Raw genomic sequence first — 57,671 nt, forward strand, 5'->3', positions numbered from 1 at the left:
TAAACTGTTATAATATCTCGCTCCATAATCTCGCCTCCCACGGCTTTTTATGGAGTCTCAAGCAATTTTTAGACCCTTCTTCGCAACTAGCAGTTTGGGTTTAAATAGATTAAAGGCGCAATAGATACGTTTTTCAATCCTTACATGTAAAGAGTGAAAAACGTTTAAAACTTCTTCCAAAAATGACGACTGAGCATCATAAAAACGGTGTAACACTCTAACCTTCCTATAATCATCGCTGCAGAAAGAACCAATTTATCATACCATGTAAAAAAGGCGTAGTTTTGCGAAGGTCCTGTAAGATTAAGGCCAGGACCGATATTGCCTATCATGGCAATGGAGGTACTAAATGCGGTTAAAAAATCAAATCCTCTGGCAAACAAATACATCGTAACCCCAAACGCCGTTAAAATAAACAGTGCAAAAAAGCCAAAAACTGAGTTGATGATGGAGCTTCTAATCTGCTTTCCATCGACAAAAATAGAGGTGATGACATCGGGCTGAATGGTGCGCTTGATCTCCAGTACGATATTTTTAAAAAAGAGCACGTAGCGAATCATCTTAATACCACCTGCCGTTGAGCCCGCATTCGCACTCATGATCATAGCGATGATAGCGATCATCATCGTAAATTGACCCCATTTTTCATAATCCAGTGATGCAAATCCTGTGGTCGAAGCCAGTGTTGTAACGGTAAAAAAGGAGTGCATCAATGAGTTGTAAAAAGAGTTTTGCGTTGACAGTGTGTGTTCAAGCGCCATCGCAAACGATAAGAAGACAATAAGCCCAATATACCACTGGTTCTCTTCGGTATTAAACGCCCATTTATCGCCGTTAAAGAAACGAATGTGGGCTAAAAAGTTGATGCCTGAGATCAGCATGAAAAACGTTGTTGTCCAGATCACACCATCGCTAAAGCCGGCTAGTGAGCTATTCTTAGTAGAAAAACCACCGGTCGAAATGGTCGAAAAAGCATGGTTAAGGGCATCAAACCAGTTCATACCAAAGAGCATCAAAAGCGCAAAATTGGCCAGTGTAAAGAGGATATAAACTGCCCAGATACGGTTAGCAGTATCTTTGATCTTAGGCGTGATTTTATCCATCGAAATGCCCGTCGATTCGGCTTTAAACAGACTCAGTGACCCGCTAGGATTGATCAGTGGTAAAAGCCCAACCCCTAAAACGATGATACCAATACCCCCAATCCAATGCATCAAACTTCGGTGAAACAAAATGGCTTTGGGCAAGATTTCAACATCAGTATAAACACTTGCCCCTGTGGTGGTAAAGCCGCTGATCGCTTCAAAAAAAGCACCTGCAGGATCAATTTTAGTGTAAAGCACGAGTGGGATGGCTCCACCAATTCCTAAAAGAATCCAGATAAAATTAACCGAGACAATGCTCTCTTTAATGCCAAGCGTCATCTCATCATTTTTAAGAATCAAAAAGGTGGAAAGGTTAATGATAAACAGGGCAAACATCGATACAGCGTAGATAAAAACATCTTCGTTGTAAAAAAAACCTACAATAGGGGGAATGAGGAACAAAAAAAAGACAACCAGTCCAACAGCAGAGACAAATTTTAGAATGCTTTTAATACTCATGGCGTTCTTTTACATTAGACATTTTGCTGAAGCCATTTGGCTACAACGTCAAAATCGGACTCTTTGGTGAACGCGACAATCACATCATCGCATTCAAAGGTTGGGATCAGACGGTATTCGTAAATATCATTCCCTCGTAAGATAATAAAATGTCCTTTATCATCCACTTTATCAGGCAGGTGCAGTTTCTCACCAATTAACGAGGAGGTAGCATCAATTTTACGCATAATCACAGAGCCTTCGCCACCACAAAATTTCTTTTGGATGACAATACTGTTGGATTGAATGCGCTCTAAAATGGAGTAGTAGGCATTGATCTTTTCACCTCTCACCACTTCGATATTGAGGTTGCGCATCAAAGAGGAGTACGCGATGTCATTGTTGATACCGATGATCTTTTTGATCCCTTTTTGCTTGGCTTCAATACATTTGGTGATGTTATACTCATCGTTTTTCGTCGCAGCGATAAACATGTCGGTATCAAAACGGGTTTTATTGACGATATGATCGGCATCATAGGTTGTTTTAAGCACGGTTGCTTTGTTTTTGAGTTCAATATTGGCTTTGCGGCACAGCTCAATGTTTTTATCCATAATCTGAACATCAATCCCTTTTTTCAAGAGTACCTTTGCAATCTCAACGCCAAGCGAATCGGCTCCAAAAATAACACAATTTTTAATGGGAGTAGAAGGTTCATTGTTTTCGCACACGAGTGAGCGAAGGGAGAGAATGGCACTAGGAAAGGCAAAGAGGTAGACCAGATCATTCGGAAGCATCGTCTCCACAGGTTTGGGGACAAAAAACTGCTTTTGACGCTCCATCCCTGCAACGGCAAGTTCGCCATTGAGTTCACCCACAAAGGTCGAGATCATACGTGGTGTAAAGTTATCTTTGAGTCGGATGGAAACCAGAAGCGCTTTAGTGAACGCAAGGGCTTTGGCATTGTGTGCGTGAGAGAAATCGACAAGGTATTTAAAGGGTTGCGCTGCTTCAAAAGAGGGAACAATGGTCTCGTTAATGTTAAGCTTTGTTTTGACCTGTTCACTGGCAAAGAAATTGTTTTTAAGACGAATAATCTTGCGCTTAACCGTTGCAATGTTGTCAATAATTAAAGAAGAGAGAAGATTCACTTCATCCGAATCGGTGACGGCGATAAAAAGATCGATGTGTGGGTTAATCCCAAGGTAGGTATGGGGATTTTCAATATTACCACAAATTCCTAAAACGTCGAGGTTTTCGTGGATGTTTTGAATGGCATACTCGTTTTGATCGATGATCGTCACGCTGTTGTTGTGCATCAGGTGTTTGGCTATATTGTAGCCAACTTTCCCTGCACCTGCTATAATCACTTGCATAAGGTTTTATCTCTCATAAAGTATTTTCAATGAACGTATAAAAGAGTATTGTATCACATTCTTGTAAAAAACAAGAGAGCGTTAAGAGAGGTAAAATACGCGTCAAGCAAGCCTCAGCAAAGCAGCCAAAATTACTTTCGACTGCTAGATTCGGTGTACTGTTTCATACTCTCCATGTATGTATCGCGAAGCGTATTGACATAAGCAGTCGCTCTTTTCGTATCGGTGATCGTTACCAAGGCTTCATTGCCATATTTATCACTGATTTTTGAAAGATCATACGAGAGTTTAGATTTTTCATTGATTTTTTGAAGAGCTTTAAAAAAAGCTTCATCCATCTCTTTGTTTTTAAGTTTATCGTTTTGATACAGGTAGAGTGCAACGCGGTAGACTTCATCTTTGTCGGTGCTATAGACTTCAACGTATTCGATGGCGTTGTCAAGAAGTTTAATGTTGAAATAATTTTGATCCTTGGTCACACAGGAAAACTCAGTACATTTGAAACCATTGGCTTCTAAAAAAGCTTTCTCTTTACCAATAAGATCATCTAAAAAACCAGCAGAAAGAGTGATGTGTGAAACAATTGCTAGAAAAAGAAGGGCTTTTTTCATAACATTTACCTTTGTGTATCAAATTAAACAAATTCAAAACTAAGAAGCATGTGGTGGGTCCTGAGTGGCTCGAACACTCGACCACCCCGTTATGAGCGGGGTGCTCTAACCAACTGAGCTAAGGACCCATTTTAAAGAGTGAAATTGTATCTTTTTAATTGTTAAAAGAATATAAAAAATAGATGAAAAAACAACGTTAGATACGGCGTTAGAGCGAATATTTAATGGAACGATAGGTCGGGTCAAATCGGAACGCTAAAAGGTTTTCCAAAATGCCAAAAAGAGCGAAAAAAGTGATGAAACTGCTGCCGCCATAACTGTAAAAAGGAAGCGGCACACCTACCACGGGAGCAAGCCCTATGGTCATCGCAATGTTGATGCTCATGTAAAAGAAAATGAGCAACGAGATCCCACTGGTGATGACTCTGGCAAAGTAATCCTCTTTGAGAATGAAATTGAGGCTGAGAAGATGGGTGACTAAAAAGGCGTAACACAATATTAGCCCAAGCGCGCCCCAAAAACCAAGGCGCTCAACGGTATACGCAAAGATAAAATCGCTGGTCGCAATCGGTAAAAATTTGTAGTGGGTTTGGGTCGCCTCACTGCGCTCTTTTCCTGTGAGTCCGCCTGAACCAATGGCGATGATGGATTGCTTCACGTGGTAACTGGGTTTTTCGGAGACAAAATCTGCAATACGCTGTTTCTGATAATCGTGCAAGCCATTGTAGAGCAGTGGACTGCTGATGCCGATGAGAATCGCCAAGGTGATCCAGATCTTTTTATGCACACCGATGACAAAAAGCGTGCCATAACCAAGCAGCAGTAAAATCATCGCCGTACCCAAATCAGGCTCTTTTGCTACCAGAATAAAGGGCAAAACGATGTAAAAGCTCAGTTTAAAAAACGATTTCCAACCATACCCTTTTTCATCGGGAGGATTGTGTTTAATGAGATAGGCAAGCATGAGAATAAACGCAGGTTTAAAAATCTCAGAGGGTTGAATCGTAAAGTGCACAAAAGGGATCTCAAGCCATCGTCGAGCGCCCAGTTTTGCAATGCCAAAGAAATCAACACTCACGAGCAAGATGATGGTCATCCAGTAGAAAAAAGGGATGACCCATTCAATTTTTTTGATGGGAATAATAAAAAAAATAAAAAATGCCAAAAAACCAACCGCGTAGTAAACGATCTGTTTATTGGCGAGCATTCCACTGGCCTCAGCGATCAGATAATAGGAGAGGGTGATGATAGGAAGGACGAGTATAGGAATTAAAAAATCAAAATGTGTTAAGATGCGCCTATCAATTTGAAACACTAGATCCCTTTGGAACGTTTTGGAAAGTATATCAAAAAATAGAGGAAAGTAGGCTGGATGGAGTTTACATGTAAAGAGTCAAAAAGACTCGATGCCGCCATGAGCGAAGCGCTGGAATTATCGCGCAATCAGGTCGAAAAACTGATTAAAAACGTCGGTGTCACGGTTGATGGAAAGCTGTGTACGAAATGCAGTTTAAAGCTAGTAGAAGGCAATATCGTTCGTTATGAATTTATTGAGGCGACGCAAAGTCTAAGCAGTTATGACATTGATTTTGATGTGCCAATTTTGTATGAAGATGATGATCTTTTGGTGGTCAATAAACCGCCGTTTTTAACCGTGCATGGCGCACCAAGCGTAAAAGAAGCAACTCTGGTCGATTGGCTTCAGTTTAAAGGCATCAATCTCTCAACGATCAGTGGTGAAGAGCGCCATGGTATCGTCCACCGCATCGATAAAGAGACGAGTGGCGCGCTGGTCATCGCTAAAAACAATGAAGCTCATGTAAGCCTCTCGTCGCAATTGGAAGATAAAAGCATGGGCAGATACTATCTTGCGCTCATCGATCTGCCCCTTAAAGATGATATTGTCGTGGAACTTCCCATTGGTCGTAGTGTGAACAATCGCCTTAAAATGGATGTTGCAAAACGAGATGGACGCATGGCAAAAAGTGCCTTTGCAAAACTTTTGACTTCGCGTGATGGTAAAAAAGAGCTCATTGCTGCTAAACTCTTTACGGGGCGAACCCATCAGATCCGCGTGCACCTCCAAGCGCTTAGCCGTCACATTTTAGGGGATAGTTTATACGGCTTTAAGAGCCAAAATGGTACAATACCCAGAGTTATGCTACATGCGTATATTGTGTATCTTAAACATCCAAAAACAGGGCAACTGTTGCAAATACATGCTCCATTATGGGATGATTTTGATGCCTATTTAACACACCATTTCAGTAAGGAAGAGGTCAATGAAAAAATTACTTTGGATAGCATCGTTAATGGCTTTAAGCTTAATAATCACTGGTTGCGAAAAGACACTTGAAACACCGAAAGAGCCCGTCGTTGACGCTTCACTACCTCGTGTAGAGAGTATTCGAACTCTGCCAGGTTCCACCGAGGTTGGTTTTGAGTGGACACCAATTTACAGTGCGCAAATTGAAGGGTATTATCTGTACCGTCAAAGTGGCAACAGTATGAAAAAAATTGCGACGATTAAAGACCGGTATATCTCACACTATGTGGATACCGAGTTAAAACCCAATACCAGCTATGCCTACCAGATGAGCACCTATTCACCCGACAAACATGAATCAGGACTCAGTATGGTGGCGAATGTGACAACCTTAGCACCTGTTGCAAAGAGTGCAACACTCGGTTCCGTTGAGCCTGTTTCGTTTATCACCGCGATTTCAGAGCTTCCTGCGCGTATTAAAATTATTTGGCGACCGCATGCGATGGCGAATGTGGAGTACTACATCATCGAGCGCAACGAATACAAATCAACCTCATGGGATGAAGTGGGTAAGGTCAAAGGCAGGTTGAATGCCGAATACATTGATCAAGATATTAAAGATAACTACGTCTATCGGTATCGTGTGAAAGTGAAAACCAATGACGGTGTTCTCTCTAAACCAAGTGATACCGTAGAAGCACATTCAAAAGCACTTCCACGCGCAATTACAGGCGTGAAAGCAAGTTCTAATTTACCGAAAAAGATTGTCTTGACGTGGAGCCCATCCACAACGAGTGATTTTGCCTATTATAAAGTGTATCGTTCACCCACATCGAGTCTCTTTTACAGTTTTTATGGTAAAACGGTCAATACCGAGTTTGAAGACTTGATCAATGAAAATGGCAAAACTTATTACTACCGTGTTGTCGCCGTGGATGTCGATGGTCTTGAATCTAAGCAAGAAGGCACGGTAACGGGCATGACGCTCTCCGCGCTCAATTCTCCTGTGGTGCGTTCGGTGAAGCATGATGGTGGCTCCATTTATATCACATGGGGTGGGGATGATAATGCGATTAAATACACCATCACCAAAGAGTTTGAGCTCTCAGGCAAGACCCAAAAACAGAGTTTTACCGGTATTTTTGAAAGCAATTTTATTGACCAAGATACACTGCCTGGCGTGGAGTACAAATACAAAATTATTGCAATCGATAAATACGGCATTGCGTCGAATCCTTCGGATAGCGTCGTTATCAAAATTCCAAAGGAATAAAAGCTTTTTATGCCAAATTTTCATACCAAGACACTTAAACCTTTAGGCTACCCTTGCACGTATAACGAGACCACCTTTACGTATGAAGCGCACTCTAAAAGAGGCAATACGCTGGTGATGGCGTCAACGCAAGGGGAGCAGGTACTCATTCGGATTCAGCAAAAAGAAGACGGAGTTTTGTTGGTCAAGGGCGATAAAGTCACCCGTCCAACCCAAGCCTCTTTTTTGCAAAAAGTGTTGATTGATTTTCGTGATGCGAGCGAAGCTGAGGAGATTTTCACCAACATTGAGCCTAAAAAGTTCTTACATGTAAAGCATTCGCCCTACCTCAAAGAGATCGAATTTTTTGCAAACCATTTTGATGTAGCGCGCGAAATTTGGGTCGAAATTGGCTTTGGAAGCGGACGCCATCTGTTGCATCAAGCCAAGAAAAATCCGCATATCCAATTTATTGGACTGGAGATTCATAAGCCTTCCATCGAGCAGGTTTTAAAACAGTGTGAGCTTCAAACTATCGAGAATATTCTCGTGATTGACTATGACGCGAGACTGTTTATGGAGTTTTTACCTTCCAATGTGGTGGGGCGCATTTTTGTGCATTTTCCTGTCCCTTGGGATAAAAAACCACACCGTCGTGTCTTCTCCGCCGCCTTCATTGAAGAGGCACTGCGTGTCTTACATGTAAAAGGGACATTGGAGCTTCGAACCGATAGTCCGCTCTATTTTGAATTTACCTTTTCGCAGATGATGCAACTGAGCAAAGCGGATGTACATGTAAAGAAAAATGCTGATTTAGAGATTACGAGTAAGTACGAAGATCGTTGGCGTAAAATGGAAAAAGACATCTACGATGTGATCTTAACCAATGAAATTGAGGCTGCACCGATTCCAAAACTGGGTCGGTTGCACTTTGATGCAACGGTTAATTTTGCCAAGATTCGAGATGCGTTTAAAGACGAACTTTTGCGAGGTCAAGGCTTTTTTGTCCATTTTGAAGAGCTGTTTGAAATCAATGAAAAAAGTGGCTTAATTCGCCTCTCTTTTGGTGCGAATGAACGCAATGAGCGCTGTTTTATACAGATACAAGAAGGAAAAGTAACATATCTTCCTGAGACAATTTTAGCAACCAAAAGCAATGTGGCAGCCCATACCTTAATTAAAGAGTGGTTTCATGGAATATGTGATTAAAGCCAGTGGCTTAAATATTAGCTATGGCAGAGATGAGCCCATCATTACCGATGCAAGCATGCAGATCAAAGCGCAAGAGTTTGTGTTCATTACAGGTAAAAGTGGTAGTGGCAAATCAACGATTATCAAATCACTCTATGGCGAACTTTTCCCCAATCACGGCAGTTTAAATGTGTGTGGTGTCGATTTTAAAAACATTAGCAGTTCCAAACTCAACCTCTTAAGACGCTATTTAGGCGTGGTATTTCAAGATTACAAACTGATCGATGAGTGGACGGTGGAGCAAAATGTGATGTTGCCCCTCATCATCGGCGGATTTTCAAAAGGTGTCTGTACCAAGCAGGCGCACAAGCTTTTAAAACACGTGAAGTTATTGCATAAAATCAATAAATATCCGTATGAGCTCAGCGGTGGTGAACAGCAACGTGTCGCGATGGCAAGGGCTCTTGCGCACAATCCCGTCCTCATTTTAGCCGATGAACCAACGGGCAATTTGGACAGTTACTCCAGTGAAGTGATCTGGAATCTGCTCAAAGGTGCCAAAGAGCATTTAGGCACAACCGTACTGGTGGTAACGCACAATATTCCCTCAACGTTAGGGATCGATTATAAACACTATTTCTTAGAAAGCGGCGTCTTACATGAGGTCAGTTAGCAGCCATTTTTCCATTATGATCTCTGTTTTTGTTCTGCTTTTTTCGTTTCAATTTACGAATCTGATTAAGAGCATTGTCAACGACTACGCGACCAAAGTGGTCAATGACTACGCGATTGTCGTTGTCTCTTCCAATGAACTCAAAGAAGATGAGCTTAAAAAGCAAATTCCTGAGATCGAGTCGATCAGTGAAATCAGCAGTAAAAAGATCTTGGATCGTCTTAAAAATGATATGTCTTCTAAAAATTTAGCCCTTTTGCAAGTAGCATTGCCGAAGTTTTACTCGCTCAAACTAGAATCGATTCCCAATAAAAAAAGAGTCGAAACCATCAAACAAAAACTCTTAGGTATGACCTCCATTACGCGCATTGAAACCTTTGCGAAGACGCATGAAAAGATGTTTAAAATGTTACAGCTTTTGCAAACGATGGTCTATATTTTTGCATTTTTTGTTGCGTTTGTGGCGATTTTACTGATCTTTAAACAGATTCGTATTTGGACTTATGAGCATCATCGACGTATGTCGATTATGACACTTTTTGGTGCCTCTTTCTTTATGAAAAGTGCGATGTTGTACCGTATGACACTGGTCGATTCACTCTTTAGCTCTATTGTAGTGTGTGCTCTTTACACTATTGCCCCTCAAATGGGCGTTGTTCAAACGTTTGCCGCTGAGCTTGATATTGTCATTCCTCCTTTTGATCTTTTGGTGGAAGGAGGCACACTGATAGGTGCGTCTATCCTCTTTTCACTCTTGGCTGTGACGATTGTTGCACGGAAGATTGGTCGTGTATGAGAGCATGGCGTTTAGGCGTGGTCCTTTTGCTGCCATGGATGGTGCTTGCAGCTCCCAATACAGCACAAAAAATTGATGAAAAAGCCAAAACACTCCAAGAAAAACTTCAAGCAGAGAGGCAAATTCATGGAAAACTCCAAGATATAGCCAGTGACATTGTTGAGGGCGAAAAAGAGATTGAGAAGATTAAAGATAAAATTGAAAATTTAAGCAACACGATTGATGAATCCCAAGAGACGGTGGCGCGTAAATCCGAATACCTTGAAAAGCTCACCAAAGATACCCAACTGCTCTCCTCACAAAAGAAGGATTTAGAGCAGAAAATCATCAAAATTATTGCAGAAGACTTCTCCTTTTATCTGGTTTCTGATAGTGATTATTTGGACAATGAAGATGGCATTTTAGTCGATGAAGTGCTTCAAAAGATGGATACGATCATGCGCAAAGAGTTTAGTAAACTCTCCTCTGATTATAAGCAAATCAACGATCAAATCTCCTCTCAAAGCCAAGAAATCAAGACGATTCATACGGAAATTCAAAGTGCAAAAAGTAAAAAAGATGAGTTAATTTCTTTAGAAAAAAAGCGTGAAAGCTCTATTTTGACGCTCAATGCTAAAAAGGAGAGTTACAAAAAACAGCTCGATGATATTGCCAAAGAGCGTGATGAAATTCGCACAACGTTGGAACAACTCAAAATCATTAAAGTGCAAGAAGAGAGCAAACGTTTAGCTGAAAAAAATGCTGCCAAACGAGATAAATCGCCTACAACCGTGGGTGGTAGCGATAATAACATCCGACAAATTGGCTCTTCGTATCAAAACAGCACGGTTAAAAAATACGTAGGAGAGCGAACCATTGCTCCACTGGATAGTTACAATGTGAAGCGCAAGTTTGGCGACTATGTCGATCCGATTTACAAGATCAAAATTTTCAATGAATCGGTTGTCTTAGCCTCTTCAACCCCTGATGCAACGGTCAAAAGTGTCCTTAATGGTAAAGTCATTTTTGCCAAAGATACTGCTTCGATGGAAAAAGTGGTGATTATTGAAAATGGCGATGAGATTCATACGATTTATGCGCATCTCTCTAAAATTGCACCTACGATTCAAGTAGGGCAGAAGATTAAAAAAGGGTATGTGATCGGTCGTGTGGATAATGATCTCACCTTTGAAGTGACGCAGAAGAACTTTCATATTGACCCACTAGAACTGATTGCAAAGTAACTTTTTAGGTCTTTTAGGATAAAATAAAGAAGTTTTCTATGCCTAGAAGCAGAAAGGTTTATACAATATGGAGAAGAGAAAAAGGGTTTTAGTTAAATTCTCTGGTGAAGCGCTTGCGGGTGATAATGGGTTTGGTATTGACACTTCGATTTTAAAATTTATCGCCGATGAGATCAAATCATTGGTGATTCATAACATTGAAGTGGGTATCGTCATCGGTGGGGGAAATATCATCCGAGGAGTGAGTGCCGCAAAAGATGGTATTATCAAACGGACCAGCGGAGATTATATGGGAATGCTATCCACCGTGATCAATAGCATTGCAATGCAAGAAGCATTAGAGCACGTTGGAATGGAAGTACGCGTTCAAAGTGCGATCAAAATGGAAGCGATTTGTGAGACGTTTATCGTTAGACGTGCACAACGTCACTTTGAAAAAGGGCGTATTGTTATTTTTGCCGCAGGTACGGGCAATCCTTTCTTTACAACCGATACAGCCGCAACACTGCGAGCAATTGAAATTGGCGCTGATGTGATTATTAAAGCAACCAAGGTTGATGGTGTTTATGACAAAGATCCTAAAAAATTTCCAGATGCTACAAAGCTGGCTGAGCTTACGTACGATAGAGCGATGGATGATAATATTAAAGTGATGGACGATACCTCTATTGCACTTGCAAAAGACAATAATCTTCCGATCGTGATCTGCAATATGTTTGCCAAAGGGAATTTACAGAAAATTATTGAGGGTAACTTAGAGAGTTGCTCAATCGTTAGAAATAAATAAGGAAACTAAAATGGAAAGAACAGAAGAAATTACCGCAAGAGCCCTATCCCTTGTCGGACAAGATCGTTATCGATTGGTTATGATGGTTTCTAAAAGAGCGGATCAGCTTTCAAATGGTGCAGAACCACTCATTAAAGCGGATAAAAACAAACAAAAGTTTACAGACATTGCCCTTCTTGAAATTGCCGAAGGCAAAATTAGATTAGAATCTATTACGGACTTATAGTAGCCTGTTTTGGAAGAGTTAGTCGAGATTGTTAAAGAGTGTAAACGCTCTGATAAAGCGGTTGAACTCTTATACAAATACATTAAACCATCTGCCAATGTTGAAAAAGCCGTTGCTTTTACGATAGCCAAACATCAAGGGCAGTATCGTAAAAGCGGTGAAGAGTATGTCATTCACCCTATCTTAGTGTGCGTTTTTGTCGCCTATTTAGGGGGAGATGAATCAATGATCGTCGCTGGCTTATTGCATGATGTCGTGGAAGATACCTCCTGTTCTTCCGAAGATATTAAAGCGATGTTTGGCGAAGAAGTCGGGCATTTGGTGGATGGTTTGACGAAGATTGTTGAGATTCGAGACATAGAACTCATCCCTTCGTCCTCCAACGACAAATTGGTCGCTTCTGCGCTTACTTTTCGCAAAATGCTCATTGCCTCCATTCGCGATGTTCGTGTTTTGGTCGTCAAATTGTGCGATCGTTTGCACAATATGCTTACTCTCGCCGCACTTGATCCGATCAAACAGCGTCGCATTGCCGAAGAGACTTTGGTGGTGTATGCCCCAATTGCGCACCGTTTGGGTATCTCTTCGATTAAAAATCTTTTAGAAGATTTCAGCTTTTACTATGTCATGCCCAATGAATATAACAAGATCGATGGTTATATCAAAGAGCATGGGCAACAACTTCAACTGCGTCTCAATCACTTTATCTCTAAAATTAAGAACCATATGCTTCAAGAGGGATTTATCGAGAGTGATTTTACGATTCAAAAACGTATTAAACACTACTACTCCATTTACCTTAAGATGCAGCGTAAAGGGGTGACGATTGAAGAGGTTTTGGATCTTTTAGCGATTCGCATTATTGTGCGTACACCGATTGATTGTTACCGTGCGCTTGGGATTGTGCATCAGCATTTTAAACCTCTGATTTCGCGCTTTAAAGATTATATTGCGATTCCAAAAGAGAATGGGTATCAGACGATTCATACCACCGTTTTTGATGACAAGTCCATTGTTGAGTCACAAATACGAACCTATGATATGAACAAAACGGCAGAGTATGGCGTAGCCGCTCACTGGAAGTACAAATCAGGCGGACTCAATCCAAAACTCGATTGGCTCAATGATCTGAACAACCAAAATGAAGATATTGAAAATATTGAAGATTTTTATGCGATTGCCAAAGATAATCTCTACAGCGAAGATATTGCCGTTTTTTCGCCTAAAGGTGACATTTTTACATTGCCACGAGGTGCCACGGTTTTAGACTTTGCGTACGAAGTGCATACCGAAGTAGGGACGTACGCGGATGAAGCGTATGTGAATAAACAAAAAGTTCCCCTTTTAAGCGAGCTGAAAAACGGTGACATCGTTCGCATCGTCACCTCAAAAGAGCCCAAATACCGATGCAGTTGGGTCAATAGCGTCAAAACAGGAAAAGCAAAAAGTACGATTCAAGCGAATTGTCGTCAAAAGATTAAAGAGATCAACCATAAAGTGGCGATTAAAATTCTTTCTCATGCGTTTGGCGTGGCAGAGAATAAAGTTGAAGCATGGGTTGAACAAGAACATGCAACGAAAAAAATCTTTAAAATCGCAACCGATTCGATCTATTTGCAAGATGTCTCGAACACCCTCAAACTTTACGCGATGCAAGATACCTTGCTTTTTCCTCTGCTTAAAAAAGATCGTTATCACATTAAAAAACAGAAGTTTGAGAACATTGTGATTTATTCAAACCATCATATAGCCAACGTCTATTTTGACTATTGTTGTCATCCAAAACGGGGTGATGACATTGTTGGATTTAAAAAAGGCAATGATGTGTTTGTGCACCATAAACTGTGTGAACGAGCGGCTAGTTTAATGGAAGAGAGCGAACCAATGGTCTTTGTAAAATGGACGAAAGAAGCGCCCGATCGTTACAAACTCATTGTAAGTTTAGAGAATAAAAAAGGATCTTTAGCCTCATTTTTAGCTTATTTGGCTAAAATGCAGATCAATTTGGTGACCATAGAGCTTGGAAAAGCCGAAGATGAGGGGCATGCAGACTATTTTGAGATGATTTTAGAACTGCCTGACAAAAACGTCAATGCTGTGCGTGAAAACCTCAAAGGAAAATACCGCGTGATCGAATTTGTGTCGGTCAATGATGCTTATAAATAATCGAAGAAGGAAATAAGAGATATGGATATGCGGATTCAAAATGCGCTTAAAGAGATCAAACGAGGCATTAGTGAGATTATTGATGAAGAGCGTATTGTTACATTACTCAAAAATTATTTTGAAAAAGGGGAGACCTTTTTCGTCAAAGCAGGGTTTGATCCTACCGCTCCTGATCTTCACTTAGGGCATACGGTTTTACTTCAAAAAATGGCACTGCTTCAAAAATTTGGCGCCGTTGTACAATTTTTAATTGGTGATTTCACCGGCATGATTGGTGACCCAACGGGTAAAAATGAGACACGTAAGAAATTGACACGCGAAGTGGTTTTAGCCAATGCGCAAAGCTATAAAGAGCAAGTCTTTAAAATTTTAGACCCTGAAAAAACCGTTGTTATGTTTAACTCAGAATGGTTAAATTCACTGGGGGCGAGTGGTTTAATTGAACTGACAACGACCTTTAGTGTTGCGCGTATGTTAGAGCGTGAAGACTTTGAAAAACGCTACAAGTCTCAAATGCCTATTTCGATCAGTGAGTTTTTATACCCACTGCTTCAAGGCTATGACAGTGTTGCGATGAAAAGCGACATCGAAATGGGTGGAACCGATCAGAAGTTTAACCTTTTGATGGGACGTCATATGCAACGCACCTACAACATCGGCAAAGAACAAGCGGTTATTATGATGCCTCTGCTTGAAGGGCTCGATGGCGTCAATAAAATGAGCAAGTCGCTCGGCAATTACATTGGTGTTACCGATGCCCCTTCTGAGATGTTTGGTAAGATGCTCAGTATCAGTGATGAGTTGATGTGGCGTTACTATGAACTGCTCAGTACTCAAAGTTTAGAAGAGATTGTAGCCCTTAAAAACGAGGTAGAATCTGGCACTGTGCATCCAAAACATGCCAAAGAGATGATTGCGTTAGAAATCATTGAGCGTTACCATGGTAAAGCAGAAGCGCTGGAAGCTAAGGCTGAGTTTGACCGAGTTCACTCTCAAAATGAGATTCCAACCGATATTGAAACCTTTACATGTAACGAGTACCCGATTTGGATCGCCAAAGCTTTGGTGGATTGTGGACTTGAAATTTCGACGTCTCAAGCCAGACGCGATATCAAGCAAGGTGCTGTAAAACTGGATCAAGAAAAAGTAGACGATGAACAATTACAACTGGAATGCGGAGAGTATATTCTGCAAGTCGGTAAGCGAAAATTTGCTCGATTAAAGGTGCAGTAATGGCGTTTAAACCTCTTAAAATTGGCAAATACACCCTTGAATATCCGATTGTTCAAGGTGGTATGGGACTCGGTATCAGCTGGGATAAACTTGCTGGAACAGTGAGTTTAGAAGGCGGTTTGGGTGTCATTAGCTCTGTGGGAACAGGCTATTATGAGAACACACATTTTAGTAAGAAAAATATCAATACGCGTCCTTTTGAAACCGAGAATTTCTATTCAAAAGAGGCATTAACCGCGATTGTGAACAATGCACGTAAAATTTGTGGATCAAAACCATTGGCGATGAATATTCTCTACGCGATCAATGATTATGAGCGTGTTATTAAAGATTCGTGCGAAGCGGGCGTTGATATTATTATTACTGGAGCTGGACTTCCAACCAATATGCCTGAATTTACCGCGGATTATCCTGATGTGGCGTTGGTTCCCATTGTCTCTTCGGCAAAAGCCCTTAAGATTATCTGTAAACGCTGGACGCAACGTTACAACCGACTTCCTGATGCCATCGTCGTTGAAGGGCCTTTGAGTGGCGGACACCAAGGCTTTACCTACGAGCAATGCGCTATGGAAGAGTATCAGCTTGAAAATTTGATTGCACCTATTAAAGAAGAGATCAAAGCATGGGGCGATTTTCCACTCGTTGCCGCAGGTGGCGTATGGGATCATAACGATATTTTAAAAATGATCGCACTTGGCGCAGATGGTGTTCAAATGGGAACGCGTTTTATCGGAACTCATGAGTGTGATGCAGCTCAAAATTTTAAAGAAGTTTTACTCAAAGCGCATAAAGAAGATATTCAACTCTTTAAATCCCCCGTTGGCTACCCAGCGCGAGGGGTAAGAACCAATCTCATTCAGATGGTTGAAAAAAGAGAAGGTCCTCCTATTCGCTGTATTAGTAACTGTGTTAGCCCCTGTCACCGAGGACAAGAGGCTAAAGCCGTAGGGTATTGCATTGCCGATAGCTTGAGTGACGCCTACATGGGAAAATTAGAGACAGGGCTCTTTTTTACGGGAGCCAACGGTTATAAACTCAAGGAAATTATCAGTGTCAAAGAATTGATTGCAAAGTTGGTACATGGGGAAGAGAATTAGAGCATTCTTTGTTTTGGTGTTGATGTGTGGTGCTCTTTTGGGAGCACCCAACTACATGCAACAACTAGAGCAATACGATGTCCAAATGAAAAGTGCCAATAACGATGAGATGTTACGTGTCTTTCATGGGCTCAAAGCGATCTATATTCAATCGATTATCAAAAGTGATGATGCGCTTAAAAAAGAGACGTTAGAACGCCTTATTAAAACGGCAAAAATCCTTAAACTTGATGCGTCTAAGTATGAATCTGAACTCGCCACAATGAGTAAAGGAAGTCAAAAAACAGCCCCTTCCAAGCCTCTCATTCCTCCACCTGTAGCAGAAGAGAGTTTTGCAGAATCTAGCAGTAGTTCTAAAACAACAACGCTTCCTGTCGCAACGTCTGCTCTGCCTGCAACAACACAGCTCACTTCAACGCTTCCAAAAAGCTATAAGGGGAAAAATGTATTGCATCGTGTTACCACTAGCGAAGAGGAGATTGTGCTTGATTTTGGCTCTGCGGTTGCTGAAAATAGTGTCAAGGTCTTTGTCTTAAAAAGTGCAGATAGCTATAAAAAAATTATCGATCTTCCTGCTATTATTATGAATGCACCGCTAACCATTGCGACCCCTAAAAAATTGCAAAATCTACGTATCAGCCAGTACAATACCAATACGATTCGCATTATTTTAGATGCTTCCAGTGCCTTTGAAACGTATGTCAGTGTGTTGGATAATCAAGTGATTTTATCGTTGGATAAAAAACCCATTTTACGTGAGAAACGAACCATAGCACCAATGGCTGAAACTCCTAAGAAAATTCCCGTTGTGGCAGCAACTCCTGAGTCCTCTTCCAAATCGTATACGGCTGCAACTTCCGCGATTCCTGTAGCGCCAGCTCTTGCTCCAACTAAAGCTTCAAGTAAAAAAGGGATGAAAAAAGATAAAACGATTGTGATTGATGCAGGGCATGGTGGCAAAGATGCAGGCGCAATTGGGTATAAGCAACGCATGGAGAAGCACTTGGTGCTTGACATGGCGCTTCAGCTGGGAAAAGAGCTCAAATCTCGTGGATACAAAGTCTATTATACCCGTCAAAGAGATGAGTTTATCAACCTACGGGATCGCACCAAAGTCGCCAATGATAAAAATGCCGATCTGTTTGTTTCCCTACACGCTAATGCAGCACCAACGGAAGCCAAAAAACTCTCTATGAAAGGCTTAGAGACCTTTTTTCTCTCTCCCGATCGCTCAGAGCGTTCTAAAAACGTTGCTGCTTTAGAGAACCAATCGGATATGGAAGAGATGGATTTTTACTCCAAAGAGACCTTTCTTAATGTCTTTAATCGTGAAAAGATAGTGCTCTCCAACAAAATCGCGATAGATGTGCAATCAAGTATGCTCAAAAGCGTACGCAAAAAGTACAGCGTGGAAGATGGCGGTGTTAGAGAAGCACCTTTTTGGGTTCTCGTAGGGGCTACAATGCCTTCTGTTTTGGTGGAATTAGGCTACATCAGCAATCCTGAAGAGTCCAATAATATGTTCAATCCTCAGTACCAAAGGCATCTTGTCGAGGGAATTAGCGATGGTATTGATCAGTATTATGCTAACAATCCTTGATTGTTTTCCCTTTTTTCACAGCAGCTTTTTTAAAATAGCGTGACCACTGTTCTAAAAAATCGTGTTCATGGTGCGCAAGGTAAATTTCAACAATCCGTTTCTCCCCTACAAAACGAGGCAAAGAGGAGAAATGAAGCTCTTTGGGCAGTGCTTCCATAATCTCAATTAAATCATTTTCAGTAGATTCTACGATAAAAGAAGCCGTCAAGAGTGGCGGCTGTATAGGAAAATGCTGATTGAGGGCTTCTTTGACCATTTCCCATGACATAGAGGGAAAGCCTGGGGTAAAAAAGAAGCGATTGAACAGCGAAAAACCTGGAACATTATTGACCACATTGTGCAGTAGCTCAGCATGAGGAGGAAGCATCGCCATGTTAATACGGTGAGGATAAGCAGCGTCGCCAAACTGGTTAACAATGAGCTCTTGAGCTTTTACATGTAAAGCCAAGGGCTGAGCTGTGAAAACTTCGCTTGCGATAGCACGGGTAAGATCATCGGGTGTGGCACCAATGCCCCCGAAACAGAACATCACACTGTTAGGGTCTTGTAAAATCATGGTAAAGCAGTTTTGAATGAGAGCAGGGCTATCTTCGATCACGAAATTTCCTACATGTAAAAGTCCGCGGTTTCGTAACTCTTGGTTGATAAAGGCAAAATGTTTATCTACTCTGCGACCATTGAGCAGCTCAGTGCCGATGATCACAGAGTAGAAGTGGTGCATCAGATGTTGCTTTTAACGAAGCTTTCCATCTCGCTTACGATCTCTTCGATGGTACGCTCACCATTGATTTTATGCAGAAGGTTTTTTGCACCGTAAAAAGCTTGAATGCCAGCTAGTGGCTCTGTGTACACTTTCATACGGTTTTTGAAGACTTGAACGTTATCGTCCGCCCCACGTGCGCGTCCTAGAACACGGTCGCATGCAACTTGCTCACTGACTTCGACTTCAATGACAGAAACGAGTTTAACACTTGTCTCTGTAGCAAGGATGGCATCGAGTGCTTTCATCTGCTCATCAGAGCGTGGAAAACCGTCAATAAGGACAACATTTTTAGGGCTATTTTTGATAGCGCTCACGATGGTATTGATAACAATGTCAAGAGGAACGAGATTGCCTGCACTGACAAACGAATCAATCGTTTTACCCAGTTCACTACCACTTGCCACTTCATAACGAAGCAGTTCACCGGTTGAATAGTGTGCGATCACATCGCTATTTTTCTCAGCAATTAAACTCGCATCCGTTGTTTTACCACTGCCTGGGGCACCAATAATCAAAAATAGTTTCTTCATCTGTATCCTTTTTATTTGGTTTTTTCTCTAAGTCTAATGCCAAGATCACGCAACTGATCCCCTTCAACAGGACTGGGTGCGCGTGTTAATAAGCATTGTGCTTTTTGGGTTTTAGGGAAGGCAATCACATCACGAATACTTTCACTTTTGGTGATCAGCATCATCAAGCGATCCAGTCCGATGGCTAGCCCACCATGCGGTGGTGCTCCAAATTTAAGAGCGTCGAGTAAGAATTCAAACTTCTCATGCGCCTCTTCATCGCTGATACCAAGAAGATTAAAGACTTTTTGTTGAATCTCTTTTTTATGAATTCTAATACTTCCTCCACCCAGTTCAACACCGTTTAAAACGACATCGTAGGCGATGGATTCCATTTCATCAATCGGGGTGTTGTCAATATCTTTTGGCATCGTGAAGGGATGGTGAAGGGCTTTAACTTTGCCATTTTCAACTTCAAACATCTCAAAATCAACAACCCACGCAAACTCAAATCGATCTTTGGGGATGATGTTCATCGCTTCAGCTAGGAAAATACGAAAACGTCCCATGTAATCCAGAACAAGCTTTTTCTCACCCGCACCAAAGAAGATCGCGTCGCCTACATGTAAATCAGCAGCATTCACAATGGCTTGCAAATCTTCTTCATCAAAGAATTTTGCCAAAGGACCTTTCAGCCCCTCTTCTTTCATTTGAAAATACCCAAGTCCTGAGGCTCCAAATTTTCTGACATACTCTTCAAAGCCTTGCATTTGGCGTTTGGAGAAAATATTGTCGCCGTTGGGGACTTTAAGCGCTTTAATGCGGTTTTTCTTAGGATCTTTGGCAATGTTGCTAAAAATCTCATTTTTACACTTTGCAAAGATGTCGATGACGTCAATCATGCTTAGGTCGTAGCGAAGATCAGGTTTATCGGAGCCGTATTTTTCCATCGCCTCTTTAAAACGAATGCGGTTAAACGGAATGCTGATCTCATGACCGCATGCTTTGAAAACGTCTTTTAAAAGATTTTCAGTCACTTTCATCACATCTTCTTGGTTACAAAAACTCATCTCGATGTCAATTTGCGTAAATTCAGGCTGGCGATCTGCGCGCAAGTCTTCATCACGAAAACATTTAGCGACTTGAAAATAACGATCAAACCCTGCACACATTAAAAGTTGTTTGAAAAGTTGAGGCGATTGTGGAAGGGCATAAAATTCACCATTGTGAACACGACTTGGAACGAGATAATCACGTGCTCCCTCCGGAGTAGATTTGGTTAAAATAGGTGTTTCAACCTCTAAAAAACCTTGTGCATCGAGTGAATTACGAACGGCAATCGTGGCTTTACTTCTGAGTTTGAAAATTTCGTAGGCTTTTGGATTGCGAAGATCAAGGTAACGGTATTTTAGACGGACATCTTCACCCACATTGTTATCGCCGATAACAAACGGAACGGTTTCACTGGCATTTTCAATGATCAATTCATCGACAACAATTTCGATTTTACCTGTTTTAAGACGAGGATTTTCCAACCCTTCCCCTCTGGCTCGCACGCGGCCTTTGGCTTTTAAGACAAATTCATCTCTCACGTGGGCTGCAAGGTCATGCGCGCTGATGCTATCAGCAGGATCGCACACAAGTTGTACCAACCCCGATTTATCACGAAGGTCAATGAAGATAACTCCACCGTGATCTCTGTTGCTATTTGCCCAGCCACACACTTCGACAATTTCGCCAATGTTAGCGACATCTAAATCTGTACAATAATGACTTCTCAATGGTTCTTCCTAAAACGCTTTTTTAAAGTTAAGAGTATAGCTAAAAGTAGCTTTTCTTTAGTTTATTTTTAGAAGAGATTGTCATCTTTTGTGGTACAATGAACCCTAAGCTATTAAAAAATTCTCTCACTTTGGGGTAGCATGTCTTCAATGATGATGATTGGTGAATTGGTTTTTTTAATTGTCGGAGCTCTTTTCTTAGTGCGCGCACTCTCCCCTATTAAACGGTTAATTTCTGAGCTTCCAGATGGAACGTTAAAGCGGCGATGGAGACTCTTAATCAATCTTACACTCTTTTTTCTCCTCTTTTACTTTGTTTTTGGTTATAATTTATGGTTACTGCGTGAAAGCGTCACCATACTCTCGATCCTTGGTTCTTTAATGCTTCTTTTAGGCGGTATCGCTTCTTACGTGATGGGGCAACTGGCACTTCAAACCGCTAATGATGTTAAAAATATGGCGATTTTACAGCATGAAAGCATTACGGACGCACTGACAGGGCTTAAAAACAGACGCTATTTTGACCAGCGCATGAGCGAAGAGGTTGCTCTCTCCTTACGCCATAAACTTCCCTTGAGTTTAATGCTTTTGGATGTGGATCATTTCAAAAAAATTAACGATACGTATGGACACCAAATTGGGGATGAAGTCCTCTTTACACTTGCGAAGCTCATCTCAGGAATGGTGCGTGATAGCGATATTGTCGCCCGTTATGGAGGCGAAGAGATTGCCATCATTACCCCTCGAACGAACAAAGAAGAGGCAGCACTTTTGGCGGAGCGATTACGTGATTTGATTGAAAAAACGACGGTTGCAATGGTTGGAACCACCCAAGAGGTTGTGCAAGTGACGGTGAGTTTGGGGATTTGCTCCCTTAGCGCCGTTATTACCGATAAAGATGCCCTCTTAGAAGAGAGTGATCAAGCCCTTTACTTGGCAAAAAAATACGGACGCAACAGGGTCGTTGTGAGTAATTGGTAGAGGGAAGAGACGTCTCTTCCCGAGGGTTACATACGTGTTAAGCGTGTGACGATTTGATCGATACTGTCTGTAAATAACGAGTACAAGAACGGCTCTAAATCTTTGGAGTTATACGAAGGTGCGATCCATTTGCTTCCTTTTTGGCGGAAGTTTTGGGTGATGACATCGTCGCCTTTGCGCACAACCACTTCGATTTCGATCTCGCCATTTAGGTTTGCATCAAAATTTTTGTCATTGTAGATAAGTTCAATATCTTTAATAGAGACTTCGACAACAAGGTTCGCTTCACTGCTTGAAGCGTCGGTGTTAAAGCCTGCAAGATTGAGCGCGTATCCTAACCCTTCTGTGTATTTCTCAGCAAAATTTTCGTTACTGTAGAAGTTAATCGTGGTGGAACTTTTTTGATCCACATAACCGATAATATTTTTCTTCGCACGTAGATCTTTTACGGGTTTCAGATAAACGACTTTCTTATCACGTGTGAGTGGGCCTTTGTATTCAGCTTTGTACGATTCTAAACTTAGGGGTTCATTTTTGTAGGTACAACCGCTAAAAATAAGCAGTGCAACCGCTGCAAAAAAGAGATGTTTCATGGTAGTGCTCCTCGTGTTTGACCTTCTCTTAGGTCTGTCATATGGGCGAATTATAGCATAATCGCTGATTAATAAAAGAGACGCTAAAATGAGGTATCATGAAAATAACCAATCATATTAAAAAATTAACCACGATTACAACCGTAGGGCTTGTGAGCAAACCCAATGATGGCACGCTGTGCGGCTATGTGCATGAGATTGAAACAGCGCTCAATAAACACGGTGTCACCTTGCTGATTGAAGACAAAAGTGCCCAACTTTTGGGGTGTGGTGAAGGGGTGAGTTTTGAGCAGATGTGCAAAGCGAGTGATTTTCTGATCTCTCTAGGCGGAGATGGCACACTCATCTCGTTGTGTCGCAGAAGTTTGAAGTACCATAAACCCGTTTTGGGCATTCATGCGGGGCAATTGGGGTTTTTAACCGACATTCAAACCGATGAAATCAGCGATTTTATTGAAGAACTTTTTGAGGGAAATTACCGAATTGACACGCGAATGATGCTGGAAGTCTCTTTACATGTAAACGGTAAAGTGGAAAAAGTAGTCGCGTTTAACGACATTGTCTTATCGCGTTCGAAAATATCGCACATGAGCACGATTAAAGCCTATGTGGATGGGCAACTGTTTAACTCATACTATGGCGATGGGTTGATTGTCTCAACCCCTACAGGCTCGACCGCTTACAACCTCTCAGCCGGAGGTCCGGTGGTGTATCCACTCACTGAAGCGCTGATCATCACGCCGATTTGCCCGCATTCACTCTCTCAAAGACCGCTTGTATTGCCTGTGGATTTTGAGATTGCGTTTGAGAGTGATGGCGATACCGTAATTGTCGTGGATGGGCAAGATACCTATACGATGAATGAGATTGAGCGTGTGAGTGTGCGCATCGCAAAGCGAGGGGCAGAGCTAATCCACAGTTTGGATCGTGATTATTTTGAAATCTTGAAAAAGAAATTGCATTGGGGGCATCTGTGATAGAGCGCTTGTTGATTAAAAATCATCTCTCTTTTGCGGAGTGTGATATAGCGTTTGAAAAAGGGTTAGTGGTTTTTAGCGGCCCGAGTGGGGCAGGTAAATCGGTGTTGATGCAAGGACTTTTGTCACTGTTTGGGTATGGCGACGTCCATGCCGATGTGATTGAAGCCGTTGTGGGCGAGAAATTAGGACTTGAAGCCTTTGGTTTTGAAGAGGAAGAGCCGAATATTTTTAAATTTCTTAAAGCAAAGAATGCGCGCTATTTTATCAACACCCAAGCGGTCTCTAAAAAAGGGATGGTGGAGCTTTCGCGCACCTTCGTAAACTACCTCTCCATCAAAGATAACAGTGAATTTGACAATAGCCGCCTTTTAAGCTTGCTGGATGGCGTATGTGCGCGTCAAGAGCCCGATCATCAGGAGAGAGTGAGTAAATTTGAAACACTTTTTGGTGACTATAAAACCTTACGGGAAGAGCTCAAACAGATCGAAGCCGAAGAGCAAAAAGTCGAAGATCTCAAAGAGTTTGCACGTTTTGAAATTGCCAAGATCAATGAAGTCTCTCCCAGGATCGGCGAAGATGAAGAGCTGCTGAGTTTTAAGAAATCGCTCTCTAAAAAAGAGAAGATTGAAGCGGCGATGCAAAAAGCAGGAACTATTTTTGAACTTGAAAGCAGTGTGATTGAAGCACTTAGCCTTATTGAAACCGATAGCAGCTTTTTTGATGCGTGTATGAATGAACTACGTTTGGTGTTTGAAAAGCAAAATGAAACCCTCGAAGCTCTCGAAGAGATCGATGTAGAATCGCTTTTAGATCGCATCGAAAAGATTGCACAGCTCAAAAAACGGTATGGTTCAATTGAAGAGGCATTGGCGCATAAACAGAAGCGCGAAGAGGAGCTTGCACGGTACGAAAACATCGCTTTTGAAAAGAGCCAACTGGAAAAAACCGTTGCTACCTATGAGAGCGAAGTAGCGCAAAAGAGCCAACACATCAGCCAAACGCGCCACACCTATTTACCACTGTTAGAAGCGCGCCTCAATGACTACCTTTCACAACTGTATATGCCTTCTTTACAAGTCCGTTTGGAAGAGGGCGTCATGAGTGAACTTGGGTGTGATGCGTTACATGTAAACCTAGGCAAGGTCGATCTTAAAAAGATCAGTTCTGGCGAATACAACCGTGTCCGTTTAGCCTTTTTAGCCACACAAAATGAATTTTTACTCTCACGTGGCGGTGTGCTCATCCTCGATGAAATCGATGCAAACCTCAGTGGTAAAGAGTCCATGAGTGTCGCAAATGTGCTCAAGACCCTTTCATCAAAATACCAAATCTTTGCGATTTCCCACCAACCCCAACTCTCTTCGGTTGCCAATCAGCACTTTTTGGTCACCAAAGATGCTTTACATGTAAGCCATGTGGTACCGCTTGTGGAAGAGGAGCGTATTGTGGAATTGGCGCGCATGGTGAGTGGTGAGAATGTGAGCGATGAAGCGATCGTTTTTGCCAAGTCTCTTTTAGAGAGTGCAAATTTGTAACAGTTTTTCTCCACCTCATTTCGACTCGTTGCAAAAATCATACGAATGTCATATCTTTTCTTTACTCTGCGTGTAGAGTTTACATTTAAGAGGAGGTTTGTATGCAAACTTGGCAACAAGTTTATTCCCCCATTGCGGGCAGTTTAGGGCTATCTGCACTTGTGGCGTTAATCCCTATTATCTTTTTCTTTCTAGCACTTGCCGTGTTTAGAATGAAAGGTCATTTTGCCGCAACGATTACATTAGCACTTTCGATGATTGTGGCTGTTGTTGGTTTTGGTATGCCTACGAATATGGCATTTGCTTCAGCAGGTTATGGCTTTTTGTACGGTCTTTGGCCGATTGCTTGGATTATCGTCGCGTCGGTTTTCCTTTACAAGCTAACGGTTAAAAGTGGGCAATTTGGCATTATTCGTAACTCCATTCTTACGATTACCGACGATCAACGTATCCAAGTCATCCTCATTGGTTTTGCCTTTGGTGCGTTTTTAGAGGGTGCGGCTGGTTTTGGTGCTCCAGTTGCGATTACCGCGGCGATTCTTGTGGGGCTTGGGTTCCAGCCGATCTATGCAGCCGGTCTTTGTTTGATCGCCAATACCGCTCCCGTTGCCTTTGGTGCGTTGGGTATTCCTATCTTGGTTGCCGGTAAAGTCACAGGCATCGATCCATTTTTAGTCGGTGCAATGGCAGGACGTCAGCTTCCATTCCTTTCTATCCTTATTCCTCTTTGGATTGTAGCGATGATGGATGGTTGGAGAGGTGTTAAAGAAGTATGGCCAGCGGCGCTTGTAGCAGGTGGCAGTTTTGCATTGTCTCAATACGCAACGTCTAACTTCATCGGACCAGAGTTACCAGACGTAACCTCTGCCATCCTCTCTATCGTCTCATTAACTGTTTTCTTAAAATTTTGGAAACCTAAAAATGTCATGAAAGGGCATGTTTCGGCTGAACTTGAGAAAGAGACCCAAAAAGCACACACAGGTGCAGAAGTTCTTAAAGCATGGTCACCGTTTATTATTCTCTCCGTTATGGTAACGATTTGGACGACCAATGCCTTTAAAGCGTACTTTGCTAAAGGACAAATTTTTGCAGGTACTATTTTCAACTTTGAATTTACCAGTATCAGCAAAGCAATCTTTAAAATGATGCCCATTGTGCAAAAACCAACAGCATTTGAAGTAGTGTATACTTTCAATCCACTCTCAGCAACAGGAACTGCGATCTTCTTTGCGGCGATTATCTCTATGTTTGTTTTAAGAGTGAACATTGGTACCGCAATTAAGACTATGGGTGAAACACTCTTTGAGCTTAAATGGGCGATTTTATCGATTGGTATGGTTTTAGGCTTTGCCTTTGTGATGAACTACTCAGGTATGTCAACGACGATGGCACTTGTGCTTGCAAACACAGGGTTCTTGTTCCCATTCTTCTCTCCAATCCTTGGTTGGTTAGGCGTCTTCTTGACAGGTTCCGATACTTCATCCAATGCACTTTTCTGCGGATTACAACAAAATACAGCGCAACAATTAGGGCTTAATGAAACCTTAATGGTTACCGCCAATACCACCGGTGGTGTTTGTGGTAAGATGATCTCTCCTCAATCCATCTCGATTGCATGTGCGTCTGCTGGTATTGTTGGAAAAGAGTCTGACCTCTTTAGATTTACCGTAAAACACAGTTTGATTCTTGTGACCATTATGGGCTTGATGACCATGGCACAAGCCTATATCTTTACGTGGATGATTCCTTAATCTTACGTAATCTTCACTCCTTTTTAGGCGGTGGTTTGATCCTCCACCGCCTCCTTTAGAAAATTTCCAAAATTTTATGTTAGAATCTACTTAATCTTACATGTAATGATTAGGAACAGTGATGGCACGCGAAAAGATTTTAATTGTTGAAGATAATAAAGCACTCTCCAAATTGATCGTCAAAAAGATGGAAGCCAGTTTGGATTTTGATGTGGATGCCGCTTATAGCTTTGAAGAGGCTCAAAAGATTGTTGAAAAGAACAATGATTATTTTGTCGCACTTCTTGATCTCAACCTTCCCGATGCATCTGATGGCGAAGTGGTTGACTTGATCTTGTCACACAAAATTCCTTCTATTATTCTCACAGGTTCGATGGATCAGGAGATACGTGAAAAGATTTTGAAAAAAGATGTGATTGATTATGTCTATAAAGGCAATATCGATGATGTCAATTATATTTTCACACTGATTGAGAGACTGCATAAAAACCGTGATATTAAAGTCATGATCGTAGATGATTCTATGGCAACACGCTCCCAAATCAAATCCCTTTTACAACACCAGATGTTTAAAGTCATTGTCGCAGCACACGGTGAAGAGGCACTGGCATTTTTAAGGGATAATCCTGACATTAAGCTTATTTTAACCGATTATTTGATGCCGGTTATTGATGGTGTGGAGCTGACCAAAGAGGTTCGCAAGCTCTACAATAAAAATGAACTCTCCATCATTGCGATGACGGCAAGCAATCAAGAGCTTATTTCGGCGAAATTTCTTAAAATTGGTGTGAATGATTTTATCACTAAACCTTTTTTACGAGAAGAGATAGCCTGTCGTATTAACAACTCATTGGATGCACTAGAGTACATCGCTCAAATTAAAAGTATGGCGCAAAATGATTTTTTAAGTGGTCTTGCAAACAGACGTCATTTTTTTGAGGTGATGCGTGAGTATTTTTATGAGGCAAAAAAGCGCGATGAATCGTTTGCTATAGCGTTAATTGATGTGGATAATTTTAAGCAGATTAACGATACCTTAGGGCACCATGTGGGCGATACGGTTATTGTTGAATTGGCAAAAGCCTTGAGTAAACACCTTACGCATGATCATTTTATTGCGCGTTGGGGTGGTGATGAGTTTTGTGTGGTGCTTAAAAATATTGAGCAAAAAAAGGCATTGGAATTTTTTATCAAACTCAAAAGTGCCATTTCAGGACTTCATATTAAAACCAAAGAGAAAAAAGAGGTGAGTGTGAATATCTCCATTGGCGTGACCTTTGGTGATTTAGACAGCGTCGAAGAGATGATCAATCAAGCCGATAAGGCACTCTATATTTCGAAAAAAAATGGACGAAATAGGGTTGAGGTCGCTTAAATGATCATTGATACCCATTGCCATTTAGATGATATTCAGTTTCGAAATGATGTCGATCATGTGATTCAAAATGCGTATGAAAAAGGGGTGCAGGGGATTATTATTCCAGGTGCAGATCGTGAAGATTTAAGCTATGCTCAAGAACTTTCTCATCGCTATGAGCATATCTTCTTTGCAGCCGGAATCCATCCGTATCATCATGAGCAGTATGATGAAAAAATCCTCCAATCTTTTTTAAAAGATGAAAAATGTATCGCTGTAGGTGAGTGTGGATTAGACTATTTTAGATTGCCTGAAAATGCTCATGAAAAAGAGATTGAAAAACAGCAACAACAACACGTTTTCTCGCAGCACATAGCGCTTGCAAGAGAGCTTAAGAAGCCATTGATCGTTCATATTCGCGATGCCAACGAAGATAGCAAGCGTCTTTTACTCGAAGGAAAAGCCGGCGAAGTAGGAGGTGTTTTGCACTGTTATAACGCTTCAAAACATCTTTTAGATTTAGCACAGCATGATTTTTATTTTGGGATTGGTGGTGTATTAACCTTTAAAAATGCCAAAAATTTAGTCGAAGTTTTACCCTTGATTCCTCACGAAAAACTCCTCATTGAAACGGACGCTCCCTACCTCACACCGATGCCGCATCGAGGAAAACGCAATGAGCCAGCCTATACGCTTTTGGTGGCAGAAAAGATGGCAGAGCTTTTAAATATGAGTGTCACCGAACTTCACAATCTAACCTCAAAAAATGCTTTTACACTCTTTAAAGCTTTGGAAAAGATAAAGTTAGCTACAATCTAAGGAATCATAAGCAATAAAAACACGATAAAGGAGAGGCATGTATAAGGTTATTTTAACCCTTTTTTTTCTATTTCAGAGTCTCCATGCTTTTTTAAATACCGATAATAACTATGAAAAACAACTTACCGCTCTCAAAAATTTTGATCTTCCTTACACCTTCTTGAAAGATTCTATCTTTATCTCGATGCAAGAAGACGTAGAGGTGTATAAGACCAAACATTTCTTGCGCACATTAGAGAGTGGCGACCGATTTGTGCCTATTTTGCAAAAAATGATGCAAGAAGCGGGCGTTCCAGCGGAGTTTTTATACCTTGCGATGACCGAATCGAGTTTTGACCCTTACTCCTCTTCTTCCGCACGAGCTTCAGGCATTTGGCAATTTATCCCCGATACTGCGCGTCGTTACGGTTTGGTGAACAATGCCTTTGTCGATGAGAGGCGTGATCCGATCAAATCCACTGAAGCAGCGATTGCTTATCTGAAACGTTTACACGATATGTTTGGCAAATGGTATTTGGCAGCCTTGGCGTATAACTGTGGGGAAGGGTATGTTACCAAAGCGATTGCAAAAGCAGGAACGGATGACATTAGCGTTTTGTTAGATGAAAATCAAAAATACCTTCCCAAAGAGAGTAGGCTCTATATTCGTAAAATTTTGATGATGAGTTTTATCTCAGGCAGTACCGATTTTATGCTGGATAATGGCTCAGAGTATCTGCTTAATCGTGCCAATAATGCAACGTTTGTCAAAGTTTCTGTTCAAAGTGGCACACCATTGCGCGATGTTGCTGAGAGTATTGGTATCTCAGTTAAGGAGCTTAAATCCTATAATCCTCATCTCAAACATGCTTTTGTCTCTCCTCTGGGCGCTAAAGGGTATCTTTACATTCCCCAAGATCGTCAAGTCTCTTTTTCTCAAAATTTTGATCAAACGAAAGAGCCTCAAAAATACGCTGTCTATAACACCAAAAAAGGGGACTCACTGCAAAGTATTGCGAAAAGATACGGCGTGAGTTATCAATCGTTGATGGAGCTTAATAACCTTAAAACAGCAGCTATAAAACCAAAAACAGAATTGATAGTGCCTTCTGGTGTTCCAATGCCTGTCACAACGCCTTCTTCTTCTAATGCTGAAAAAATCTACGTGATTAAAGCCGGTGACACCATTGAAACCGTAGCGAAAAAGTATGATATTCCCGTCGCACAATTGATCAAAGTCAATAAGAAAAAAAATGCACTTGTCAAAGTGGGAGAGAGTATTGTCATTCCAAAAAATTAGTGGATTAAGCCTTTGTGTTGTCATGGTTTTGATGTTTTACGGATGCTCTTCTAAAAATAACGCTTACCCGTATCGTACGAGTGGAGGTGCTACTATGGCGCCTCCTGAAGGTACAGGTTCCATCAATGATTCTCCTGCTATGCACCGAGCTACGATGCGCCCTTACACCATTGATGGGAAAATGTATACGCCCACGATGGTCAGCGTTGGGGATTATTTCAGTGGAATTTCGAGTTGGTACGGCAAAGACTTCCATGGCAAAAAAACGTCCAATGGCGAAGTGTACAATATGTATGAGATGACCGCAGCCCACAAAACCCTTCCCATGAATACGATGCTTAAAGTCACCAATCTGAAAAACAATAAAAGCATTGTGGTTCGCGTGAACGATCGAGGTCCCTTTGTGGGAACGAGGATTATCGATCTCTCCTATACGGCGGCGACGCGGATTGACTTGGTTGCGAATGGCACAGGCCCTGTAGGTATTGAAGTGATTGGTTTTGCCGGTGTTGTTGCTCCTTCTGGCTCACCAAAACAGAGTGTCGTAGAGACCGATTATCTGATCCAAATTGGTGCATTTAGAAATAAAGAGGGTGCAACGCGCTTTGCCCAAAGCAATATGAATGTCAATAATCGCTACAATGCGATTATTAAAGAGGGAACCTTTGAAAATGAGCCGATCTACCGTGTCTGGCTCAAAGGGTTTGGCAGCGAAGCGGAAGCCTCCGATTTCATTGCAAAAGGGTCGTACAAAGGCTCATTTATCGTAAGGGAATAGTAGTATGCAAACACTCCAACGCATCACCAAAGAGACACAGATCAGTGTTGAATTAGAGATTAATGGTACGGGAAAAGCCGTTATTGAGACAGGAATTGGTTTTTTTGACCATATGCTTGAAGCGTTTGCTAAGCACTCCTTGATCGATTTGACGCTTACATGTAAAGGCGATACGCACATCGATTTTCACCACAGTGTTGAAGATGTCGGCATTGTGCTAGGGCAAGCTTTGCGTGCTTCGATTTACCCGATTGAGTCTGTTGAGCGTTATGGCAATGCGGTTGTGGTCATGGACGAAGCGGCTGTGGAATGCGCCTTGGATCTGAGCAATCGTGCTTACCTCGTGTATGAAGTTGAGATGGAAGGCAAAGTCGGCGCCTTTGATGTTGAACTTGCAGAAGAGTTTTTCAGAGCCCTCATTGTCAATGCCGGTATCAGTGCTCATATCGTTGCGCGTCGTGGTAAAAACAGACACCACCTTTTAGAAGCGGCGTTTAAATCGTTTGCTGTAGCCCTTCGTCGAAGTTTAGTGAAAAATGAGCGTGTGGGAATTCCCAGTACGAAAGGTGTGTTGTAATGATTGAATTATTGGTATTTGATGTGGATGGCTGTTTGACCGATGGGGGCATCATGTATGGCAACAGCGAAACAGAAGAGTTTAAAACGTTTCATGTTAAAGATGGTTTTGGCATTGTCTCATGGATGAAGCTTGGTCGCAAAAGTGCGATCATTACAGGGCGGAGTTCGGGTGTCGTGACCAAACGAGCGAAAGAGCTGGGAATCACCCATTTGTACCAAGATGTTAAAGATAAAAAAGCTGTTTTGCAAGCCATTTTGACCAAAGAAGGTTTGGGATTTGAAAATGTGGCTGCCATTGGAGATGATCTGAATGATCTAAGCCTTTTACGCGCAGTAGGTCTCTCATTTTGCCCCAAAGATGCCATGCCTTTGATTCAAAAAGAGGTGGATGTGATTTTAAGCAAAGAGGGTGGACGTGCAGCCGTTCGAGAGATGATCGATATGGTGGTCGAAAAAGAAAACTTAAGTGAGGCATTCGTAAACCTTTGGCTCTAAAAATCCTTTCTTGTGCAACCATGCTTTTTTTTGGCATGATGATTTTTCTCATGATCAAAGAACCTTATACGATTGATATGCATGATGCCAATGGCAATCTTGTCCCTGAAGTAGAGCTTTTTAATGCCCAAAATTATCAACTGAAAGAGGGTAGCATCGAAAGCATTGTCCATTCGGAGTATGTTGCACGCTATAAAGATTTTGATAAGCTGTATGTGATTCATGCAGGACATAAAACCAAAGAGGGATTGCGTGGCATACTCACCTCCGATGAAGGAACACTGCAAAATAATATCATGCACTTTATGACCAATTCGCACTATTATCGGGATGATGGTGTCTCGCTAGAGGGTGAAGATATTTTTTATGATCTGAAGCAAGAAATTTTAAGCAGTGAAAAACCCTTTATTTTTGCCCAAAAGCAGAGCCGTAGCCATGGGCTTTCATTTGTTTATCAGATGAAAGAGGGCACAATAAGCGCCACGAATATACACTCCTTTATTCAACAACTAGGAAAAACGAAATGAAAAAATTGGGTTTACTCTGCCTCTGCCTTTCGCAACTGCTCATCAGTGCAGAAGTAGAAGTGACGGCCGATAAATTTTTTGCCGATGAAAAAAAACAGATCAGTATTTTTGAGGGGCATGTTGTGGTCATCAAAGAGGGTGATAAACTGACCGCTAAGAAAGTTGTGATTGAATTTGATGAGAAAAAACAACCCCTTCGCTATATCGCTACAGGCGATGCGAAAGGTAATTTAACGATGAACCAAAAGAAGTATTATGGCGAAGCGGAAAAGATGACCTATGAGCCGACTAAAAGTCTTTACACCCTTGAAAAGAAAGCTTTTTTGCATGAGATAGAGACCGATAAAAAAGTCTACGGTGATTTTATTCGTGCCAATCAAAATACAGGGCAGTACGAAGTCGATGGCAAGGGTGCGGGACCTGTGAAATTTATCTTCAAAGTTGAGGATAAAAAACAGTGATCAAAGTCAAAGACGCCTTCTTTGTGAAGTCAGCTTCTAAAATGGAAGAGACGACACCAGAGGGAATGAGCGAAGTTGCCTTTATTGGTCGCAGTAATGTAGGCAAAAGCTCGATTATTAATGCACTCACGAATAAAAAAGGGCTCGCTAAAAGCTCTTCAACTCCGGGTAAAACACGTCTGATTAACTTTTTTCAGATTGTTTTGGCAGATGGTGAGAAGACCTACCATATGCAACTGGTGGATCTTCCAGGTTTTGGGTATGCTAGAGTATCGCACAGCCTCAAAGAGGAGTGGCAGAAAAATCTAACGATTTACATTCAAAAACGTGTTTCCATTCGCACGTTTGTGCATCTCATTGATTCACGTCACCCTTTTTTAGAGATTGATCAAGCAGTACACACCTATCTTGAAGAAATTGTAAGACCCGATCAGACTATTTTACGTATTTTTACCAAACTCGATAAACTCAAACAGAGCGAAATCAGTGTGATTAAAAAGAATTATCCGGGCGCTCTTTTGGTCTCAAGTAGCAGTAAAAAAGGGATTGATAAAGCCTTAGAAGCCATTTTTGCAACGCTTTTTGGAGATCAAGAATGATTCATTACACCAAAGCAAAACTCAGCGATATTGTCCTGATGCAAGAGGTTGTGCAACCTGAAGTGGAAAAAGGCATCATTTTATTTCGCAGTTCTGATGAGATGGCGACGAACATTCGCTCGTACATTCTTGCCAAAGAAGATGAGCAGATTATTGGTTTTGGAGCACTCCATTTTCATGCCGATGATTTAGCCGAGATCCGAAGCCTTGTGGTCAAAGATGGCTTGAGGGGTCGTGGTGTTGGCAAAGGTATTATTCAAACACTGATGACTGAAGGTGAGAGTTTGGGTGTGAAAAAAGTCTTTACCTTAACCTATCAAAAAGCATTTTTTGAATCGGTTGGTTTTAGTGAAATCCCCAAAGAAGCACTGCCTACGCATAAAATATGGGCGGATTGTATCAAATGCAAACATTTTCCAATATGCGACGAAATAGCGCTCATCAAAACTATCTAACCCTCTTTTGGATCAGCGGATGGCTCTTGTGTGGGCTTGCGATGTCCTCACTCTATCCGCTTATTCCCTCCTTTGTGGGAGTGGTTTTTTGCTATCTTATTTTAAACTTTAATCGTCATGAAGAGAATGCCATGCCTCTGTTTTTAGCCTTTCTCTATCTTTGCTTGTACGATCTTACCAAAGGCTTTTACCTCTTTTCGTATGTCATTTTATTTACCATTATTTACAAATTTGCGATTTATAAAATTCAAAATATTATTACATGTAACAACTGTATTTTAGCCGCGTATGTGGCAATGGCGTATTTGGGGCATTATCTGCTCAATGCTTTTTTTGCTTACTTGGACAACGAATCTTTTCCCTATTTTTCCAATGTCTATTTTTACTATATTGCAATTGATTCCATACTTTCGTTTATGCTGTTTAAGGTGACACGGTGAGAATTAAGATCGTTCTTGCCATCTTCATTTCGGTGTGGATTGCTCTTTTAGTCCGAGTTTATTATATTAGCATTAAATCCAATGCCTATTACGAAGAGATTGCCAAACAAAATGCGGTTAAAGTGGAAGATCTTGCTCCGTTGCGTGGCGTGATTTTAGATCGAAATTTAAATCCCCTATCGGTCAATCGTTTGGGATTTTCGATTGGTATTAAACCAAGACTCAGTCTCAAAGCCAGCCGTGATATGTTGGATGAAGAAATTGCTTTCTTATCATCGGTTTTGCCCGATTTTAGTGTCAAAGAGCTTACTCGAGAGTATCTCAAAGCAGACTCGGCTTACAATCATGATTTTGTCGAAGTTATCCCTTTTATCCCTTATGATAAGCTTATTCCCCAATTTGCTAAAATCGCACAACACGATAATTTGAGAATTAAAATTACCTCGAAACGACACTATCCGCATGGCACACTCGCATCGCATGTGATTGGCTATGTAGGTAAGTCCAACGCCCAAGATGTGGCGGAAGATGAAACGGCAAAGTTGGTAGGTTTTTCAGGAAAAACGGGCATCGAAAAATTTTATAACACCGTTTTACAAGGGGTCAAAGGTGAGAAAAAGACCAAAGTAACGGCATTTAACCAAATCATTGAACAGGTGAGCAAAACACTTCCTCAGAGTAATGACCTTATCTTAAGCCTTGATCTTGATTTGCAACGCTACATTGCAGAACTTTTTGGCGAGGACAGTGGCGCGGTGGTGGTGATGAACGCCAAAAATGGTGAAATATTAGCTGCTGCGAGTTTTCCTGAGTATGATCTTAATACCTTTGTCAATGGCATCTCAAGGGAAGAGTGGGCAGTGTTGGCAAACGACCTGAACCATCCTTTTACCAATAAATTGGTCAATGGTCTTTACCCTCCAGGCTCAATTGTGAAGATGGGCGTTGGTATGGCGATGATGAACTCAGGCATCGTTACGCCCACTATGACGTTTGAATCAACAGGGACAATGGAGTTAGGCGGTCGTGTTTTTCGTGATTGGAAAAAAGAGGGGCATGGCATTATCTCCTATGCACGGGCGATTAAAGAGAGTTGCGATGACTACTTTTACAAAGCTAGCTTGAAAACAGGCATTGACAATATTGCACCGTTTCTTTCTAAAATTGGATTTGCTCAAAAAACAGGTATCGATCTGCCACGTGAATTCATTGGAACGGTTCCGAGTCGCGAGTGGAAAAAAGCACGTTTTGGCAAAGGGTGGTCACAAGGTGAAACGCTCATTAGCTCCATCGGGCAAGGTTATTTTCTCGTAACACCCGTGCAGGTTGCAAAATACACCGCGTTTCTTGCGACAGGCAATGGTGTGACGCCACATTTTGTGAGTAAAATTAACGATGAAGCACTTGATTTTCCCGTAGATCCAAATATTGTCAGTGAGAATGAAAAACGCTATTTGAAGATAACGAGAGATGCGATGTACGAAGTGGCGAATGTTCAAGGGGGTACGGCGCTGAGGCATATCAACCTTACAGCTCCTTTTAAGATTGCGGCCAAGACGGGTACGGCTCAAGTGGTGGGTATCTCACAAACCGATAAAAAACGTATGCGCGAAGAGGACATGGAGTACTACCAACGCTCTCACGCGTGGCTTACAACGTATGGTCCTCATGATAACCCTCAATACGTCGTAACCGTTTTGGTTGAACATGGAGGGCACGGTGGAAGCGAAGGCGGCCCCATTGTCTCTAAAATTTACGATAAGCTCTATGAAAAGGGTTATATCACGCTCAAATAATTCTTACATATAACGTTTAAAGCTTATTCACATCGATCTCATACTCTATTTTCTCTGCCACTTCTTGCGCGAGAGTGACACCAAACAGTTCACGCAAAAGGTAAAATCCAAGCTCTAATCCTGAACTTACCCCTGCGGCGGTGATGATCTTTCCATCGTGTACGACTTTAGAAGAGACGACATTGACGCCATACGCGGCTAATTCATCAAAAGCGCTGTGGTACGTTGTTACCTCTTTGCCTAAAAGCAGACCCGCTTCGGCTAGAAAAAAAGCGCCGGTGCAGACAGAGGTAAGATAAGTCGTTTTGCTCTGATGTGCTTCTATGAAAGTGCGCATTGAAGGCTTTTTCATCCACTCAATGCGACCTTGACCTCCGGGGAAAAGCAAAATATCTAAAGCTGGAGCACTCTCAAAACTCGCATCGGGCAAGATTTTAAGACCATTAAATGCTTGCACAGGCTCTAAATTGGGGGCGATGAGTAGCACGTTGGTGCTCTCGGGTACTATTTTATTGATGTAACTCAGAACCTCAAAAGGGGCAACAAAATCAAGCTCTTCGACATTGGGAAAAATAACAATACCAATGGTAATCATGACCTAATCCTCCGTACGAACAATTAAACTCTTCGGTAAATGATACTGCGTTATCCATGATGTTTCCATCTCACGCATCTGTCCGCTGTCCACTTCATGATCAAACCCTAAAAGATGCAACATGCCGTGAATGAACAAAAGGGTGATCTCCTCTTCCACGCTATGCCCTAACTCTTTGGCTTTTTGCGCTGCAAGTTCATGGTTAATGACGATGGAACCCAGTGGTGCGTGCGGAAAATCATCAATAGGAAAGCTCAGCACATCGGTGGTTTTATCCATCCCTCGATGCTCTAAATTAAGCGTTTGCATGCTTGCACTATCAATGATCAAAAGCTCTACCTCTTTGGGCGTATGCTCTGTGCAAATCTGCTCTAACAGCTTTACATGTAAAGGAATGTCGAATTCGTTTTCGATGAGTAACATACCATCTCCTTTTAAAACAGGCTGGGTTGGGTGGTAAATGTTTTGATAAACAGAGGCTCACATGCCTCTTTATCGCTTAAAATCAGAGCGTACTGAAACGATTTTTCACTTAAAATACGCAACTCTTCTATCTGCTCAAAGCGGAGGATTTCACCTTCAAAATCAAAATGTGTTTGAATATTCTTAGGCAAGCAAAGCATCAGAGGTGACGTCATAGTGTGTGTTTTAAGATACGCTATTAAGGAGGGAATCAACGCAGGCAATGGCTCAAAAATAAGCGCTTTATCGCTGCTTCCAAACTCTTTTTTACACAGTGCATGCGTGATAAATTGTGGGTAAAAATGCTCACAAAACCCAAGATGCTCCAAACTGTACGCAATGGCATGGGTATCGCAAAAGTCAAGTAAGCAGAGCAGTTCCTCCACAAAAAGCGAGGGAATTTTTTGATCGGCATAGTAGCGCTCGTTGTGCCAAAAAGAGCTGAGAAACAGCCCTTTTGCCATCACAGTAGGCTTTACATGTAACGTGATTTCAACCTTTTTAGAGGCAGGTGCGATTTGCTGTGCAAGGGCTGGATTGCTCAAGCCAAAACGCTCGTCCTCTTTCGCACCCAGAATGGTTTTAACGATGGCAAAAAGATCATTGCGTAGGCGTTTGATGGTGCGAGGCGTTTGAATCATCTCCAAAAATGCTTCTTGCACAGGAGAAAGTAAAATGATGTCGAGCGATTTTTGCGTGATTGTGTAGCGTAAAAGTTTAATAAGGATTTGATCGATTGAACTCACTTCAATCCACGCGCACTCTTCATCTTCATTGGCAAACGAAAGGGTGGTCACAATGGCGTAAGCGCCTTTTTCAAGCGCTTGGTGGATCAGCTCACGTGACGCCGTGGTGTCGATAAAAAGATCGCCATGCGAGACGCGCGCACTCTCAAGTGCAATGGAAGCAAACGCATCAATGGGAGGTGTTGTTCTAAGCTTCCCATCAATGATGCGTACAAAGTTGTCTATCTTCATCCAATTGAAGCGCCACTCTGGCGAGGATGCTCAGGGCGAACCAAACAGAGCCCCTCTTTATCTTTGGCGGCAAGGAGCATGCCTTGGCTGAGCAGCCCTTTGATCGTGGCAGGCTTCAAGTTCGCAACCACGCACACTTGGGTGTTGATAAGCTCTTCAGGCGTGTAATACTCACGAATTCCTGCGACAATTTGACGAGGTTCGGCTTCACCTAGATCGACTTTGAGTTTTAATAGACGGTCACTTCCCTCTAAAATGCTTGCCTCTAAAATCGTGCCCACTTTTAAAGCGGTTGCAAAAAATTGATCAATCGTAATAATAGACTCATTTTTTGTCTCTTTCTTCTCTTTTTTGGCAGGTTGTTGTGGTGCAACCACGGGTGCCGTTTCCGCAGGTTGCGCCATCAACTCTTCTTCGATGCGTGGGAAAAGTGGTGGTACTTTTTCGATTGTAAATTCATCTAAAAAGGTCTTGCGCACAACGATTTTGTCATAGCTTGCGGTGTTGATCTCAAAGCCCATTGCTTTGGTGATCGTCATAGTCGTTTTGGGCATGACAGGGTGCAAAAGTATGGAAACACGCGCTAAGATGTTCGAAACAAGGGCGACAAGTGCGAGTGCTTGCTCTGTTTTTCCCTCTTTGATTTTGACCCACGGTTCATGCACGGTAATCGCTTGATTGGCGATGCTAAGCACTTTCCAAAGCTCTTCAAGGTAACGGTTGGTTTGAAGCTCTAAGAGGTTGTTTTCGACATTTTTTAAGATCTCATCCACAGCACTTAGTTCGTTCTCATGAAAGGTCGTGACATCCTTGGAGTTAATGACGCCATTGCTGTATTTGCCGCTCATGCCGATGATGCGGTTGAGCAGGTTTCCAAGCTCATTGCCCAGATCGGAATTGATGCGGTCCATCAAGGCTTTTTGGCTAAAGTCACCATCTTGCCCAAAAGGCACTTCGCGAAGCATAAAGTATCGAAAATTCTCCAAACCATAGGCATCGGCAACCTCTTTAGGGTTAACGACATTGCCTTTACTTTTGCTCATTTTCTCACCATTGCGCGTCCACCAACCGTGTGCGGCGACGTGTTTTGGAAGAGCCAAACCAAGGCTCATCAAAAAGGCTGGCCAGTAGATGGCATGGAAGCGAAGAATGTCTTTGCCCACTAAGTGCATTGTTGCGGGCCAAAAGTCCATATTTTTTTCATCAGTGCCATACCCCAGTGCGGTTGTGTAGTTTAAAAGGGCGTCCAACCAGACATACATGACGTGTTTGTCATCGTTCATCGAAGCGGGCAATTTTACGCCCCAATCAAAGCTTGTACGCGTGATCGAGAGATCACGAAGTCCTTGTTTGACAAAGCTAATCACTTCGTTTTTTTTGCCTCGTGGAAGCACGCATTTCTCATCGTTGTTATACCATTTGATAAGCTCTTCTTGGTATTTGGAAAGTTTAAAGAAGTAGCTCTCTTCTTTGACCAAACGAGTCAGTTTACCACAATCAGGGCATTTGTCCTCATCGACCAGTTGCGTGTCCGTAAAAAAAGTCTCACAGCTCACACAGTAGTGTCCTTCATATTCGCCTTTGTAGATGTCGCCTTTGTCAAACATCACTTGAAACGCTTTTTGAACCCCTGCTTTATGTTCGGCGTCCGTTGTGCGGATAAATTTGTCATAACTGATCTCAAACTCATCCCAAAGAGTGCGAAACTTTCCACTGATCTCATCAGCATACGCTTGAGGTGTTTTGTTGCGTAATTTCGCAGCCTCTTCGATCTTTTGACCGTGTTCGTCGGTGCCTGTTAAAAAGTATGTCTCGTAACCTTTCAAACGGTAATAGCGCGCCATCGTATCAGCGATGATCGTTGTGTATGCATGTCCGATATGAGGGACATCGTTAACATAGTAGATTGGGGTGGTAATGTAGGCTTTTTGGGACATCGTTTTTCCTATTAAAAATGAATTAGAGTTCTTACCAAATATAGTTTGAAAGAACAATGTAAAGCACCAAAGGTGCGAGGGCTCTCTGCCGAAGAGAACCCAGTGTTAACGTAGTTTTTAAAGCTTTGCTTTAAAGACGTGACAAGGATTAAAACTCAAATCCGCCACCGTGTCCTTTTGCCATACTTTCGTAAACGGCTTTGACATAGGTTTTGCGGATTTCACACTCAAACATTTTTTCGCAGTCACTGCAGGTTACAAGATTTTTCTCTTGTTGACACGCTTGCAGTACGGCTTTTTTCTCTTGCAAATCTTGTTCGTAAATGTCACTAACGTCACTACTCATAGCACTTCCGAACGCGTTCTATCTCTGTTGTCGAGCCAAAGAAACACGGTGTCGTATCGTGTGGATGCGAAGGAGTAAGGTCAAGGACTCTTCCTTTGCCATCAATCGCTGCCCCCCCGGCTTTTTCGTACACAAACGCAAATGGGAACACTTCAAAAATCATGCGCAGTTTGCCTTTGGGCAGATCGCTCGTTGCTGGGTAGGAAAAGAGACCGCCACCTTTGAGAAGAATCTGATGTAAATCAGGCACCATACCCCCCGAATAGCGTAAACGGTACCCATCGGCGAAGATCGCATCGATGAGGGCTTTATGCTTGGGTTCCCAACACATTTGGGTTGAACCTGGAGCATTTAGCTTGCCTTTTTCTCCCAGTTGAATCACTTTGATAAAGACAAATTCACCGCGTTTGTTCAAACGGTACATCTTAACATCAACTTCTGCAATAACCAGCTCAACACGTGGTCCATAGACCACATAGACAGCCGCTTTAAGATGCTTTCCTGCATAACCACCTTCGTAAATGCCAAAGATGGAACCGACACTGAGGTTAACATCAATCAGGCTTGAACCGTCTAATGGATCATACCCCACACCGTAAATGCCGTTTACATGTAAAGGTGTTTTGTCCGCTTTCTCTTCGCTGACGATCTCTTTGATCGAAGCCACTTTGGCAAACTCCTCTTCGATGATGAGATCGCTTTTGATGTCCAGTTTGAGTTGGGTGTCGCCGGTGGAGTTGATGTTTTCCGAGTAGCCGGTATCGTCAAACTCAATGGCTTCACGGATGCGTATGGCGGAACGTTTGATGGCTTCGTAAATTTCCTGCATGTTATTTCACTTTCTTAGCATTTTTTTCTATCCAAGCAACGACTTGCTCGGGGTTATTGAGATCTAAAATCGCAATATGGGAAGGAAGGTCATAATCACTGAGCGTAATGCTCTCATCAATCGCAATCGCGTCAGAACAGTCAAAATAGTCCACGTCCAGTTTGTTACGAAAAATCGCAATGCGCGGAAGGGGTAACGTTTTAAGCCCTTCGACCAATAAAAAATCAAAGGCTCCAACCATGTCGATGATCTCATCCAAACTTTTGTGACGTTTGGAAAAAAGCGTCGTACGTGTCGGAGAGGTGATCACGACTTCAGCGCCCGTTTGCGAAAATTTCCAGCTATCTTTGCCTTCCACATCGAAGATCGCTTTATCGCTTGGGTCATTTTTAATGATCGCAAGGGCATGTTCACTTTTAAGAATGTTCGCCACTTTGAGGATCAGCGTTGTTTTTCCGCTATCCGAAGGTCCCGTAAATGCAACAGCTAAGGATTTCATTTTTTCCTGCTTTTTATGTTATTATCGTGCTAATATAAAAAATTATAGCAAAAAAAGATTTAGCTTTTGATGAGTTGATCTGCGTGAGTGCTAAGTATGAGGAATGATAATGCGATATATTGCAATGACTTTAATAGTGTTTTTAATCTCGGGATGTGCTTCCAAATTGAGCGAAAATGAAAGCGAAAAGACCTTGGATTATGGAATGGCAAACTCGAAAAAGATTGAGATTAAAAACTCTGAAACCTCTAAAACTTTTGTGCTCATCACTTACCTTAACCCCATTCAGCACGAACTTATAACGCAAGAGAGCGAAAAATTTGTCGTCGGAACCTACAAAGCGACAGGCGATGGTGCCTTTGATAAAGCTATCCTCTCAAAGTTTAAAGTCAATGGAAGCGATGCAAATCTAAGCATCACTCCTCTGTCTCAAGATGCTCCGATACTCAAACTGATCTCAACGTCAAACGCTTGGACCAACTACGTGTTAGTCCAAGCACCCAAAACGGATGAGATCAAGATGGAAATTAGTTTCGAAAACGATCAGTCACAGAGGGTATCAACAACATTTCGAAAAGATTTTTGATCGACACCTCTTCGCCTAAAAGATGGCGGTAGACGACGTAATTGGCCAGTACTTTTTTGCCATACTCTCGACTCTCTTCGTTGATCATGCGCTCCATGCTTAAAAACGGCTCATACGCACCTTGTGAAAATGCTCCTGCTTGGAGATGTTTTTTGGTAAATCCCATACCGCCATTATACGCGTACGCTACAAAGAGTGGGTGCATAAGATTTCGCTCTAAAAAATTGAGATGAAGATTTCCAAAGAGATACGCCATCCGAGGATCAAACATCATAGCGATTGAAAATGCGTCAAGTTTCTCTTTTTTGGCAATGTCGCGTGCGACAAAAGGCATAAATTGCATCATGCCAAGAGCATACGACGTGGAGACGACTGAGGGAATAAAACGGCTCTCTTGGCGCGCGATGGAGAGCATCAAGGCTTGGCGATGAATGGAATAACTTGCAATCTCTTCAGGGTAGGGAATCGGGTAGTAGTTTTTGGCATAACGTGTGGCACGTTCCATCAGATAGCTGTAATGCGGCAAGGTATTGGCGTATTTGAAGCTTTGTGCCAAGGTCTCGACCTCTTGGGAGCTCATGTGATAGACTTTATTCATCACCTTAATCCATGCAAACGGATCGCTCACATTAAACGTCGGATGCGTGCCTTCTAAAACCGGTGAGACGATGTTTTGCATCGGGCGACCGAGTTGTTCGTAGGCATAGAGTGAATAGATATTGATCTCACTGTCTTGTAGAATGCGCTCTAAAAAGCGAGCATCTTTGGTGACTAAATAGAGCCAAAAAAGCGCTTTGTCTTTCTCTTCGCCCTTGGTTGCGCGCTCATTTGAAAGCTCAAAAAAGGTGAGTGCTTGCTCTTTTTCGTCGTATTTAAGGGCATTGAGACCCATATAAAAAAGCGCTTTAGCGTTTACATGTAAAGACGGGCTTACATGTAACAAGGAGCGTTGCACATTTTCGAGTTTATCGTTTTGAACAACATTGTAAGCAAATGGGTTGAACTTGACCGATTGGGAAAGTCTGTCCATCTGCTCTTTGGGAATAATCTGTTGATTGAAAATAGCCGCTTTATACGCGGTGATACTGCCGTTAAAAAGGGTTAAAAAGGTGTTGGCGTCGCTGCTAAGTGCTGCTTCATACACGTTGTCATTTTCCATTAAGGTGATGAGGTTCACCAGCTCTTTGTTCTGTTTGAGGCGCGGTTTGATGAGTTTGAGCTGCCCTTTTGCCAACGAGGTGACTTTGGCGATGTTGATGCCCATATTGAGGCATTCATCATCTTCTTTCATCAATGCACTCACATCAAGGCCAATACATTTGGAGATTTTTTTATACTCCACGTTGTCCATTTTTTTCGCAAAGAGGTGGAAAAAACGAATGTTCATCGTATGCACCATCCCAAAGAGCGCTTTGGCTTCTTTGGGGGTGGCGGCATCGCTTTGGAGGTACTCGTAGATGTAAAAATCTTTCGCAAGACTGCGTGGTTTATCATCAAAAAAAGCAAAATTGACAGGTTCGTCTGCAAACAGGTCAATGCAAATACAAAGGCAAAAGAGAAGGCCTGGAAAAAATTTATAAAGCATTGGCAAGCGCAAACAGAAGTTTGACCGCAAAAAGATCGACAAATTGGAGTGTCAAAATGACAATCAATGGCGCAAGGTCGATGCCGCCAATTAGGGTTGGAACCCATTTACGAATCAACGCGTACACGGGATTGGTGAGCCGAAAAAGAATCTGCACAATCGGATTGTACGGATCAGGGCGCACAAAGGTAATAAGTGCAGCGATGATGACGACCCAAATATAAATGTTAATGAGGGTGTGTAAAATATTGGCAAATGCTTCAATAAATGTTGCTAAAACGATCATCTAACAATCTCCTTAAGGTAGTTTTTAATCAGTGGATATAAAAGGGCAAGATCAAGCCCCGTGTCAGCGCCTGTGAGCCAAAAACGAAGGGGTTTTAAAAACGGTTCGCCTTCAAGCCCACTTTTTTCTGCCAAATAGGTTTTAAAATCATCAAATGCTTCAAAATAGGGCGCATTTAAAATGAGTTCTTGAAGTAGTTTACTCTCTTTTTCAAATGCTGCGTCAAACGCTTTTTTTGCAAAAAGTGCATCTACTTTTTGTTTGATCGCATACGTCGTACTGACTTCTTCTGTGTAGAGTTTTGCCAGCTTTCCGATGTTTTCACAGGCGTACCCGATGCGTTTTGAAAGCTCCATATCGGGGATGCGCTTGATATGCTCGACATTGATAAAACGCAGTTTATCGATCTCAAAAGGCGCAGGTGATGGTGAAATTGTTTTGATGTCAAACCACGCAATCGCCTCTTCAAGCGTGAAAATTTCCGTTGGTGTAGGATTGCTCAACAGGAGAAGATAGTTCACAATCGCTTCAGGCATAAACCCTTGGTCCAAAAGTCCTTTAACGTCGCTTTCATCCTCGTTGCATAGAAGGGAAGGCACATGCGTGTAGTGCATCGCTTGGTCGTAGCCTATGGATTGGCGGATATGCTCCTCTTTAGGGGTATTAGCTTCTTGCTCATTTTCCCGAATGATCATGGTAACGCCTTGAAGCATATCATCACACGCACACGCAAACGTGTAGGTTGGGTATTTGTGGGTGCTCATAATCACAAAGTGATCCGAGACAGTATCGCATTTTTTCATGCGAATCACAAATGAGTTGGGATTGTTTATCACCTCTTCGGAACTCAAATGCTCACAGGCACCAACACATGGAGATGTCTCGTCTTTTTGGGGACAAAAACAGATAAAAGCCTTTTTTGTGTCCAAAAGCGTGGAGGCAAATTGGAGATGGTATTTGAAGTTGCTACTTTGATAGTAAAGCTGTGAATAATCAATGCCAAAAAGCCCTAACATCTCTAAAATCTCTTGGTCTTTGCCTTCGATCGTACGTGCCTTATCGCCATCTTCAATGCGTACGATCAGTGGCTCATCCGCTTGTTTGGCGCAGATATAATTGATTAAGGCAATTCTGAGGTCATTGATGCTCATATTGCCTGTGGGAGAAGGCGCAAATCTATACATGTTTCAACATCTCGCTTACAAGCTCGTTGACCACGGTTGGGTTGGCTTTTCCACCACTGTTTTTAAGCACTTGTCCCACAAAAAAGCCAAAAAGATTGGTATTGCCTGCTTTGTATTTCGCCACATTGTCAGGATTTTTGGCAATGACTTCATCAATCATAGGCTTTAATTTCTCAGGATCACTGATTTGTGTCAGCCCTTTGGCTTCAACGATGGCTTTTGGATTGTCCCCAGATGTAGCCATCTCTTCAAAGACTTGTTTCGCAATTTTAGTGGAAATCGTTCCCTCATCGATCATTGTGACAAGCTCGGCGATCTCTTTGGCGCTAAATTTTAAGGGTGCTTCCTGTTTGAGTTCTCTTGACACTTCATTGGCGACGATGTTTGCAAGACTGATGGGACTGTTTACATGTAAAAGTGTTTCCTCGTAAAAATGGGCTAGCACAGCATCGCGCGCTAGGATATTGGCGATTTCATGGTTGAGCCCAAGCTTTTTCGTGTAGCTATCAAAATATGCTTGCTCCGATTCACTCATAGGGGCGGCAACTCCCTCCACGATGGAGGGCTTTTTCGCTTCTGTTTTGGGTGTCGATGGCGCTACTTCTGCCTTTTTAGCCCACGAATCTTTTAGCCCTACGATTTTATTGAACACAGGCAAATCATCGGTGTAATCAATCGGATCTGCGTAAAAATAGCCTTGTCTCTCAAACTGAAATCTCACATCCGGTTTTTCACTGATAACGGCAGGTTCAACAAACGCATTTTGGATTACATGTAAAGAATCAGGATTGAGATCTTCTAAGCCATCAGGTGCTTCGTTAGAGTACAACCGCTCATAGAGTCTGACTTCAACTTTATGCGCATGTTTGGCACTGACCCAGTGAATGGCGCTTTTCGTTTTAATATTACTCGTGTCTTCGCCACTTTTGGAGTTGGGATGATACGCTGCTTTGAGTTCTATGATGGTGCCACTCGCATCTTTCACGATCTCTTTACATGTAAGAATGTACGCATGTTTCAGTCGCACGGGTTGAGTGGGTGTTAAGCGGTAGTAATCTGCTGGAGGATTTTCACTAAAATCATCGCGTTCGATGTAAATTTCACGCGCAAAAGGGAGTTTACGTGAGCCCTCTTTGGGGACATCGTGCGGATAGTAAGAAGCGTCAATCGCTTCTTCGCCCTCATAATTTTCGATGGTCACTTTAAGTGGATCAAGCACGCACATCACGCGCGGTACTTTTTGATTTAAATCGTCACGGATGCAAAATTCCAGCTGCGCCACATCGACCATGGAGTTGGCTTTAGCGATGCCGATTTGGTCGCAAAAATTGAGGATAGATTCGGGTGTGTAGCCTCTTCGTTTGTAGCCTGCGATGGTCGGTAATCGAGGGTCATCCCAGCCATTGACATAACCACCATTGACGAGTTCTAAGAGCTTTCGTTTGCTCATTACGGTGTAGTTGATGCCAAGGCGTGCAAACTCATTTTGGTACGGGCGAGGGAGTTTTAATTCAAGTTCGTCTAAAACCCAGTCGTAAATATCACGGTTGTTCTCAAACTCAAGGGTGCAGATCGAGTGCGTCACACCTTCGATGTAGTCGGATAAACAGTGCGCAAAGTCATACATCGGGTAGATGCACCACTCATCGCCGGTTCTAAAATGATGGGCGTGACGGATGCGGTATAAAAGCGGATCGCGCATTTTCATATTGGCAGCGCTCATGTCGATTTTGGCGCGTAAAACGTGTTCGCCATCTTTAAACTCACCGTTTTTCATGCGCGCTAAAAGGTCTAAATTTTCTTCAATGCTACGATTCGCATAAACGCTTCGACGACCTGCTTCTTTGATCGTGCCACGGTATTCGCGTATCTCTTCTTCATTGAGACTATCCACATAGGCTTTGCCCATTGTGACCAGTTGGACGGCATACTCGTAAATTTTGGGGAAATAATCCGATGCAAAGCGTACCTGACCTTCCCACGTAAAGCCAAGCCATGTGACCGCATCTTTAAGCGCTTCCACATAGCGCATGTCTTCGGTCGTTGGGTTCGTGTCGTCCATTCGGAGGTTACAATGCCCGTGGTAATCACGCGCAATGCCAAAATTGATACAAATAGACTTAGCATGTCCAATGTGGGGAAATCCATTAGGCTCTGGCGGAAATCGCGTAATGACTTTCGTGTACTTTCCGCTCCTTAAGTCCTCTTCCACAATGGTGCGTAAAAAATCTTTGCTCTCACTCATTTTCTTCAAACCTTTTTGATTGATAACTCTTAGTTATTTGTATTTTACCATTTCGTGTATTAATTAACCCAAAAGCGTCAAATGCTTTTGGCTTTCCCTAAAGAATCTCTAATTGTTATTTGGTTACGATAGACTCAATCAGAACGTAAGGATGAGTCGATGGATCGTATTCGCACCATTTCAATTTTTTCAAAACTCAATGACGCACAGCTTGAAAAGCTTAAAAAAATTTCGGTCATCAAAAAGTTTAGTGCCAAAGAGATTTTGTTCTACGAAGGCGATGCTCCCATCTATCTTTATGTACTGCTTCAAGGAACGCTCAAAGTCTACAAAACTAACCACAAAGGACAACAGATCTTCTTGCATCAGTTTTATCCCGGTGGTTTGGTGGCGGAGTTGGCAAATTTTGAGAACATTCTTTACCCTGCAACCGCGGAGTTTATGAGTGAGAGTGAAGTGCTTCGCATTGACTACAAGGCGTTGGAGCATGATTTTTTTAAAAATCCTGACATTTCGTTTGAGATCATCAAATCCCTCATTGCTAAGCATAAAATTTTGATTGATGTGATTCAAAAAGAGGTGATTTTGACCGCCGATGCCAAAGTGGCAAAGTTTATCTTGGACAATGGGGAACTCTTTAAAACACTCAAAAATACCCAAGTCGCTTCCATTCTTAACCTGACTCCCGAAACACTCTCCCGCACGCTTTCTAAGTTTAAATCCTCAGGATTTATCGAGCTTGATGACAAGCATCATATTCACGTACTAGACGCGCAAAAATTAGAAGAAGTCTTATAGCCTTATTTACATTTCATTGACATAGGTCAAGGTTTTTTTTCGCCTTTCTTTATACAATACCCCATAGCTTTCACTAGATTATTAGATTCAATTCAAATTAATAATTAGGAGGTTTTGGTTTTGGTTCGGGTTAGGCGTTGTTGCTTTACATGTAAATCAAGCAACACAGAACATCAAAGGAGGAAATGTGAAAAAGAGTAATTTCCTAAAGTACGCGGCACTCTTTGTTTTTGTCGTAGCCATCGGCTTTTTTGCTTACGTGGTTCACGCATCCAAAGCGCTGTCGTATCTCTCCAGTGATCCAAAAGCCTGTATCAACTGTCACGTCATGAATACGCAATACGCAACATGGCAACACAGTTCACACGCTGAACGAGCTGGGTGTATCGATTGTCACTTACCACGCGATAATATGGTCAACAAATACATTGCCAAAGCGCGCGATGGGTATAACCATAGTGTTGCATTTACGTTCAATACGTACAAAAATGCGATTAAGATCAGTGACGATGGTGCGAAGAGAGTTCAGGAGAATTGTATTTCGTGTCATGCAAGTTTAACCTCACAAATGGTTAAAAATGCCGATGCCAATCACAATTATGACGATCCAAGTGTCGCTACAGGTAGACGCTGTTGGGAGTGTCATAAAGGCGTGCCACACGGCAAAGTCAGAGGTCTTACCACGACACCGAATAATTTGGGTGTTAAAGAAGTCCAATAGCTTTATTTTTGAAGCGCAATAAAAAGAGTTCTGCCTCAAAGAGGCAAGCTTTAGTGCATAGCGCAGCGTAGCTTTAAGAGCTTTGCTTTTAAAGCGTGTAAAAATAGAAAAGGAAGGTACAAAATGAATAAGTTCAAAGTATTACTGGTTGGCTCATTGGTTGCTATCGGCGCAATGGCATTATTGGCTGGCAATATCACAGAAAAAGAGAAAGAAAGAGTCGAACTTGCTAAAGCGCCAAGCCAAGCAGGCATCGAGGGCAAAGCCAAAAGCGAAGAGTGGGCAAAGTACTATCCACGTCAGTTTGATTCTTGGAAGAAAACCAAAGAGAGCGATAACATTGAAGATATGCTGGCTAAAAAACCGTACCTTGCGGTTGCGTGGGCAGGATATGCGTTTTCAAAAGATTACAATGCGCCACGAGGGCATTACTACGCGGTTCAAGACAATGTAAACTCTCTTCGAACGGGCGCTCCTGTGGATGCTAAAACAGGTCCGTTGCCAACGGCGTGTTGGACATGTAAATCCCCCGACGTTCCTCGTTTGATCGAAGAAGATGGTGAGCTAGAGTATTACACGGGTAAATGGGCAAAGTATGGTTCACAAGTAGTCAACTCCATCGGTTGCGCAACGTGCCACGATGACAAAACAGCGCAGTTAAGCGTTCGTGTTCCTCATCTCAATCGTGGTCTTGTCGCAGCTGGACTTAAAAGCTTTGAAGAGTCTACGCACCAAGAGAAACGCTCTTTGGTCTGTGCGCAATGTCACGTAGAGTACTACTTCAAAAAGACAGAGTGGAAAGATGCGAAAGATGTGAACAAAACCGCGATGGTGGTGACCCTTCCGTATGCTAAAGGTCTCAGCGTTGAATCGATGGAAAAATACTACGATGAGATCAACTTCTCTGACTGGGTTCATGGCATCTCTAAAACACCGATGATCAAAGCGCAACACCCAGACTGGGAGCTTTGGAGAACGGGAATTCATGGACAAAAAGGCGTTTCATGTGCGGATTGTCACATGCCGTACACGCAAGAGGGTTCGGTGAAGTATTCCGATCACCAAATTGGAAATCCACTGAAAAATATGGATAAAAGTTGTATGAACTGCCACAGAGAGAGCGAAGATAAATTAAGAGGCATCGTTCAACAAAAAGTCGAGCGCAAAGACTTCATGATGGACATCGCGTTTGACAACATCGCTAAAGCTCACATCGAGACGGGAAAAGCGATGGAAGTGGGTGCAAGTGATGATGAACTTAAAGAGATCAGAACACTCATTCGTCATGCTCAATGGAGAGGCGATATGGCGATTGCGGGTCATGGTGCATTTTTCCATGCTCCTGAAGAGGTTCTAAGACTTTTAGGATCCGCCAACGAGCAAGCACAACAAGCACGTCTAAAACTGGTCAGCGTTCTTGCCAAACATGGTGTTATGGACTACGTCGCACCTGATTTTGACACGAAAGAGAAAGCACAAAAAATCGCTAAAGTCGATATGCCAGCATTGATCGCTGAAAAGCTTAAATTTAAAGAGACTCTAGAGAAAGAGTGGAAAAAAGAGGCATCTGCTAAAGGCAGACTCGCTCCAAATTCCGTCGCTCTTGATCCTGCAGTCGATAGCAAATCTTCTTACTTCGATAAAAACAAGAAGTAAACTTCATTCCGAAGAGAGGGAAACCTCTCTTCGTGTATGCTATACTTAAACTGCCAATACCGTGGCATCTTAAGTGTGTTATACAAAGGACAAACGTGTTGCTCAAAGTTTTTGGCTCCTACAAAACAACGCTGATACTGCTTTTCTTTTTAGCCGTGGGTGCTGCGATTGCAACGTTTGTGGAAAATGACTTTGGCACAGCGGTAGCTCGTTATTATATTTACAATGCACTCTGGTATGAAATGCTTTTGGTTCTTGCTGCGATCAATCTTGCCATCACGCTTTACCGCTCCAAAATGATGTTACATGTAAGCCGTTTTACCTTTCATGCGGCGTTTATTCTCATTCTCATAGGATCAGGTCTCACACGTTATTTTGGCGTGGACGGTGTGATGAAGATACGCGAAGGCTCAAGTTCCAATATCATTTTTTCCAGTGAAAAAAATGCGGAGATCACGTTACCGTTTGCGCTACACCTCAATGACTTTGAGTTGGAGCGCTACTATGGCAGTCGCTCGCCTTCAGCTTACACCAGCGATGTTGAGGTGCGAGATGGCAATACAACGCTCGATGCGCAGATTTACATGAACCACACACTAAGCTACAAAGGGTACAAATTTTTTCAAACCTTTTACGATCCCGATGAAAAAGGAACGATCCTCTCCGTCACCAAAGACCCAGGTGTTGAAGTGACCTATGTGGGTTATGCACTGCTTTTTTTAGGGCTGATTCTCAATCTGTTTGACCCAAAATCGCGCTTTCGTAAGCTCATCTCCGAGGTCAAAAGCAGTTCACTTCTCGTTGTTTTCATGCTTTTGGTTCAAACACCGTTATGGTGTGAGAGCGAATATGTGCAAACGTATTTGAGTGAGCATCAGGCGAACAGCAAAGAGGTCAGTGACGCGTTTGGAAAGCTGGTCGTGCAGTCGCGCATGGGGCGCATGAAGCCTTTTGACACCTTAAGCCAAGAGGTACTGTATAAACTGAGCGGTAAAAATAGCCTGTACGATATGGACGCGATGCAAATAGCCCTTGGCATGCTCTCACACCCCAGTGTCTGGAAAAATCTGCCGATGATTCAGACCAAAACGCCTAAACTTCGAGCACTCATCGGCATTGACAGCGCCCAAAAATTAGCTTCGTTTGAGGACTTTTTCGACGGGCATCGTTACAAACTAGATGCTGAGCTTCAAAAAGCGCTCGCGATGAAACCGAGCACACGTGGCACCTTTGAAAACGATCTGATCAAAGTCGATGAACGTCTGAGCATCGCGTTTATGCTCTACCAAGGCGTGTTGTTTAAAATCTTCCCACTGCCCAACGATGCGAATCACACGTGGCTGGCATATGAACAGATGTTTGCGCAAATGGAGGGTGCGGAAGCTGAAAAACTCAAAGAGAGCTCCACCGCATTTATCGAGGCACTCTTTGAGCGTAATTACGCCAAAGCACTTTTACATGTAAAGACGTTTTCGGATTTTCAAAGCAACTATGGCGCGCAGATTATGCCTTCACCCAAGCACATTCAGATTGAAATTTTCTACAACAAACTGATGCTTTTTGAGCGATTGACCTTGGCGTATGTGCTGTTAGGGTTAACGCTTTTAGTCGTTGCTTTTGGGCGTGTTTTTGCTCCCAATACCTTTACATGTAAACTCACGCAACCGCTCTTTTTCATCGTGGCATTGCTGTTTGTCGTGCATACCTGTGGACTCGCACTGCGTTGGTACATCAGCGGACACGCACCTCTGAGCGATACCTACGAGTCCATCGTTTACATCGCGTGGTCGTGTCTGCTTTTTTGCATGCTTTTCTTGCGTCGTTCGTTGTTTGCCCTTTCAGGTTCGGTGATGATGGCGGGCATCTTTATGTTTGTTGCACATCTTGGGCACATCGACCCTGAGATCACCAATCTTGTACCCGTGCTCAAATCGTTTTGGCTTTCGGTGCATGTCTCCATCATTACGGCGAGTTACGGTTTTTTAGCGCTGGGGTGTGCGTTGGGATTGTTCACGCTCATCCTCTTTACATGTAAACGCTCAATCAAGATCGTTGCCACCATTAAACACCTCACTGCCATCAATGAAATCACCCTGATTTTGGGCTTGAGCCTCTTGGTCATCGGTAACTTTTTAGGTGGCATTTGGGCGAATGAGTCGTGGGGGCGTTATTGGGGTTGGGACCCGAAGGAAACATGGGCGTATATCTCTATTTTGGTCTATGCGATCATTTTACATGTAAGGCTTGTGCCACGGTTTTATTCGCACTATCTTTTTGCAGTGCTTTCCCTTTTAGGCTTTGCCTCCATACTGATGACCTACTTTGGTGTGAACTTTTACTTAGCTGGCATGCACTCCTACGCCACGGGCGATCCTGTGCCGATTCCACTTTGGGTCTACGTCTGCAGTGGCGTTGTTCTGAGCTTAATCGCTCTTTCGTATAAAAATAAAAATTTAAAGGAAGAAAAATGAAAAAATTGTGTTTAACGTTGGCAACCTTCGCCTGTAGTTTAGCCCTGCACGCAGGCGATGTTTTTGAAGGTGTGGTCGTCGATACGCTCAATGGTGGTGGTTACACCTACCTACAGATTGACGATACCAAGAAAAAATACTGGGTTGCGGTAGAGGGAACCAAGGTTGAAAAAGGAACGGAAGTGCGTTTCACCGAAGAGTTACGTGCCAAGAATTTTGAGAGTAAATCGCTTAACCGCACGTTTGATGAGATCGTCTTTGCTTCCAACCTTCAGTACCGCACCAATGTTCCTGAAAAAGGCAATCTTGCTCTTGTGAGCGAGCAGGTCAAAGAGTCTCCGTATAAACAAAAGGATACCATGAGTGTTAAAGAAGCGTGGGAAAAACGTGCCAGTTTGAAAGATAAAACGATTGCGATTCGAGGTAAGGTTGTGAAAGCTTCTCCGAATATTTTGGGTCAAAATTGGATTCATATTCAAGATGGTACGGGTGAGGGAAGTGAAGTTGGGCGCATTGTTTTTACCTCCAAAGAGCTTCCTAAAGTTGGGGACATCGTGACCGCAAAAGGTGTCGTGAGCGTGGATAAAGACTTTGGTTCGGGCTATTTTTACAAGATCATTGTGCAAAATGCTACCTTTAGCAAATAAACTTTAAAGAGTAACGATGACAAACGATCCTTTGGCACTTATTGCTTCCTTGCCACTGTTTGATTCCCTGCAAGGTGACGATCTTCAAAAAATCGCCTCCTTTTGCAGTGTGCGTCACCATAAAGCCGGTGACGTGCTCTTTTATGAAAAAGACACCAAAGATGCGATCTATTACATCATCAAAGGCTCGGTCAAATTTTACAAAGTGGATCGTTTTGACAATGAAATCTTCCTCTACAAACTCTACTCCAACTCCCTGATTTTCAATGTTTCCAAGCTCATCGACAGCTTTTTTATCAGCTGTTACGCGAATGCCGAGTTTTTGGAAGACAGCACGGTGCTCTCCATCCAAAGTGAGCCATTTCGTGCGATGATCTATGCCAATCACCGCTTGATGACGAAGATTTTGGAAGAGTCTTTTAAGATGATTCAGCAGATGCAGTGTATTATTAGCCGTGATGTTGTCTTTGATGGAACGGCGAAAGTCGCACACATGCTCGTCAATGAGTTGGAGACGTTTAACCATCTTAAAAAACATGAAATTGCCTATATGTTGCACATTCAGCCTGAGACACTTTCACGTATTTTAAACAAACTCACCCGTAATGGTACGATTGAGATCGAAAAAAACAGCGTTGTGGTCTTGAATATTCAAGAGCTCAAAGAGATTTATGAGTAGGACAGCATGATCAAACCAACCACCATTAGCACCAAAATGAAACTCGCAGGCGGACTGCTTTCGTTTGTGATTATTTTCATCATTTCACTCACCGTTATGATGAATCAGATGAGTAAAAAAGACTCCTACATCATCAACATCGCAGGCAAACAGCGCATGCTCTCTCAAAAGATCAGCAAAGAGACCTTTTTCATCGTGCATCGCCATACCAACGACTTTCGCGAGCTCAACACGGCGGTCGGTCTGTTTGAAAGCAGTCTCAAAGACCTCCTGTATGGCAATGATGCCAAAGGCATTTACGCGCCTCAAAATGATCGCATCAAAGCCAAACTTGAAGAGGTCATGAGCCTATGGCTTCCCTTTCGCTCGGAAGTAGAAGCGCTTAAAAGTGGCATCGAAGAGGTGCGCCCCGATATGGAAGTGCTGACCCCTCGCATCGAAAAACTCCTCGTGCTCTCTGACACGGTGGTGCAACGCATGGTGGGAGCAGGTCTGAACAACATTCACATCGACCTCTCTGGTCGTCAACGCATGCTCTCTCAACGCATGGGGCTCTATGTCAACCGTTATTTGCGCTCAGCCAATGCGCAAGATCTGCTCGTTTATGCCGATGCCAAAGCACTGTATAACAAAACGATCAAGAGCTTTTTAGAGGACGCGGCGGTCAAAAATGCTCCCGAAGTCTACGCCATCGTCAAAGAGAACAACGCGTATTGGGAAGAGTACATGCTCTACTTAGACCATGTCATCGTACTGGAGAGTGAGATCAACAAGCATTTGGCGTATGTGTATGAAAAAAACGTGCAACTGCTCAACGCGATGGATGAGGCGGTTTGGCTCTACACCGACCACAGCGAAGCCAAAAACGATATGTTCCTCAAATTTCAGTACATCGCTCTTTTGATTGGGCTTATCATCATCGTCTATGCATTTGTGATGACCAAAGAGATTACGGAACATTTAGAAGGATTTGTGCAAAAAGCCAAAGAGCTCGCACACGGCGATATAAGTAGCTTTTCTTCTCAAAATGTAACGCTTTCTTCAAACGGGGAAGATGAGCTCAAAGAGGCGTCAACGCACATCTCGCTCTTTGTGCAAAAGGTCAATCTTGCGATGAAAGACTCCGAAGATGCGCTCAAAAAAGCGGAAAATGCCGTCTCACAACTGCAGCAACTCGCGGAAGAAGTCGAAGATGTCATCGAAGATATGGGCATTGACGAGAATGCAAAAAAGACGTTTGATAAAAACGTGAACGCCACAGAGGACATCGCCATTCAGTCGGCCGAAAATCTCATCCATGTGAACCGAATGCTTCAAAAGTTGAAAAAAAGCCTTAATGCGATGGTCGAGAGTAGCAACCAAATGGACGAAAAAAAAGAAGTGTAACAATTCATTTAAACTCTTGATGTATCATGATTGAAAAGATTGTATTGTATTAAGAGGCTTGAATGAAAAAAGTTTACATTATTCATGGCTATTTTGCTTCTCCGAGCGATCATTGGTTCCCGTGGTTCGTCGAAAAAGTGCATGCAATGTATGGCATCGAGGTTGAGGTATTACGCATGCCAACACCTGAGACGCCGCATGTTGAGGTATGGCTTGAAAAACTGCGCGACAAAATCGGCACGCCCACAAATGAGACGTTTATCATCGCGCATAGTTTAGGCTGTATCACCCTTTTACGTTACCTAAATAGCTTCCAAGAGAGCTTTGCCCTAGGTGGCATGATCTTAGTCTCTCCGTTTGATAAACCCCTCGAAATTTTCCCCAATTTAGACCCTTTTGTTGACACCAAACTTGACTACGCCAAGCTCTCACGCAACATCCTCCAAAAGCATGTCATCTTCTCCGATAATGACATGTACGTTCCCTCTTTTATCAGTAAAGAACTGGGTTCCAAACTCGACAGTGCGCTTCTCGAAATCCCACGAGGCGGGCATTTCTTAGGCATCGAAGGCTTTGAAATGTTCCCCGAACTTTATGAGGTTTTTAGGCAGATGATGAGTAAGTATTGATTTACATGTAAACTACAAAAACCCAATCACAATCGGCAACACAACAGCGATAAACACACCCACCAACCCCATCGCCAAGGCTGAAAACGCCGCGGCATTTTCGCTGATCTCAAAGGCTCTAGCGGTTCCCACAGCATGAGAGATAAGTCCAAGTGCGAAGCCTTTGGCGGCGTCGTGTTTGATCTTGAGCAGTTTAAAAATAAACGTACCAAAGAGCGCTCCCAAAAGTCCTGTGATGACGACAAATCCGATGGCTAAAGCGGCATTGGCACCGATGTCATGCGCGGTGATGAGCGTGATGGGCGCCGTGACTGACTTGGTGGTCATCGAGAGCATCGTGATCTTGGATGCGTCAAAAAGCCACAAAATGCCCACAGCGCTGAGGATGGTAAAGATGCCGCCAAAAACAAGCGTGATGAGAATGGGCAGAAAATAGGACTGAATCAATTTGAGATTTTTATACAACGGAAGTGCTAATGCCACCGTGGCAGGTCCTAGAAAAAAGTGCAATATAAAGACCGAATCAAAATACTGTTTGTAAGGAATTTTTGCCAGTAAGAGAATGGGAAGCATGATGACATACGCGATAACAATG

The 57,671-nt window shown here is 42.5% G+C and carries 57 protein-coding genes and 1 tRNA gene (1 of these 58 running past the window's edge); 37 read left to right on the plus strand and 21 right to left on the minus strand.

The features are described 5' to 3' along the window. Nucleotides 1–164 precede the first annotated feature (164 nt). The 5 genes from JU57_RS02385 to JU57_RS02405 form a co-directional block, all read right to left on the minus strand. The gene (locus tag JU57_RS02385; RefSeq protein ID WP_037956501.1) at nucleotides 165–1,604 is read right to left on the minus strand and encodes a TrkH family potassium uptake protein; all 1,440 of its coding nucleotides are present in this window, start codon (nucleotides 1,602–1,604) and stop codon (nucleotides 165–167) included. A 14-nt stretch (nucleotides 1,605–1,618) separates the two neighbouring features. Continuing rightward, complete coding sequence (locus JU57_RS02390) at nucleotides 1,619–2,959, minus strand: NAD-binding protein (RefSeq protein ID WP_037956504.1); 1,341 nt, start codon at nucleotides 2,957–2,959, stop codon at nucleotides 1,619–1,621. Nucleotides 2,960–3,090: 131 nt separating this feature from the next. Beyond that, complete coding sequence (locus tag JU57_RS02395; protein ID WP_037956507.1) at nucleotides 3,091–3,570, minus strand: hypothetical protein; 480 nt, start codon at nucleotides 3,568–3,570, stop codon at nucleotides 3,091–3,093. Between the two features lie 51 nt (nucleotides 3,571–3,621). Further along, a tRNA-Ile gene (locus JU57_RS02400) sits at nucleotides 3,622–3,698 on the minus strand. 80 nt (nucleotides 3,699–3,778) lie between these two features. Then, the gene (locus tag JU57_RS02405; RefSeq protein WP_037956509.1) at nucleotides 3,779–4,885 is read right to left on the minus strand and encodes an FtsW/RodA/SpoVE family cell cycle protein; all 1,107 of its coding nucleotides are present in this window, start codon (nucleotides 4,883–4,885) and stop codon (nucleotides 3,779–3,781) included. 57 nt (nucleotides 4,886–4,942) lie between these two features. On the opposite strand from JU57_RS02405, the gene JU57_RS02410 reads away from it, so the two are divergent. The 12 genes from JU57_RS02410 (at nucleotide 4,943) to JU57_RS02465 (ending at nucleotide 18,080) form a co-directional block, all read left to right on the plus strand. Then, the gene (locus tag JU57_RS02410; RefSeq protein ID WP_037956511.1) at nucleotides 4,943–5,926 is read left to right on the plus strand and encodes an RluA family pseudouridine synthase; all 984 of its coding nucleotides are present in this window, start codon (nucleotides 4,943–4,945) and stop codon (nucleotides 5,924–5,926) included. Then, nucleotides 5,853–7,109 carry a hypothetical protein gene (locus JU57_RS02415; RefSeq protein ID WP_294875390.1) on the plus strand — a complete coding sequence of 419 codons (1,257 nt, stop codon included), beginning with the start codon at nucleotides 5,853–5,855 and terminating at the stop codon, nucleotides 7,107–7,109. The genes JU57_RS02410 and JU57_RS02415 overlap by 74 nt, the downstream gene beginning before the upstream one ends. A 9-nt stretch (nucleotides 7,110–7,118) precedes the next feature. Continuing rightward, nucleotides 7,119–8,297 (plus strand): tRNA (guanosine(46)-N7)-methyltransferase TrmB, encoded by a 1,179-nt coding sequence (gene trmB / locus JU57_RS02420; protein WP_037956513.1) that lies wholly within the window; start codon nucleotides 7,119–7,121, stop codon nucleotides 8,295–8,297. Then, a complete protein-coding gene (locus JU57_RS02425; protein WP_037956515.1) occupies nucleotides 8,281–8,952 on the plus strand; it encodes an ABC transporter ATP-binding protein in 672 nt (223 codons plus the stop codon). The genes trmB and JU57_RS02425 overlap by 17 nt, the downstream gene beginning before the upstream one ends. After that, nucleotides 8,939–9,748 carry an FtsX-like permease family protein gene (locus JU57_RS02430; protein ID WP_037956517.1) on the plus strand — a complete coding sequence of 270 codons (810 nt, stop codon included), beginning with the start codon at nucleotides 8,939–8,941 and terminating at the stop codon, nucleotides 9,746–9,748. The genes JU57_RS02425 and JU57_RS02430 overlap by 14 nt, the downstream gene beginning before the upstream one ends. Then, complete coding sequence (locus tag JU57_RS02435; RefSeq protein WP_037956519.1) at nucleotides 9,745–10,971, plus strand: M23 family metallopeptidase; 1,227 nt, start codon at nucleotides 9,745–9,747, stop codon at nucleotides 10,969–10,971. Before JU57_RS02430 ends, JU57_RS02435 begins: the two co-directional genes overlap by 4 nt. 67 nt (nucleotides 10,972–11,038) lie before the next feature. After that, a complete protein-coding gene (gene pyrH / locus JU57_RS02440) occupies nucleotides 11,039–11,758 on the plus strand; it encodes a UMP kinase (protein WP_037956522.1) in 720 nt (239 codons plus the stop codon). A gap of 10 nt (nucleotides 11,759–11,768) precedes the next feature. After that, a complete protein-coding gene (locus JU57_RS02445; protein WP_037956525.1) occupies nucleotides 11,769–11,984 on the plus strand; it encodes a DNA-directed RNA polymerase subunit omega in 216 nt (71 codons plus the stop codon). 9 nt (nucleotides 11,985–11,993) lie between these two features. After that, nucleotides 11,994–14,150 (plus strand): RelA/SpoT family protein, encoded by a 2,157-nt coding sequence (locus JU57_RS02450; protein WP_037956528.1) that lies wholly within the window; start codon nucleotides 11,994–11,996, stop codon nucleotides 14,148–14,150. A gap of 27 nt (nucleotides 14,151–14,177) precedes the next feature. Next, a complete protein-coding gene (tyrS, locus tag JU57_RS02455) occupies nucleotides 14,178–15,383 on the plus strand; it encodes a tyrosine--tRNA ligase (RefSeq protein WP_037956879.1) in 1,206 nt (401 codons plus the stop codon). Beyond that, nucleotides 15,383–16,480: a nitronate monooxygenase family protein gene (locus tag JU57_RS02460; RefSeq protein ID WP_037956531.1), complete on the plus strand. Its 1,098-nt coding sequence runs from the start codon at nucleotides 15,383–15,385 to the stop codon at nucleotides 16,478–16,480. Before tyrS ends, JU57_RS02460 begins: the two co-directional genes overlap by 1 nt. Next, entirely contained in the window at nucleotides 16,464–18,080 is a 1,617-nt protein-coding gene (locus JU57_RS02465; protein WP_037956534.1) for an N-acetylmuramoyl-L-alanine amidase, read from the plus strand. Before JU57_RS02460 ends, JU57_RS02465 begins: the two co-directional genes overlap by 17 nt. Here the strand turns inward: JU57_RS02465 and JU57_RS02470 are convergent. From JU57_RS02470 to aspS, 3 genes are read right to left on the minus strand one after another with little or no spacing between them, the layout of a single operon-like run. Next, a complete protein-coding gene (locus JU57_RS02470) occupies nucleotides 18,067–18,801 on the minus strand; it encodes a molybdopterin-binding protein (RefSeq protein WP_037956537.1) in 735 nt (244 codons plus the stop codon). The two genes, JU57_RS02465 and JU57_RS02470, sit on opposite strands and share 14 nt — an antisense overlap. Then, nucleotides 18,801–19,373, minus strand: a complete 573-nt coding sequence (locus JU57_RS02475) for an adenylate kinase (protein WP_037956539.1) — start codon at nucleotides 19,371–19,373, stop codon at nucleotides 18,801–18,803. Before JU57_RS02475 ends, JU57_RS02470 begins: the two co-directional genes overlap by 1 nt. A gap of 11 nt (nucleotides 19,374–19,384) precedes the next feature. Further along, entirely contained in the window at nucleotides 19,385–21,133 is a 1,749-nt protein-coding gene (aspS, locus tag JU57_RS02480; protein WP_037956542.1) for an aspartate--tRNA ligase, read from the minus strand. Nucleotides 21,134–21,274: 141 nt separating this feature from the next. Between aspS and JU57_RS02485 the strand changes: the two genes are divergently transcribed. After that, complete coding sequence (locus tag JU57_RS02485; RefSeq protein ID WP_037956545.1) at nucleotides 21,275–22,114, plus strand: GGDEF domain-containing protein; 840 nt, start codon at nucleotides 21,275–21,277, stop codon at nucleotides 22,112–22,114. A gap of 26 nt (nucleotides 22,115–22,140) precedes the next feature. Here the strand turns inward: JU57_RS02485 and JU57_RS02490 are convergent, their stop codons facing one another. Then, nucleotides 22,141–22,707 (minus strand): YajG family lipoprotein, encoded by a 567-nt coding sequence (locus JU57_RS02490; protein ID WP_037956548.1) that lies wholly within the window; start codon nucleotides 22,705–22,707, stop codon nucleotides 22,141–22,143. 98 nt (nucleotides 22,708–22,805) lie between these two features. On the opposite strand from JU57_RS02490, the gene JU57_RS02495 reads away from it, so the two are divergent. The 15 genes from JU57_RS02495 to mrdA all read left to right on the plus strand — a co-directional run bounded on the left by JU57_RS02495 (nucleotide 22,806) and on the right by mrdA (nucleotide 36,558). Continuing rightward, entirely contained in the window at nucleotides 22,806–23,684 is an 879-nt protein-coding gene (locus JU57_RS02495; protein WP_037956550.1) for an NAD(+) kinase, read from the plus strand. Further along, nucleotides 23,681–25,222, plus strand: a complete 1,542-nt coding sequence (locus JU57_RS02500; protein ID WP_037956881.1) for an AAA family ATPase — start codon at nucleotides 23,681–23,683, stop codon at nucleotides 25,220–25,222. The genes JU57_RS02495 and JU57_RS02500 overlap by 4 nt, the downstream gene beginning before the upstream one ends. A gap of 101 nt (nucleotides 25,223–25,323) precedes the next feature. After that, complete coding sequence (locus JU57_RS02505; protein ID WP_037956553.1) at nucleotides 25,324–26,973, plus strand: lactate permease LctP family transporter; 1,650 nt, start codon at nucleotides 25,324–25,326, stop codon at nucleotides 26,971–26,973. A gap of 121 nt (nucleotides 26,974–27,094) precedes the next feature. Beyond that, a complete protein-coding gene (locus JU57_RS02510) occupies nucleotides 27,095–28,348 on the plus strand; it encodes a diguanylate cyclase (protein ID WP_037956555.1) in 1,254 nt (417 codons plus the stop codon). After that, on the plus strand, nucleotides 28,349–29,149 hold the full coding sequence (locus tag JU57_RS02515) for a TatD family hydrolase (protein WP_037956558.1): 801 nt from the start codon (nucleotides 28,349–28,351) through the stop codon (nucleotides 29,147–29,149). A gap of 37 nt (nucleotides 29,150–29,186) precedes the next feature. Next, nucleotides 29,187–30,428: a lytic transglycosylase domain-containing protein gene (locus JU57_RS02520; RefSeq protein WP_037956562.1), complete on the plus strand. Its 1,242-nt coding sequence runs from the start codon at nucleotides 29,187–29,189 to the stop codon at nucleotides 30,426–30,428. A gap of 94 nt (nucleotides 30,429–30,522) precedes the next feature. Continuing rightward, complete coding sequence (locus JU57_RS02525; protein WP_037956565.1) at nucleotides 30,523–31,206, plus strand: septal ring lytic transglycosylase RlpA family protein; 684 nt, start codon at nucleotides 30,523–30,525, stop codon at nucleotides 31,204–31,206. Between the two features lie 4 nt (nucleotides 31,207–31,210). Then, nucleotides 31,211–31,783 carry an imidazoleglycerol-phosphate dehydratase HisB gene (gene hisB / locus JU57_RS02530; RefSeq protein WP_037956568.1) on the plus strand — a complete coding sequence of 191 codons (573 nt, stop codon included), beginning with the start codon at nucleotides 31,211–31,213 and terminating at the stop codon, nucleotides 31,781–31,783. Then, entirely contained in the window at nucleotides 31,783–32,280 is a 498-nt protein-coding gene (locus JU57_RS02535) for an HAD hydrolase family protein (RefSeq protein WP_037956572.1), read from the plus strand. Before hisB ends, JU57_RS02535 begins: the two co-directional genes overlap by 1 nt. Before the next feature lie 50 nt (nucleotides 32,281–32,330). Then, nucleotides 32,331–32,807 carry a hypothetical protein gene (locus JU57_RS02540; protein ID WP_294875430.1) on the plus strand — a complete coding sequence of 159 codons (477 nt, stop codon included), beginning with the start codon at nucleotides 32,331–32,333 and terminating at the stop codon, nucleotides 32,805–32,807. Then, nucleotides 32,804–33,268, plus strand: a complete 465-nt coding sequence (lptA, locus tag JU57_RS02545) for a lipopolysaccharide transport periplasmic protein LptA (protein WP_025344040.1) — start codon at nucleotides 32,804–32,806, stop codon at nucleotides 33,266–33,268. The genes JU57_RS02540 and lptA overlap by 4 nt, the downstream gene beginning before the upstream one ends. Then, nucleotides 33,265–33,867, plus strand: a complete 603-nt coding sequence (gene yihA / locus JU57_RS02550) for a ribosome biogenesis GTP-binding protein YihA/YsxC (RefSeq protein WP_294875433.1) — start codon at nucleotides 33,265–33,267, stop codon at nucleotides 33,865–33,867. The genes lptA and yihA overlap by 4 nt, the downstream gene beginning before the upstream one ends. After that, nucleotides 33,864–34,322 carry an N-acetyltransferase gene (locus tag JU57_RS02555; protein WP_037956580.1) on the plus strand — a complete coding sequence of 153 codons (459 nt, stop codon included), beginning with the start codon at nucleotides 33,864–33,866 and terminating at the stop codon, nucleotides 34,320–34,322. Before yihA ends, JU57_RS02555 begins: the two co-directional genes overlap by 4 nt. Continuing rightward, complete coding sequence (locus tag JU57_RS02560) at nucleotides 34,271–34,762, plus strand: hypothetical protein (RefSeq protein ID WP_294875436.1); 492 nt, start codon at nucleotides 34,271–34,273, stop codon at nucleotides 34,760–34,762. Before JU57_RS02555 ends, JU57_RS02560 begins: the two co-directional genes overlap by 52 nt. Further along, a complete protein-coding gene (mrdA, locus tag JU57_RS02565) occupies nucleotides 34,759–36,558 on the plus strand; it encodes a penicillin-binding protein 2 (RefSeq protein WP_037956581.1) in 1,800 nt (599 codons plus the stop codon). The genes JU57_RS02560 and mrdA overlap by 4 nt, the downstream gene beginning before the upstream one ends. A 16-nt stretch (nucleotides 36,559–36,574) precedes the next feature. Here the strand turns inward: mrdA and JU57_RS02570 are convergent, their stop codons facing one another. The 7 genes from JU57_RS02570 to mobB form a co-directional block, all read right to left on the minus strand. Further along, nucleotides 36,575–37,153, minus strand: a complete 579-nt coding sequence (locus JU57_RS02570; protein WP_037956582.1) for a DJ-1/PfpI family protein — start codon at nucleotides 37,151–37,153, stop codon at nucleotides 36,575–36,577. A 3-nt stretch (nucleotides 37,154–37,156) separates the two neighbouring features. Beyond that, nucleotides 37,157–37,576: an rRNA maturation RNase YbeY gene (gene ybeY / locus JU57_RS02575; protein WP_037956583.1), complete on the minus strand. Its 420-nt coding sequence runs from the start codon at nucleotides 37,574–37,576 to the stop codon at nucleotides 37,157–37,159. Nucleotides 37,577–37,587: 11 nt separating this feature from the next. Then, nucleotides 37,588–38,592: a hypothetical protein gene (locus JU57_RS02580; RefSeq protein ID WP_037956584.1), complete on the minus strand. Its 1,005-nt coding sequence runs from the start codon at nucleotides 38,590–38,592 to the stop codon at nucleotides 37,588–37,590. Further along, nucleotides 38,589–40,529, minus strand: coding sequence for a methionine--tRNA ligase (gene metG / locus JU57_RS02585; protein ID WP_037956585.1), 1,941 nt, complete (start codon nucleotides 40,527–40,529; stop codon nucleotides 38,589–38,591). Before metG ends, JU57_RS02580 begins: the two co-directional genes overlap by 4 nt. Before the next feature lie 148 nt (nucleotides 40,530–40,677). Beyond that, nucleotides 40,678–40,875, minus strand: coding sequence for a hypothetical protein (locus JU57_RS02590; protein WP_037956586.1), 198 nt, complete (start codon nucleotides 40,873–40,875; stop codon nucleotides 40,678–40,680). Next, a complete protein-coding gene (locus tag JU57_RS02595) occupies nucleotides 40,868–41,704 on the minus strand; it encodes a class 1 fructose-bisphosphatase (RefSeq protein WP_037956589.1) in 837 nt (278 codons plus the stop codon). Before JU57_RS02595 ends, JU57_RS02590 begins: the two co-directional genes overlap by 8 nt. Nucleotide 41,705: 1 nt before the next feature. Continuing rightward, the gene (gene mobB / locus JU57_RS02600; RefSeq protein WP_037956591.1) at nucleotides 41,706–42,203 is read right to left on the minus strand and encodes a molybdopterin-guanine dinucleotide biosynthesis protein B; all 498 of its coding nucleotides are present in this window, start codon (nucleotides 42,201–42,203) and stop codon (nucleotides 41,706–41,708) included. Nucleotides 42,204–42,312: 109 nt separating this feature from the next. On the opposite strand from mobB, the gene JU57_RS02605 reads away from it, so the two are divergent. Further along, nucleotides 42,313–42,789: a hypothetical protein gene (locus JU57_RS02605; RefSeq protein WP_037956593.1), complete on the plus strand. Its 477-nt coding sequence runs from the start codon at nucleotides 42,313–42,315 to the stop codon at nucleotides 42,787–42,789. On the opposite strand, the gene JU57_RS02610 is transcribed toward JU57_RS02605, so the two are convergent. Genes JU57_RS02610 through JU57_RS02625 form a run of 4 tightly spaced genes read right to left on the minus strand, consistent with a single transcriptional unit; the run spans nucleotide 42,731 to nucleotide 48,089 of the window. After that, nucleotides 42,731–44,374: a lytic transglycosylase domain-containing protein gene (locus tag JU57_RS02610; protein ID WP_037956595.1), complete on the minus strand. Its 1,644-nt coding sequence runs from the start codon at nucleotides 44,372–44,374 to the stop codon at nucleotides 42,731–42,733. The two genes, JU57_RS02605 and JU57_RS02610, sit on opposite strands and share 59 nt — an antisense overlap. Further along, the gene (locus JU57_RS02615) at nucleotides 44,364–44,660 is read right to left on the minus strand and encodes a YggT family protein (protein WP_294875444.1); all 297 of its coding nucleotides are present in this window, start codon (nucleotides 44,658–44,660) and stop codon (nucleotides 44,364–44,366) included. Before JU57_RS02615 ends, JU57_RS02610 begins: the two co-directional genes overlap by 11 nt. After that, on the minus strand, nucleotides 44,657–45,844 hold the full coding sequence (locus JU57_RS02620) for a glutamate--tRNA ligase family protein (RefSeq protein ID WP_037956597.1): 1,188 nt from the start codon (nucleotides 45,842–45,844) through the stop codon (nucleotides 44,657–44,659). Before JU57_RS02620 ends, JU57_RS02615 begins: the two co-directional genes overlap by 4 nt. Next, the gene (locus JU57_RS02625; protein WP_037956600.1) at nucleotides 45,837–48,089 is read right to left on the minus strand and encodes a glutamine--tRNA ligase/YqeY domain fusion protein; all 2,253 of its coding nucleotides are present in this window, start codon (nucleotides 48,087–48,089) and stop codon (nucleotides 45,837–45,839) included. Before JU57_RS02625 ends, JU57_RS02620 begins: the two co-directional genes overlap by 8 nt. 159 nt (nucleotides 48,090–48,248) lie before the next feature. On the opposite strand from JU57_RS02625, the gene JU57_RS02630 reads away from it, so the two are divergent. From JU57_RS02630 to JU57_RS02665, 8 genes are all read left to right on the plus strand, one after another. Next, the gene (locus JU57_RS02630) at nucleotides 48,249–48,887 is read left to right on the plus strand and encodes a Crp/Fnr family transcriptional regulator (protein ID WP_037956602.1); all 639 of its coding nucleotides are present in this window, start codon (nucleotides 48,249–48,251) and stop codon (nucleotides 48,885–48,887) included. 187 nt (nucleotides 48,888–49,074) lie between these two features. Beyond that, a complete protein-coding gene (gene nrfH / locus JU57_RS02635) occupies nucleotides 49,075–49,608 on the plus strand; it encodes a cytochrome c nitrite reductase small subunit (protein WP_037956603.1) in 534 nt (177 codons plus the stop codon). 123 nt (nucleotides 49,609–49,731) lie between these two features. Next, entirely contained in the window at nucleotides 49,732–51,264 is a 1,533-nt protein-coding gene (nrfA, locus tag JU57_RS02640; RefSeq protein ID WP_037956605.1) for an ammonia-forming cytochrome c nitrite reductase, read from the plus strand. 95 nt (nucleotides 51,265–51,359) lie between these two features. After that, a complete protein-coding gene (gene ccsA / locus JU57_RS02645) occupies nucleotides 51,360–53,735 on the plus strand; it encodes a cytochrome c biogenesis protein CcsA (RefSeq protein ID WP_051906510.1) in 2,376 nt (791 codons plus the stop codon). Then, nucleotides 53,732–54,382 (plus strand): hypothetical protein, encoded by a 651-nt coding sequence (locus JU57_RS02650; RefSeq protein WP_037956607.1) that lies wholly within the window; start codon nucleotides 53,732–53,734, stop codon nucleotides 54,380–54,382. The genes ccsA and JU57_RS02650 overlap by 4 nt, the downstream gene beginning before the upstream one ends. 16 nt (nucleotides 54,383–54,398) lie before the next feature. Beyond that, on the plus strand, nucleotides 54,399–55,061 hold the full coding sequence (locus JU57_RS02655; RefSeq protein WP_037956610.1) for a Crp/Fnr family transcriptional regulator: 663 nt from the start codon (nucleotides 54,399–54,401) through the stop codon (nucleotides 55,059–55,061). Between the two features lie 6 nt (nucleotides 55,062–55,067). Then, nucleotides 55,068–56,447: a type IV pili methyl-accepting chemotaxis transducer N-terminal domain-containing protein gene (locus tag JU57_RS02660; protein WP_037956612.1), complete on the plus strand. Its 1,380-nt coding sequence runs from the start codon at nucleotides 55,068–55,070 to the stop codon at nucleotides 56,445–56,447. 62 nt (nucleotides 56,448–56,509) lie between these two features. Then, nucleotides 56,510–57,076 carry an alpha/beta hydrolase gene (locus tag JU57_RS02665; protein WP_037956614.1) on the plus strand — a complete coding sequence of 189 codons (567 nt, stop codon included), beginning with the start codon at nucleotides 56,510–56,512 and terminating at the stop codon, nucleotides 57,074–57,076. Nucleotides 57,077–57,088: 12 nt separating this feature from the next. Here JU57_RS02665 and JU57_RS02670 read toward each other — a convergent pair whose 3' ends face one another. Further along, on the minus strand, nucleotides 57,089–57,671 hold the 3' portion of the coding sequence (locus JU57_RS02670; RefSeq protein WP_037956617.1) for an LrgB family protein. Its footprint extends 128 nt past the window's final position; the window shows 583 of its 711 coding nt (coding positions 129–711); its start codon lies off the right edge, out of view; it ends in the stop codon at nucleotides 57,089–57,091.

Source organism: Sulfurospirillum sp. SCADC (assembly GCF_000743525.1).
In the GTDB taxonomy this organism is placed as follows: domain Bacteria; phylum Campylobacterota; class Campylobacteria; order Campylobacterales; family Sulfurospirillaceae; genus Sulfurospirillum.

Coding starts and splice junctions, on each gene's coding strand:
- JU57_RS02505 (WP_037956553.1), top strand. CDS start 25,324: ATGCAAACTTGGCAACAAGTTTATTCCCCCATTGCGGGCAGTTTAGGG.
- JU57_RS02445 (WP_037956525.1), top strand. CDS start 11,769: ATGGAAAGAACAGAAGAAATTACCGCAAGAGCCCTATCCCTTGTCGGA.
- JU57_RS02485 (WP_037956545.1), top strand. CDS start 21,275: ATGTCTTCAATGATGATGATTGGTGAATTGGTTTTTTTAATTGTCGGA.
- JU57_RS02535 (WP_037956572.1), top strand. CDS start 31,783: ATGATTGAATTATTGGTATTTGATGTGGATGGCTGTTTGACCGATGGG.
- JU57_RS02385 (WP_037956501.1), bottom strand. CDS start 1,604: ATGAGTATTAAAAGCATTCTAAAATTTGTCTCTGCTGTTGGACTGGTT.
- tyrS (WP_037956879.1), top strand. CDS start 14,178: ATGCGGATTCAAAATGCGCTTAAAGAGATCAAACGAGGCATTAGTGAG.
- JU57_RS02415 (WP_294875390.1), top strand. CDS start 5,853: ATGAAAAAATTACTTTGGATAGCATCGTTAATGGCTTTAAGCTTAATA.
- trmB (WP_037956513.1), top strand. CDS start 7,119: ATGCCAAATTTTCATACCAAGACACTTAAACCTTTAGGCTACCCTTGC.
- metG (WP_037956585.1), bottom strand. CDS start 40,529: ATGTCCCAAAAAGCCTACATTACCACCCCAATCTACTATGTTAACGAT.
- JU57_RS02515 (WP_037956558.1), top strand. CDS start 28,349: ATGATCATTGATACCCATTGCCATTTAGATGATATTCAGTTTCGAAAT.
- JU57_RS02580 (WP_037956584.1), bottom strand. CDS start 38,592: ATGAAGATAGACAACTTTGTACGCATCATTGATGGGAAGCTTAGAACA.
- JU57_RS02660 (WP_037956612.1), top strand. CDS start 55,068: ATGATCAAACCAACCACCATTAGCACCAAAATGAAACTCGCAGGCGGA.
- JU57_RS02650 (WP_037956607.1), top strand. CDS start 53,732: ATGAAAAAATTGTGTTTAACGTTGGCAACCTTCGCCTGTAGTTTAGCC.
- JU57_RS02605 (WP_037956593.1), top strand. CDS start 42,313: ATGCGATATATTGCAATGACTTTAATAGTGTTTTTAATCTCGGGATGT.
- JU57_RS02490 (WP_037956548.1), bottom strand. CDS start 22,707: ATGAAACATCTCTTTTTTGCAGCGGTTGCACTGCTTATTTTTAGCGGT.
- JU57_RS02595 (WP_037956589.1), bottom strand. CDS start 41,704: ATGCAGGAAATTTACGAAGCCATCAAACGTTCCGCCATACGCATCCGT.
- JU57_RS02655 (WP_037956610.1), top strand. CDS start 54,399: ATGACAAACGATCCTTTGGCACTTATTGCTTCCTTGCCACTGTTTGAT.
- JU57_RS02540 (WP_294875430.1), top strand. CDS start 32,331: ATGATCAAAGAACCTTATACGATTGATATGCATGATGCCAATGGCAAT.
- JU57_RS02615 (WP_294875444.1), bottom strand. CDS start 44,660: ATGATCGTTTTAGCAACATTTATTGAAGCATTTGCCAATATTTTACAC.
- JU57_RS02570 (WP_037956582.1), bottom strand. CDS start 37,153: ATGATTACCATTGGTATTGTTATTTTTCCCAATGTCGAAGAGCTTGAT.
- JU57_RS02630 (WP_037956602.1), top strand. CDS start 48,249: ATGGATCGTATTCGCACCATTTCAATTTTTTCAAAACTCAATGACGCA.
- nrfA (WP_037956605.1), top strand. CDS start 49,732: ATGAATAAGTTCAAAGTATTACTGGTTGGCTCATTGGTTGCTATCGGC.
- JU57_RS02555 (WP_037956580.1), top strand. CDS start 33,864: ATGATTCATTACACCAAAGCAAAACTCAGCGATATTGTCCTGATGCAA.
- mobB (WP_037956591.1), bottom strand. CDS start 42,203: ATGAAATCCTTAGCTGTTGCATTTACGGGACCTTCGGATAGCGGAAAA.
- JU57_RS02560 (WP_294875436.1), top strand. CDS start 34,271: ATGCAAACATTTTCCAATATGCGACGAAATAGCGCTCATCAAAACTAT.
- JU57_RS02590 (WP_037956586.1), bottom strand. CDS start 40,875: ATGAGTAGTGACGTTAGTGACATTTACGAACAAGATTTGCAAGAGAAA.
- JU57_RS02410 (WP_037956511.1), top strand. CDS start 4,943: ATGGAGTTTACATGTAAAGAGTCAAAAAGACTCGATGCCGCCATGAGC.
- pyrH (WP_037956522.1), top strand. CDS start 11,039: ATGGAGAAGAGAAAAAGGGTTTTAGTTAAATTCTCTGGTGAAGCGCTT.
- JU57_RS02665 (WP_037956614.1), top strand. CDS start 56,510: ATGAAAAAAGTTTACATTATTCATGGCTATTTTGCTTCTCCGAGCGAT.
- JU57_RS02465 (WP_037956534.1), top strand. CDS start 16,464: ATGGGGAAGAGAATTAGAGCATTCTTTGTTTTGGTGTTGATGTGTGGT.
- JU57_RS02610 (WP_037956595.1), bottom strand. CDS start 44,374: ATGCTTTATAAATTTTTTCCAGGCCTTCTCTTTTGCCTTTGTATTTGC.
- JU57_RS02475 (WP_037956539.1), bottom strand. CDS start 19,373: ATGAAGAAACTATTTTTGATTATTGGTGCCCCAGGCAGTGGTAAAACA.
- JU57_RS02470 (WP_037956537.1), bottom strand. CDS start 18,801: ATGCACCACTTCTACTCTGTGATCATCGGCACTGAGCTGCTCAATGGT.
- JU57_RS02395 (WP_037956507.1), bottom strand. CDS start 3,570: ATGAAAAAAGCCCTTCTTTTTCTAGCAATTGTTTCACACATCACTCTT.
- JU57_RS02425 (WP_037956515.1), top strand. CDS start 8,281: ATGGAATATGTGATTAAAGCCAGTGGCTTAAATATTAGCTATGGCAGA.
- JU57_RS02525 (WP_037956565.1), top strand. CDS start 30,523: ATGGCGCCTCCTGAAGGTACAGGTTCCATCAATGATTCTCCTGCTATG.
- JU57_RS02435 (WP_037956519.1), top strand. CDS start 9,745: ATGAGAGCATGGCGTTTAGGCGTGGTCCTTTTGCTGCCATGGATGGTG.
- ybeY (WP_037956583.1), bottom strand. CDS start 37,576: ATGTTACTCATCGAAAACGAATTCGACATTCCTTTACATGTAAAGCTG.
- hisB (WP_037956568.1), top strand. CDS start 31,211: ATGCAAACACTCCAACGCATCACCAAAGAGACACAGATCAGTGTTGAA.
- JU57_RS02510 (WP_037956555.1), top strand. CDS start 27,095: ATGGCACGCGAAAAGATTTTAATTGTTGAAGATAATAAAGCACTCTCC.
- JU57_RS02460 (WP_037956531.1), top strand. CDS start 15,383: ATGGCGTTTAAACCTCTTAAAATTGGCAAATACACCCTTGAATATCCG.
- JU57_RS02495 (WP_037956550.1), top strand. CDS start 22,806: ATGAAAATAACCAATCATATTAAAAAATTAACCACGATTACAACCGTA.
- JU57_RS02390 (WP_037956504.1), bottom strand. CDS start 2,959: ATGCAAGTGATTATAGCAGGTGCAGGGAAAGTTGGCTACAATATAGCC.
- JU57_RS02430 (WP_037956517.1), top strand. CDS start 8,939: ATGAGGTCAGTTAGCAGCCATTTTTCCATTATGATCTCTGTTTTTGTT.
- JU57_RS02520 (WP_037956562.1), top strand. CDS start 29,187: ATGTATAAGGTTATTTTAACCCTTTTTTTTCTATTTCAGAGTCTCCAT.
- JU57_RS02625 (WP_037956600.1), bottom strand. CDS start 48,089: ATGAGTGAGAGCAAAGATTTTTTACGCACCATTGTGGAAGAGGACTTA.
- JU57_RS02620 (WP_037956597.1), bottom strand. CDS start 45,844: ATGTATAGATTTGCGCCTTCTCCCACAGGCAATATGAGCATCAATGAC.
- lptA (WP_025344040.1), top strand. CDS start 32,804: ATGAAAAAATTGGGTTTACTCTGCCTCTGCCTTTCGCAACTGCTCATC.